This window comes from Streptomyces hyderabadensis, from assembly GCF_020404845.1.
In the GTDB taxonomy this organism is placed as follows: Bacteria; Actinomycetota; Actinomycetes; order Streptomycetales; family Streptomycetaceae; genus Streptomyces; species Streptomyces hyderabadensis.
On record NZ_JAIOJZ010000023.1, the window covers coordinates 54677 to 112347 of the forward strand.

The 57671-nt window shown below is 71.6% G+C and carries 42 protein-coding genes and 2 pseudogenes (2 of these 44 running past the window's edge); 32 read left to right on the forward strand and 12 right to left on the reverse strand.

All coding sequences use genetic code 11. From position 1 onward, the window contains the following. The 8 genes from K7854_RS19380 to K7854_RS19415 all read left to right on the forward strand — a co-directional run. Positions 1-626, forward strand: the 3' portion of a protein-coding gene (locus K7854_RS19380) for a carbohydrate ABC transporter permease (protein ID WP_226027793.1). 331 nt of this gene lie to the left of the window's left edge; 626 of the gene's 957 nt are visible here — the last part of the coding sequence; the start codon falls outside the window, past its left edge; it ends in the stop codon at positions 624-626. Next, on the forward strand, positions 610-1548 hold the full coding sequence (locus K7854_RS19385; RefSeq protein ID WP_226027794.1) for a carbohydrate ABC transporter permease: 939 nt from the start codon (positions 610-612) through the stop codon (positions 1546-1548). Before K7854_RS19380 ends, K7854_RS19385 begins: the two co-directional genes overlap by 17 nt. Positions 1549-1611: 63 nt before the next feature. Further along, positions 1612-3066: an ABC transporter substrate-binding protein gene (locus K7854_RS19390; RefSeq protein WP_226027795.1), complete on the forward strand. Its 1455-nt coding sequence runs from the start codon at positions 1612-1614 to the stop codon at positions 3064-3066. 12 nt (positions 3067-3078) lie between these two features. Beyond that, on the forward strand, positions 3079-6336 hold the full coding sequence (locus tag K7854_RS19395) for a right-handed parallel beta-helix repeat-containing protein (RefSeq protein WP_226027796.1): 3258 nt from the start codon (positions 3079-3081) through the stop codon (positions 6334-6336). 10 nt (positions 6337-6346) lie between these two features. Then, positions 6347-8059 carry a right-handed parallel beta-helix repeat-containing protein gene (locus K7854_RS19400; RefSeq protein ID WP_226027797.1) on the forward strand — a complete coding sequence of 571 codons (1713 nt, stop codon included), beginning with the start codon at positions 6347-6349 and terminating at the stop codon, positions 8057-8059. Between the two features lie 13 nt (positions 8060-8072). Continuing rightward, positions 8073-10367, forward strand: a complete 2295-nt coding sequence (locus tag K7854_RS19405) for a beta-galactosidase (protein ID WP_226027798.1) — start codon at positions 8073-8075, stop codon at positions 10365-10367. A gap of 30 nt (positions 10368-10397) precedes the next feature. Beyond that, on the forward strand, positions 10398-11387 hold the full coding sequence (locus tag K7854_RS19410) for an acetylxylan esterase (RefSeq protein WP_226027799.1): 990 nt from the start codon (positions 10398-10400) through the stop codon (positions 11385-11387). Positions 11388-11439: 52 nt separating this feature from the next. Beyond that, positions 11440-14574 (forward strand): alpha-L-rhamnosidase, encoded by a 3135-nt coding sequence (locus K7854_RS19415; protein ID WP_226027800.1) that lies wholly within the window; start codon positions 11440-11442, stop codon positions 14572-14574. A gap of 14 nt (positions 14575-14588) precedes the next feature. Here the strand turns inward: K7854_RS19415 and K7854_RS19420 are convergent, their stop codons facing one another. After that, entirely contained in the window at positions 14589-14915 is a 327-nt protein-coding gene (locus K7854_RS19420; protein ID WP_226027801.1) for a hypothetical protein, read from the reverse strand. Positions 14916-15086: 171 nt separating this feature from the next. Between K7854_RS19420 and K7854_RS19425 the strand changes: the two genes are divergently transcribed. From K7854_RS19425 to K7854_RS19440, 4 genes are read left to right on the forward strand one after another with little or no spacing between them, the layout of a single operon-like run. Further along, positions 15087-15878, forward strand: coding sequence for a DUF1266 domain-containing protein (locus K7854_RS19425; protein WP_226027802.1), 792 nt, complete (start codon positions 15087-15089; stop codon positions 15876-15878). 53 nt (positions 15879-15931) lie between these two features. Further along, positions 15932-17761 (forward strand): HSP90 family protein, encoded by a 1830-nt coding sequence (locus K7854_RS19430; protein WP_226027803.1) that lies wholly within the window; start codon positions 15932-15934, stop codon positions 17759-17761. Then, the gene (locus K7854_RS19435; protein ID WP_226027804.1) at positions 17758-20799 is read left to right on the forward strand and encodes a tetratricopeptide repeat protein; all 3042 of its coding nucleotides are present in this window, start codon (positions 17758-17760) and stop codon (positions 20797-20799) included. The genes K7854_RS19430 and K7854_RS19435 overlap by 4 nt, the downstream gene beginning before the upstream one ends. Beyond that, the gene (locus tag K7854_RS19440; protein WP_226027805.1) at positions 20796-22466 is read left to right on the forward strand and encodes a serine/threonine-protein kinase; all 1671 of its coding nucleotides are present in this window, start codon (positions 20796-20798) and stop codon (positions 22464-22466) included. Before K7854_RS19435 ends, K7854_RS19440 begins: the two co-directional genes overlap by 4 nt. Here the strand turns inward: K7854_RS19440 and K7854_RS19445 are convergent. From K7854_RS19445 to K7854_RS19455, 3 genes and pseudogenes are all read right to left on the reverse strand, one after another. Then, positions 22438-25197 carry an AAA family ATPase gene (locus tag K7854_RS19445; RefSeq protein WP_226027806.1) on the reverse strand — a complete coding sequence of 920 codons (2760 nt, stop codon included), beginning with the start codon at positions 25195-25197 and terminating at the stop codon, positions 22438-22440. The genes K7854_RS19440 and K7854_RS19445 overlap by 29 nt on opposite strands. A 99-nt stretch (positions 25198-25296) precedes the next feature. Beyond that, on the reverse strand, positions 25297-25458 hold the full coding sequence (locus K7854_RS19450; protein ID WP_226027807.1) for a hypothetical protein: 162 nt from the start codon (positions 25456-25458) through the stop codon (positions 25297-25299). Positions 25459-25486: 28 nt separating this feature from the next. Next, positions 25487-25626: pseudogene (locus K7854_RS19455) on the reverse strand (LysR family transcriptional regulator); the annotation flags it as partial. A gap of 103 nt (positions 25627-25729) precedes the next feature. On the opposite strand from K7854_RS19455, the pseudogene K7854_RS19460 reads away from it, so the two are divergent. From K7854_RS19460 to K7854_RS19475, 4 genes and pseudogenes are all read left to right on the forward strand, one after another. Then, positions 25730-25903 (forward strand): annotated as a pseudogene (locus K7854_RS19460) (SDR family oxidoreductase); the annotation flags it as partial. A 462-nt stretch (positions 25904-26365) separates the two neighbouring features. Then, the gene (locus K7854_RS19465) at positions 26366-27619 is read left to right on the forward strand and encodes a serine hydrolase domain-containing protein (RefSeq protein WP_226027808.1); all 1254 of its coding nucleotides are present in this window, start codon (positions 26366-26368) and stop codon (positions 27617-27619) included. Between the two features lie 167 nt (positions 27620-27786). Further along, a complete protein-coding gene (locus K7854_RS19470; RefSeq protein ID WP_226027809.1) occupies positions 27787-28425 on the forward strand; it encodes a VOC family protein in 639 nt (212 codons plus the stop codon). Positions 28426-28517: 92 nt separating this feature from the next. Further along, entirely contained in the window at positions 28518-31046 is a 2529-nt protein-coding gene (locus K7854_RS19475; RefSeq protein WP_226027810.1) for a DUF1963 domain-containing protein, read from the forward strand. A 25-nt stretch (positions 31047-31071) separates the two neighbouring features. Here the strand turns inward: K7854_RS19475 and K7854_RS19480 are convergent, their stop codons facing one another. Further along, complete coding sequence (locus tag K7854_RS19480) at positions 31072-31848, reverse strand: IclR family transcriptional regulator (protein WP_226027811.1); 777 nt, start codon at positions 31846-31848, stop codon at positions 31072-31074. Between the two features lie 96 nt (positions 31849-31944). Here K7854_RS19480 and K7854_RS19485 point away from each other — a divergent pair, with 96 nt between their 5' ends. The 8 genes from K7854_RS19485 (at position 31945) to K7854_RS19520 (ending at position 38526) form a co-directional block, all read left to right on the forward strand. Further along, the gene (locus K7854_RS19485; RefSeq protein WP_226027812.1) at positions 31945-33105 is read left to right on the forward strand and encodes a cupin domain-containing protein; all 1161 of its coding nucleotides are present in this window, start codon (positions 31945-31947) and stop codon (positions 33103-33105) included. Between the two features lies 1 nt (position 33106). Then, a complete protein-coding gene (locus tag K7854_RS19490) occupies positions 33107-33934 on the forward strand; it encodes a fumarylacetoacetate hydrolase family protein (RefSeq protein ID WP_226027813.1) in 828 nt (275 codons plus the stop codon). Continuing rightward, positions 33931-34563: a maleylpyruvate isomerase N-terminal domain-containing protein gene (locus tag K7854_RS19495; RefSeq protein WP_226027814.1), complete on the forward strand. Its 633-nt coding sequence runs from the start codon at positions 33931-33933 to the stop codon at positions 34561-34563. Before K7854_RS19490 ends, K7854_RS19495 begins: the two co-directional genes overlap by 4 nt. Positions 34564-34588: 25 nt before the next feature. Then, complete coding sequence (locus K7854_RS19500; protein ID WP_226027848.1) at positions 34589-35842, forward strand: FAD-dependent monooxygenase; 1254 nt, start codon at positions 34589-34591, stop codon at positions 35840-35842. A 68-nt stretch (positions 35843-35910) separates the two neighbouring features. Beyond that, the gene (locus K7854_RS19505) at positions 35911-36090 is read left to right on the forward strand and encodes a CopG family transcriptional regulator (RefSeq protein ID WP_226027815.1); all 180 of its coding nucleotides are present in this window, start codon (positions 35911-35913) and stop codon (positions 36088-36090) included. A gap of 1 nt (position 36091) precedes the next feature. Further along, positions 36092-36442: a VOC family protein gene (locus tag K7854_RS19510; RefSeq protein ID WP_226027816.1), complete on the forward strand. Its 351-nt coding sequence runs from the start codon at positions 36092-36094 to the stop codon at positions 36440-36442. Between the two features lie 17 nt (positions 36443-36459). Continuing rightward, positions 36460-37317, forward strand: coding sequence for a class I SAM-dependent methyltransferase (locus tag K7854_RS19515; RefSeq protein WP_226027849.1), 858 nt, complete (start codon positions 36460-36462; stop codon positions 37315-37317). A gap of 78 nt (positions 37318-37395) precedes the next feature. Next, on the forward strand, positions 37396-38526 hold the full coding sequence (locus K7854_RS19520) for a PP2C family protein-serine/threonine phosphatase (RefSeq protein ID WP_226027817.1): 1131 nt from the start codon (positions 37396-37398) through the stop codon (positions 38524-38526). Here K7854_RS19520 and K7854_RS19525 read toward each other — a convergent pair. Further along, complete coding sequence (locus tag K7854_RS19525; protein WP_226027818.1) at positions 38511-39680, reverse strand: mandelate racemase/muconate lactonizing enzyme family protein; 1170 nt, start codon at positions 39678-39680, stop codon at positions 38511-38513. The two genes, K7854_RS19520 and K7854_RS19525, sit on opposite strands and share 16 nt — an antisense overlap. Before the next feature lie 167 nt (positions 39681-39847). Between K7854_RS19525 and K7854_RS19530 the strand changes: the two genes are divergently transcribed. Together K7854_RS19530 and K7854_RS19535 are read left to right on the forward strand one after the other, a co-directional pair. Next, the gene (locus K7854_RS19530; protein WP_226027819.1) at positions 39848-41197 is read left to right on the forward strand and encodes a GntP family permease; all 1350 of its coding nucleotides are present in this window, start codon (positions 39848-39850) and stop codon (positions 41195-41197) included. 49 nt (positions 41198-41246) lie between these two features. Further along, entirely contained in the window at positions 41247-41954 is a 708-nt protein-coding gene (locus K7854_RS19535) for a FadR/GntR family transcriptional regulator (protein WP_226027820.1), read from the forward strand. Positions 41955-42077: 123 nt separating this feature from the next. On the opposite strand, the gene K7854_RS19540 is transcribed toward K7854_RS19535, so the two are convergent. Next, positions 42078-44744, reverse strand: coding sequence for a SpoIIE family protein phosphatase (locus K7854_RS19540; RefSeq protein WP_226027850.1), 2667 nt, complete (start codon positions 44742-44744; stop codon positions 42078-42080). Positions 44745-45043: 299 nt separating this feature from the next. On the opposite strand from K7854_RS19540, the gene K7854_RS19545 reads away from it, so the two are divergent. After that, positions 45044-45742 carry a GntR family transcriptional regulator gene (locus K7854_RS19545; protein WP_226027821.1) on the forward strand — a complete coding sequence of 233 codons (699 nt, stop codon included), beginning with the start codon at positions 45044-45046 and terminating at the stop codon, positions 45740-45742. A gap of 18 nt (positions 45743-45760) precedes the next feature. Here K7854_RS19545 and K7854_RS19550 read toward each other — a convergent pair whose 3' ends face one another. The 5 genes from K7854_RS19550 to K7854_RS19570 form a co-directional block, all read right to left on the reverse strand. Next, positions 45761-46909, reverse strand: a complete 1149-nt coding sequence (locus K7854_RS19550) for an ABC transporter ATP-binding protein (protein ID WP_226027822.1) — start codon at positions 46907-46909, stop codon at positions 45761-45763. 12 nt (positions 46910-46921) lie between these two features. Further along, positions 46922-48700, reverse strand: coding sequence for an ABC transporter permease (locus tag K7854_RS19555; RefSeq protein ID WP_226027823.1), 1779 nt, complete (start codon positions 48698-48700; stop codon positions 46922-46924). An 84-nt stretch (positions 48701-48784) separates the two neighbouring features. Then, positions 48785-49879, reverse strand: a complete 1095-nt coding sequence (locus tag K7854_RS19560; protein WP_226027824.1) for an ABC transporter substrate-binding protein — start codon at positions 49877-49879, stop codon at positions 48785-48787. Between the two features lie 3 nt (positions 49880-49882). Then, positions 49883-50764: an amidohydrolase family protein gene (locus K7854_RS19565; protein ID WP_226027825.1), complete on the reverse strand. Its 882-nt coding sequence runs from the start codon at positions 50762-50764 to the stop codon at positions 49883-49885. A gap of 363 nt (positions 50765-51127) precedes the next feature. Beyond that, a complete protein-coding gene (locus K7854_RS19570) occupies positions 51128-51997 on the reverse strand; it encodes an ABC transporter substrate-binding protein (RefSeq protein ID WP_226027826.1) in 870 nt (289 codons plus the stop codon). A gap of 630 nt (positions 51998-52627) precedes the next feature. On the opposite strand from K7854_RS19570, the gene K7854_RS19575 reads away from it, so the two are divergent. The 5 genes from K7854_RS19575 to K7854_RS19595 form a co-directional block, all read left to right on the forward strand. Beyond that, positions 52628-53314: an SRPBCC domain-containing protein gene (locus tag K7854_RS19575; RefSeq protein WP_226027827.1), complete on the forward strand. Its 687-nt coding sequence runs from the start codon at positions 52628-52630 to the stop codon at positions 53312-53314. Next, positions 53311-54171: an HpcH/HpaI aldolase family protein gene (locus K7854_RS19580; RefSeq protein WP_226027828.1), complete on the forward strand. Its 861-nt coding sequence runs from the start codon at positions 53311-53313 to the stop codon at positions 54169-54171. The genes K7854_RS19575 and K7854_RS19580 overlap by 4 nt, the downstream gene beginning before the upstream one ends. A gap of 63 nt (positions 54172-54234) precedes the next feature. Continuing rightward, the gene (locus K7854_RS19585; protein WP_226027829.1) at positions 54235-55296 is read left to right on the forward strand and encodes an amidohydrolase family protein; all 1062 of its coding nucleotides are present in this window, start codon (positions 54235-54237) and stop codon (positions 55294-55296) included. Between the two features lie 3 nt (positions 55297-55299). Then, positions 55300-56952, forward strand: a complete 1653-nt coding sequence (locus K7854_RS37680) for a thiamine pyrophosphate-binding protein (RefSeq protein ID WP_226027830.1) — start codon at positions 55300-55302, stop codon at positions 56950-56952. Between the two features lie 47 nt (positions 56953-56999). Further along, on the forward strand, positions 57000-57671 hold the 5' portion of the coding sequence (locus tag K7854_RS19595) for a hypothetical protein (protein ID WP_226027831.1). 210 nt of this gene lie beyond the right edge of the window; the window shows 672 of its 882 coding nt (coding positions 1-672); the start codon lies at positions 57000-57002; its stop codon lies off the right edge, out of view.

A 57671-nucleotide genomic window follows, 5' to 3' on the forward strand; every position in this document is an offset into this window, starting at 1 on the left:
AGCTGGTGATCAGCCTGCGCAGCGAGCGGCTCCAGTTCGCCTTCCGGACGATCCTGATCGTGCCCCTCGCCTTCCCCGGCGTGGTGACGGTCCTGGTGTGGTCGTTCATCTTCGACCCCAACGACGGCATGCTCAACCAGGCGCTCGACGCGGTCGGACTCGGCTCCCTCGCCCACAACTGGGTCGGCGACCCGGCGACCGCTCTCGCGGCCCTGCTGGTGATCGGCTTTCCCTGGGTGGCCAGCCTGCCGTTCCTGGTCTTCCTCACCGCGCTGCAGAACATCCCCAAGGAGGTCTTCGAGGCGGCCGCACTCGACGGCTGCGGCCGTTGGCGGCGGGTGATCAGCATCGATCTCCCCTTGATGGCGGCCCAGATGAAACTGCTGTTCTTCCTCGCGACGATCTCGGTGCTGCAGTTCGGCTTCGCCGCCTACCTGGTGACCGGCGGCGGACCCGACAACGCCACCCAGGTTCCGGTCCTGCGCATGATCAGTATCGCCTTCCAGGGCAGCGACTGGGGATACGCCGCCACGCTCTCGACCACCCTCTTCGTCATCACCGCACTGCTCAGCGGCGTGCTCACGCTGATCCGCAGGAAGGAGAACTCCGATGTCCGAGCGCTCTGACGTGCTGACGGCGCGGCGTACCCGGGCCCAGCTCCGCCCCCTGCCGACCGAGGTCCGGTCCGGCGGCAAGGCCGCGGACCGATCCCGCCGCCGGCCGCGCGGCGGCGGGATCGGCCAGGGAGCGGTGATCCTGGTACTCACGGCGATCGCCGTGGTGGCGCTGTTCCCCTACCTGTTCATGTTCATGACGTCGTTCAAGACGAACCGGCAGTTCAACGACAGCTACTGGATACCGACCTGGCCGCTGGAACTGGAGAACTACAGCACGGCCTGGCACCAGATCCAGCCCTACTTCATCACCTCGATCCTCGTGGCGCTGGCCGCCATCGCCGGGACCGTGGCGCTGTCCTCGCTCGCCGGATTCCTCTTCGCCCGCTACGAGTTCGTGGGCCGCGGCGTGCTGTACGGCATGATCGTCATGCTGATGATGGTGCCGCCGGTGGCGAGCCTCATCCCGATGTTCGTGCTCATGCGCGACCTGGGGCTGCTCAACACCATGACCGTCCTGATCCTTCCGCACATCGCCAGCAGCGTCGTCCTGGCCACGATCCTGATGCGCACCTTCGTCGCGCAGATTCCCCAGGAACTCTTCGACGCGGCACGGATCGACGGAGCCGGCGGGCCCCGTATGTTCCGTTCCCTCGTGCTGCCGCTGTCGATGCCCATCATCGGTACGGTCTCGCTGCTCACCGTCATCGGCGTGTGGAACGACTTCTTCTGGCCGCTCCTCGTCATCACCGAGGACAAGTTGCGCACGATCCCGGTCGGACTCGCCTTCTTCAAGGGGCAGAACGCCACCGAGTGGGGCCCGCTGTTCGCCGGCTACACCCTGGCCAGCCTGCCTCTGCTGCTCCTGTTCACCTTCCTGTCGAAGTACTTCCTCGCCGGAGTGCAGGGCGGACTGCCCGGCACCGGCAAGTAGTCCCGACACCTCCCCGGCCGTATCCCGCTTTCACACCCGCTCCCGTTCACGGAAGGCACAGCCATGCGCTCAAGACTCCACCGCACGAGGGGTGTGGCGTCCTGCGCCGCACTCGGGCTCACCGCGGCGCTCGCACTCACCGGCTGCTCGGACTCCGACTCGGGGGTGAGCGCGGACGGCACGGTGACGATCACCCTGGCCGGGCCCAACCAGTGGAACTCCGAGTCCGGTACGTTCGGCAAACCCTGGGAGGAACTGATCGCCCGGTTCGAGAAGGCGGAGCCGAAGATCAAGGTCAAGACCAACGTGCTGCCGCTGGCCGACTTCTCCAAGACCCTCGGTACCCAGCTCTCCGCCGGAACCGCGCCCGAACTCGTCTTCTACCAGGTCCCGCACGAGCCGTACATGGTGCACACCCTCGACGACGAGCTGGCCGAGCCGAACCCGTACGTCAAGGGCAACAAGAAGTGGCTGGATCTCTTCGATCCCAAGTACTACGGCCCCGACAAGGGGTCCAACGCCGAGGGCAAGAAGGAACTCCTCCCGTTCAACGTCGTCTCGACCGGCATCTACTACAACGAGGGCGCCTTCGCCAAAGCGGGTGTCAAGGCACCCGTGAAGACCTTCGACGACCTGCTCAGCGCCTGCGGAAAACTCAAGAGCGCCGGATACGACCCGCTGGCCATGGACGGCTCCGAGGCCGGCATGGGCTGGACGATCAAGACGATCTCCAACATGCTGCTCGACAAGTACTACGACAAGCTCAACGTGTTCACCTCCGACGGCTCGAAGGGCACGAACTCGTTCGTCACCGACAAGGCGCGGTACCGGGCGATCCTGACCGGCGACCTCGACGCCACCAAGACCCCCGAGGTCAGGGAGTCGGTGAAGCTGCTCAAGCAGGTCTACGACCAGTGCGCCACCAAGAACTGGTCCGGGATCGCCCCGACGTCCTCCTCCGTCGTGAACGTACGCGACTTCAGCTCCGGCAAGGCGGCCATGGCCTGGGGCACCCCCTTCGGCTACGGAGCCCTCGCCGACGTCAAGGGCAGGGTCGCCAGCATGCCCTTCCCGACCATCACCAAGGACACCACCCCGCTGTCCACCGACGCCCCGGCGCGGTTCGGTGCCGAGGCCGGCGGCACGAGTTACATGATCCCCTCGACCGTGAAGGGTGCGAAGTACGACGCAGCGCTCAAGTTCCTGCAGTGGATGAGCGTCCCCGGCAACACCCAGGAATGGATCGACGCCACCGGCGCACTGCCCGCCCTCAAGGGGGCCGAGGCACCCGAGGCCACCAAGTCGATGGCGCAGGGGGTCTGGAGCGAGAAGATGCGGATCGGCGGCCAGCCGGACGCACCCAAGGGCGTCACCGTCGTCAGTCTCTACGACGGCTATCTCCTCGGCTCCAAGTCCCTGGACGAGACCTTGCAGAACCTCCAGGACAGCTGGCGCAAGCTCGCCCAGGAGCAGGTCCAGGCGCACGGCTGGGGCGACGAGTCCTGGGCCCAGGACTGAAGGGGGACCACGATGGGAGCGTACGGACCGGGCCGCACCCTGGCCCTCGTCATCGGCACACTGCTGCCCGTGGCGCTGCTGCAGGCACAGCCGGCCGGTGCCGCCGAAGGTGACACCTCCGCCACCTACTACGTCGACAACCGGCCCGGCAGCAACTGCGGCAACGACCACACGGGCACCGACCCCGCGTCGCCGTGGTGCGGCTTCGCCCCGGTGAAGGACCATACCTTCGGGCCGGGCGACCGGCTGCTGCTCGCCCGCGGCGCCGTCTTCGCCGAGCACCTGTCCGTCAAGGGCGAGGGCAGCGCCGAGGCCCCCGCCGAGATCGACGCCTACGGCGAGGGCGCCCGTCCGCGCATCGTCAAGAACAGCACGGGCACCGGCGTGCTGCTCAACAACCCCTCGCACTGGGCCGTCCGCAATCTCGACGTCGGCTCCAGCACGAACGGCAAGGGCGACCTGCAGTACGGCATCCGCGCCAACTTCACCTCGCCCGGACACACGGACCTCGTGTTCGAGGACATCCACGTGCACGACAACCGGGTCGTGGGGCTGCACGTCGTCAACAACGGGCCCTACAGCATCACCCAGCCCGTCCTCACCGGGCTGCGGATCCGCCGCGTCGAGTCGAGCCACAACGCGCACGGGGTGCTCACCAGCACCAACAAGACCGCCTCCGACCTCTCCGACCCGCGCGTCCCAGGCAAGAGCGGCGAGAACGCGTTCACCGACGCCGTCTTCGACCACCTCGACCTGCACGACGACGACAACAACAACGGCCCCTCGACCCCCTCGCAGGTGGACGTCGGCTGCCCGGACGGGCTCGCACTGTCCAACGTGACCGACGCCGTCATCACCAACTCCACCCTCCGCAACGAGGCATCCTGCCGGACGCTGTACGGCACGGCCGCCCTCTACCTGGGCAACGCCCGGAACATCCTGGTCGCCAACAACGTCTTCACCGAGACCCCCAACACGCAGAATCCGGACATGGTCGCCATCGACCACGAATCGCGCACCAGCAACGTGCGCATCCGCGGGAACTACTTCGGTGACAACTTCGGCGGCGGCATCGAGTTCCTGGCCATCCACGGCGCGGACGACTGGCACGTCGACGGGGACATCAGTGACAACGCCTTCGCCGACAACGGCGTGCACTCGAACATTCCCTACCCGTCGGACGGGGCGATCGCCCAGGTCGGCGACGACATCCCGGTAGCCGCCGAGGTGAAGGGCAACCTGCACCATGAGCCCTTCGGCTTCCTGACCGCCAAACTCGGCGGCGACGTCTCCAGGTTCGAGCGGAGCGGCAACGTGCCCGTCGCCGAGCGCGACGACCTCACCCACGCGGGGCAGGACTTCGGCGCCCCTGCCGACGGCAGCCCCTGGAGCTACACGGCTCGCGACGCCGACGGACAGTGGACGAAGCTGCCCTGGAACGCGGAGCGGCACGCCTACACCTCGGCCGCGGGCACCGTCGACCGCTTCACGTCCACCGCGGGCACCGCCCGCGTCTGGACCGCCCCGCACGGAGGAACCGTCAACATCCGCGGCATCGCACTGCCCACGGACGCAGCGGCGGGCGCGTCCACGGGCGCGGAGGGCACGGCGTCCGTGCGGATCACCCGCAACGGCCACCCGCTCGCCGGTCCGTGGCACGGCATCGGCGCCGCGGGCCGGGCCACCAATGCCGACGACGTACGCGTACGGGCCGGGGACGTCATCCGCTTCGAGACCGCCGACGGCAGCGCGCCGGTCGGCTGGGCCCCCTCCGTCGGCTACTCGGCGGCCAGCAACAGCGCCGACGACGCACCGGGCACCTGGTCGTTCGACGCGAACGGCGACACCCAGGGCTGGACCAGCGACAAACCCGTCGAGGCGAAGCGCGGCAGCCTCGGTGTGACGGCGAGCGGCGCGAGGACCGAACTGAAGACCTCGGCAGCCCTCCGCCTGCGGCCCGAGGGCCGCTCGGCAGTGCGGCTGCGGCTCGACAACGACACCCGTGCCACCAGCGGCACCGTCACCTTCACCACCTTCGGCGGCCGCACCGGCAGCGTCCCCTTCCACCTCAACCCCGAGGAGACCAGGGGACTGGCCGTCGCCTACCGGGAATTCCTCGTCCCCCTCGGCGACGACCCCGCGTGGGACGGCACCGTACGGCGGCTCTCGGTCGCCTTCGACGACGCCGACGGGCACATCGCCGTGGACCGTATCGGCTTCGACGACCCGCCCGCGAAGTCCTGGGACTTCACCGAAGGTGCCGAAGGCTGGACCTACCACCCCGACGCGAGCAGCCCGAGCCCGGGCAGCCCGGTGGGCGACGCGGACCTCGTGACGGACGTGGACAACGCGCAGGGCACCTTCAACGCCGTGGCCGACACCGCCTGGTCCAACACCCGGATGCAGACCTTCAAGGCGACCCGGGGCAGCCTCGCCCGCCTGGACGTCTGGGCCTCGCGCAGTGGAGAGCCGGAAGGGGCACTGTTCGTCCGGATCGTACGGCTCGACAGCGGCGGCACCACCACGGACGACGTCCTGTTCACCGGCTCGGTCGAACCCGCCGACGTGTCCCCCTCGGGCGACTGGGCCACGGTGTACCCCGGCCTGGAGGACCTGGACCCGGACGCCACCTACGCCATCCAGCTCTCCGCTCCCTACCAGGCGCCGGGAGGCGCCACGTACGGCGTCGGCTACAACGACGCCGGCCTGTACACCGGCGGCCGCGAGTACTACTCGGTCGACGCCGGCGGGGCCTGGCACGGCCCCGAAGCGGGCGGCAGGCGCAGCCTGAAGTTCCGCACCTTCGCATTCGCCGACGGCGCCGCGGCCGCCGCGCCCGACAGCGGCTACCGACCGGCCACCGTCCAGGACGGCGGAGTCGTCGGCCCGGACAGCGGATACGAACCCGTGCTCCTGTCACCCGACGGCCTCGACCTGGAGGCCGACGAGCACCGCTACGTGCGCATCCGCATGAGCAACCCCGACAACCGGTCCGTCGGCTACCTGCTCTTCACCACCAAGGACAATCCGGACTACGACATCCCGGGCGCCGGATCCCCGGCGCCCAACGAAGCAGGTCTCAAGGGCGTCGCCATCCCGCTCGTGCCCGGGGCCGAGCACACCGAGTACGTGCTGGACATGTCCACCGTCCCCGGCTGGAAGGGCACCATCACCCAGCTCAAGGTGCAGCCGCTGAACCGCTGGAGCTACTACCGCTCCAGCCTCACCGGCACCTGGCACGGAGCGATCGACTACGTACGCGTCGACTGAGAGGCCAACGATGCCCCGCTCTCCACGCACCGCCACCGTACTGGCCACCGCCGTCGCCACGCTGCTGCCCGTCCTGTCCCTGGCCGGACCCGCGCACGCCGCGGGCACCTCGTACCACGTCGACAACCGGCCCGGATCGAACTGCACCGACAGCGGTCCGGCCACTGAACAGCAGCCCTGGTGCACCTTCGCACCCGTCAACGCCCGTACCTTCACCCCGGGCGACAGGATCCTGCTGGCGCGCGGCGCCCAGTGGGCCCAAGGCATGACGCTCACCGGCTCGGGCACCGCCACCGACCGCATCGAACTCTCCGCGTACGGCAGTGGGGCCAAGCCCCGTATCCTCAGGGGAACCGCCACCGCCGGCATCCAGCTGACCAACGTCTCGCACTGGACCGTCAAAGGCCTGGAGATCGACGGCACGAGCACCGGCGGCGGCAAGCTCGTCTACGGCATCCGGGCCGACTACAACGGCAGCGACGGCGTCGGGCACGAGGACCTGGTCTTCGCCGACCTCCATCTGCACCACAACCACATGGGCGTCTACGTCGCCGGCAACGCCGCCCCCGCGTCCGGACAGTGGGCGCTCAAGGGCCTGACCGTGACCCGAGTCAAGGGCGAACGCAACGAGGTGTCGATCGCCACCGGCGCCAACCGGCTGCCGCGCGGATTCATCCAGGACGCCGTCTTCAGCCACCTGGAGCTGGCCAACGACGACGGTTCGCCCGCCGTCTACAAGGGCTGTCCCAACTCCATGACCCTCCAGAACCTGACGGGCGTCGTGGTACGGGACTCCCTGATCAGCCACGCCGGCGGATGCCATGTCGACTCCGGCACCACCGGCATCTACCTCGGACACGTCGACCACGCCGACATCTTCAACAACATCATCGCCTTCACCCAGCAGACCGCGTCGCCCGACCAGAGCGGCGTCAACTACGAGGGCTACACCGACGACGTCGCCGTGCGTGCCAACCTGATCACCGGAAACGTCGGCTACGGCGTGGGACTCCAGGGCATCCACCCCGACGGACCGAACCTGGACGCGACGATCGAGTCCAACGCGATCGTGGACAACGGCCGGCAGCCGATCGCCTCCCTGGGCAGCGCGGCACCCCCCACCGGGACGGTGCGCGACAACCTGTGGCGCGGCAGCAGTCTGACCACCACGGCCTCCGGCGGCAGCTTCGACGGCGTCACCGTCACCGACAACCCCGGCCCGGTCACCGGGGACCGGGTGTGGTTCGCGGCCCGCGACTTCGCCACCGCCCAGTCCCTGCACAACTGGACCTACCAGTACTCCGCCGACGCCGGAGCCACCTGGAAGAACCTCGCCTACCACCAGGTCGACGCGTCCTGGCGCCCCTCCGGCGGCTCCCTCCCCGTGGTCCAGAAGTGGAACTGGCACCCCGGCGGCTCGTCCACCGCGTACGTCGCCAGGACGTGGACGGCGCCGCGCGACGGGACGGTCGCGATCCGCGGCCGGGCCGCCAAGGCCGACCCCGGCGGTGACGGCGTCAGGGTCCGCATCACCCGCAACGGCAGTGAGGTCCTCGCTCCCCGGACCCTCGGCGGCGACGACCGGACGGGGATCCCGACCGACGTCGACTCGCTGTCCGTCAAGGCGGGCGACGCCATCCGCTTCGTCGTCGACCCCGGCGCCGCCGGCGAGAACTCCCACGACACCACGAGCTGGACACCGGTCACCGGCTACCTGAACTGAGGACGCACCTCGCATGACGTACGACATCGTCCACGACGCCCGCGACACGGCACTCACCCTGCGCCGCGACCACCTCACGCACTGGGGCGGCACCGATCCCCGGGGACGACAGCTCACCGCCAACAACTACCACTTCGAGATCGACGGCCGGCCGCTGCCCGTGGTGGCGGGTGAACTGCAGTTCCAGCGCTACCCCGCCGACGAGTGGGAAGAGGCCGTGCTCGCTCTCAAGAGCGCCGGATGCACCACGGTCTCCAGCTACGTGTTCTGGAACCTGGTCGAACCGCGCCCGGGCGAGTTCGACTTCACCGGCGGCAACGACGTGCGCCGTTTCGCCGGCCTCTGCCACCGGCACGGCCTGCTCTTCTCGCCGCGTATCGGCCCCTACAACAACGCCGAGTTCTCCGTCGGCGGACTGCCGCCCTGGCTGTACGGCATGCCGCTCACCGAACGGTCCAACGACCCGCGCTACCTGCGGCTGGTGGGCCGCTACTACGGCAGGCTCGGCCAGGAACTGAGCGGGACGTACTGGCAGGACGGCGGCCCGGTCGTCGTCGTCCAGCTGGAGAACGAACTCACCCACGCCCCCAACGACTGGCGCACCCTCTTCGGCTACACGGCCACCGACCACCGCGGTCCGACCGGCAAGGACTTCACCGCCCACATGGAGGAACTGCGCCGACTCGCCCTGGAGGCGGGAATCGCCGCACCGGTCTTCTCCATGACCGGCTGGGGCACGGGCAGCGGGGAACCGCCCTGCGACACGTACCTGGTGAGCTACGGCGGCTACATGGACCTCCACCCCCGGCCGCGCAACAGCGGCCTCACCGTCTTCGGCAGCCAGGACTTCCCCTACCGCGGCCACCTCCCCGTCGCCTTCTGCGAGCTGGGCGGCGGATCCCCGACCCGCGCCGCCTACCGTCCCGTCACCGCCCCCGACGACGTCCTCGTCGGAGCACTGACCCGGCTCGGCACGGTCGAGACGATCATGCTCGGCTACTACATGATGCACGGCGGGACCAACCCGGTCCGCGGTGACTTCGGCTGGATGACCAAGGAACCCGAATTCTCCCTGCTGTCCTACGACTTCGGGGCCCCGGTCAGCGAGTACGGCGAGCGCCGCGCCCCCTTCTACCGCACCGCGACGCTGAACCGCTTCGTCACCGAGTTCGGCCCCGAACTCGCCCGCATGCGGGCCGTGCAGGCAGCCGATCCGGTCACCGACCCGGAGGAGGACCGGCTCCGTACGGCCGTGCGTTCGGACGGCGCGTCCGCCTTCGTGTTCCTCGCCAACTACGGCAACCGGACGCCGCTCAGCGCCCGCGACGACGTGTCGCTGGCGGTCGCCCTGGACGGCGGGGACGTGCGCTTCCCGCGCCGCACCCGTCTGTCCGTGGCGTCCGGGGGAACGGCGATCCTGCCCGTCGGACTCGATCTCGGCGCCGGGGTCACCCTGGTGTCGGCGACCGCCCAGCCACTGGCCCGGCTGCGCGAGCACGCGGTGTTCTTCAACCCCGGCCCGGAAGAGGTCGAATACACCCTGCGCGGCGTCGACGCGACCCGGATCGGGGGGAACGACAAGGCCCTCGGCGAGACCGACGGCGTCACCGTTGTCACCGATCAGGGCGGCTTCACCGTCAACGAGAGACTCGGCATCGTCACCCTGAGCCGAGAGCAGGCCGAGCACAGCCAGGTGGCCGAGCTGGCGGGCGAGCGCCGCCTCGTCACCAGCCCGGACGACCTGACGCTCGTCGGCGACACCGTGCGTCTCACCCGCCGCGTGCCCCTGGGCACCGAGCCCGAGCCGTTCGTCTGGTCCGTGCTCCCCGCACCGGACGCGGTGCGCGCGGACGGCGACGAGGTGCGGGGGCGGGACGCCGGTCCGCTGCAGCGCTACGCGCGGCCGGTGCCGCGCCCCGGCCTCGGCGAGGACGCCCTGGTCGTGGAGGAGCTCACACCCTCCCGCTGGCTGCTGCGCGCTCCCGGAGCTGACCCGGCCCAACTGGCGGTGCTGTGGGCCGACATCCACTACACCGGTGACCTGTGCCGCATGTTCGACGCCGGTACCGGCGCCCTGATCGGCGACGACTTCCACCACGGCATCCCGTGGCGGGTGAAGCTCGGCCGCTTCCGCGAGGCGCTGGCCGGTCCGGGCCTCCAGCTCAGGGCCGAGCCCCGTGCGACGTCCGAGCGGACCGCCGACGCCGAAGGCATCCTCCTGGACAGCCGTGAGGAGATCCAGAGTCCCGCCGTGATCCACGAGCTGCGCCTGTCGGCCGAGATCGGCCAAGAGTTCACCTGCCACTGAAGCCCTCACCCAGGAGACCGCGAGAACCCCATGGCCCACTTCGACCTGCCGCTCGACCAACTGCGTGCCTACCGGCCCGAGATACCCGTACCCGACGACTTCGACGCCTTCTGGGAGAAGACCCTCTCCGAGACCAGGGCGCACGACCTGCGCGCCACCTTCGAGCCGGTGGAGACCGGTCTCACCGGAGCCACGACCTGGGACGTCACCTTTGCCGGGTTCGCCGGCCACCCCATCAAGGCGTGGTTCTCCGTGCCGGCCGGAGCCGAAGGGCCCCTGCCGCTGATCGTGCAGTACCAGGGCTACAACGGCGGCCGCGGTCTGCCGCACTGCTGGCCCCTGTGGCCGCTGGCGGGGTACGCGCACTTCGTGATGGACATCCGCGGCCAGGGCGGCGGCAGCCAGGGCGCCGGCGGGAACGTCGGCGACACCCCCGACCCGGTCGGCTCCGGGCCCGCGCACGCCGGAATGACGACCCGCGGCATCGAGGCCCCGGAGACGTACTACTACCGCCGCGTCTTCACCGACGCCGTCCGCGCCGTGGAAGCCGCCCGCTCCCATCCGCTGGCCGACGAGTCCCGCACGGTCGCCCTCGGCGCCAGCCAGGGCGGCGGCATCACCCTGGCGGTGGCCGGACTCGTCGAGGACCTGGCGGCCATCTGCGTCGACGTGCCGTTCCTGTGCCACTTCTCCCGCGCGATCACCCTCACCGACGCCCGTCCGTACGGCGAGATCTCCGGCTACCTGCGCACCCACCGCGGCAGGGAGGAACAGGTGCTGCGCACCCTCTCGTACGTCGACGGGGTGGCCTTCGCCGCCCGCGGCCGTGCACCCGCGCTGTTCTCCGCCGCCCTCATGGACCAGGTCTGCCCGCCGTCCACGGTCTTCGCCGCCCACAACGCCTATGGCGGGGCCAAGGACATCGAGGTGTACCCGTTCAACGGGCACGAGGGGGGAGCGATGTTCCAGCAGCGTGCCCAGCTCGACTGGCTGCGCGAGCGGTTGGCGCCCCGTGAGTAGCCGCGGGGCCGCCGACGACGCACCAGGACTCACGAGAAGAGGACGCACCCCCATGCCCGCCGCGCCGACAGACCCCGCCCCCCGGTCCACCCTGCGGGTGGTCCGCACGACCGTCGAGTACGCCGGGCAGCCCCTCGGCCTCGACACCCCGCGCCCCCGCCTGAGCTGGCACCTGGAGTCCGACGAGCCCGGCCGGCACGGGCAGTCTCAGACCGCCTACCGGGTCCACGTCGCCACCACTCCCGGCCGGCTGAGCGACCCCGACGTCTGGGACAGCGGCCGGGTCGTCTCCGGCACCTCCGTGCAGATCCCCTACGACGGCCCCGGACTGCGGCCCCGCACCCGCTACTTCTGGACCGTGCGCGTCTGGGACGAGACCGGCCGTGCCACCGCGTGGAGCGCCCCCGCGTGGTGGGAGACCGGCCTGATCGACGCGTCGGCGTGGTCGGCACAGTGGATCGGCGCCCCCGGAGCCCTGCTCGACGCACCACCTCTCGACGACGCCAGGTGGATCTGGGCGGCCGACGACCCGTCCACGGCGCGGTGCTGGTTCCGGACGGTCGTCGACGTGCCGCAGGACCTGGTCCGCGGCCGGCTGGCGCTGACCGCGACGGGCGGCTGGACGGCGTACGTCAACGGCAGGGAGATCGACCACGTGGAGGCCGCGGCCCCGGTGGTCGACGGCCGTGCTCCCTGCGTCACGGACGTCACCGGTCACCTGCGGCCGGGAGCCAACGTCCTCGCCGTCCGCGCCGTCACCGCCGAGTCCAGCGCCTTCGCCGCCGACAACGGTGCGCAGGGCCTCCTCGCCGCCCTGGAACTGACCACCGGCGACGAGGTGCGAGTGATCACCACCTCGGCCGACTGGAAGAGCACCGCCCGGCCGCCGCACGGCGACTGGCACGCACCGGAACACGACGACGGCACCTGGCCCGCGGCCGCCGTGCGCGCCCGGCGCGGCAGCGCGCCCTGGACGGAGCGGCCGACCGCCCACGCACCGGTGACCCAACTGCGCCGCGCCTTCCGCCTCCCCGGCAGGCCGGTGGCCCGCGCGCGCCTCTACGCCACCGCGCTGGGCGTGTACGAGGCCCGCCTCAACGGCCGCCGAGTCGGCCGGGACCGGCTGGCCCCCGGCTGGACCGACTACCACCGGCGCGTCCAGTACCAGACCTACGACGTGACCGGCCAGGTGCGCGAAGGGGACAACGTGCTGGCGGTCGACCTCGCGGCCGGCTGGTACGCCGGCTGCGTGGGCTGGGCCGGCCCCCACCAGTACGGCACACACCCCGCGCTGCTCGCCCAACTGGAGGTCACCTACACCGACGGCTCCACCGACCGGATCGTGACCGCGCCCGACTGGCGTGCCGCGACGGGACCCATACTGACGGCCGATCTCCTGGCCGGTGAGGAGTACGACGCCCGCCGCGAGACCGACGGCTGGACACGGCCCGGGTTCGACGACAGCGCATGGGCGCAGGCCGTCGCCGTCGAGGGGGTCACCGCCGAACCGGTGGCACAGGTCGACGCCCCCGTGCGGGTCACCCAGGAACTGACACCGCGGGAGATCACGGAACCCCTCCCCGGCGTCCACGTCCTCGACCTCGGCCAGAACATGGTCGGCACCGTCCGGCTCACCGTCCGGGGACCGGCCGGATCACGGATACGGCTGCGCTACGCCGAGGCGCTGAACCCCGACGGCACGCCGTACACGGCGAACCTGCGCTCGGCGCGGGCCACCGACACCTACGTCTGCAAGGGCGTGGGCACCGAGACCTTCGAGCCGCGCTTCACCTTCCACGGCTTCCGCTACGTCGAGCTGACGGGCTACCCGGGCACCCCCACCGAGGAGAGCGTCACCGGCCTCGTCCTGCACACGGACGCTCCCCGCACGCTCGACTTCACCACCGACGTGCCGATGCTCAACCGGTTGCACCAGAACATCACGTGGGGTCTGCGAGGAAACTTCCTCTCCGTACCCACCGACACCCCGGCCCGTGACGAGCGGCTCGGCTGGACCGGCGACATCAACGTCTTCGCGCCGACCGCCGCCTACACCATGGAGTCGGCCCGCTTCCTCACCAAGTGGCTGCGCGACCTTCGGGACGCCCAGGGCGACGACGGCGCCTTCCCCGACGTCGCCCCGTACGTGCGGCCCCTCGGCCGGGGCGTGGCGGGCTGGGGCGACGCGGGAGTCACCGTGCCCTGGGCCCTGTACCAGGCCTACGGAGACGTCCGGGTCCTTGAGGAGAACTGGTCCTCGATGGTGCGATGGCTGGAATTCCTGCGGGCGAACAGCCACGGGTTCCTGCGCCCGCCCGAGGGCTACGGCGACTGGCTCAACATCGACGACGAGACGCCCAAGGACGTCGTCGCCACCGCCTACTTCGCGCACAGTGCCGATCTCGTCGCGCGCAGCGCCCGAGTGCTGGGCCGGGACCCGGCGCCCTACGAGCGCCTCTTCGGCCACGTCCGGGACGCGTTCCGGGCGGCTTACGTCTCGGCCGGAGGCCGGGTGAAGGGCGACACCCAGACCGCGTACGTCCTCGCCCTGTCGATGGACCTCCTCCCGCCCGAGGAACGGGGTCCGGCCGGTGACCGGCTGGTCGAGCTGATCCGGGGCCGCGACTGGCATCTGGCCACCGGTTTCCTCGGCACCCCCCGGCTGCTGCCGGTGCTCACCTCCACCGGCCACGACGACGTCGCCTACCGGCTCCTGCACCGGACCACGTTCCCCAGCTGGGGGTACCAGATCGCCCGGGGCGCCACGACGATGTGGGAGCGCTGGGACTCGGTCCGGGCGGACGGCGGCTTCCAGGACGCCGGAATGAACTCCTTCAACCACTACGCCTACGGATCCGTCGGACAGTGGATGTACACGCATGTCGCGGGCATCGCGCCGGCCGCCCCCGGCTACAAGCACATCACCGTCCGTCCGCGTCCCGGGGGAGAGGTGCGGGAGGCGAAGGCACGCTTCGACACACCCTACGGGCCGGTCACCACCCACTGGTCCACCCGCTCCGGAGGCTTCCGCCTGACCGTCACTCTGCCCGTCAACACCACCGCCGAGATCTGGGTCCCCACCCGGAGCACGAGGGAGGTCACCCACGACGGCGCGGAGTTCCTGCGGTCCGAGGAGGGCTGCGCGGTCTTCGCCGTGGGCTCGGGAACGTACGAGTTCACCAGCTGAGGGCGCAGTGCGCGTCAGGCGTCGAAATCGAAGTGGAAGTGGTCGTCGTCCAGGTACTTGATGCCGACCACGCATCCCTTCTGCACTCGCGACGAGTGGAACGCGGGAATGGTGTCCCTGCCCTCCACCCGCCTGGTCGCGCCGTCCTCCTGCCACGAGAGCCGAAACCAGATGGTGGCGGCCCCGGTGTCGTTCGAACTCAGGTGGCGGACCGCCTCCACCACGACCTGGATGTCCCGCCCCTGCGTCTGGATCCTGTGGTCGCGGACGAAGAGACGGACGACATGGGCGATGCCGCCCGCCACGATGACTGCGGAAAGAGCGACAACGAACGTGATCATGGATGGGCCCCTCGCGCGGGTGTGGCCGGGCTGGTCGCCGGCGCGGCGCCGGATCCCCTTCACCCTGACCCGGCCCGCAGGCGAAGACCGCACGTCAGAGCATCTTTGCGTAGTCGATTCCGTAGTTCCACGGATGTGCGGATCCGGCCGCGACCGGCAGGATCCGCTGTCATGGGTCTGTTCAGTTCTCTTCGTGACATCTTCTCCGGCTCCACGACGTACAACGTCCTGGAAGGCGCCCCGGCACTCACCCCCGCGCAGGACCGCGGCCTGGCTCTCGGCGCCATGTACGCGGTCGAGGGCCACCTGCCGATCAACGCCCTCACCATGGAGGCCGACGCCCGCACCGCGGCGAAGCTGGCGAAGGGCGCGTGGGACACCGCCGACGCGGCGGCGGCGCGAGGCACGTACCGCTACCTGCTGGGCGGCGGGCACGACGGGGCCTACCAGCTGCTGCTGCCGTACCTGGAGGCGTACCTGGCGGTGGCCCCCACCCGCAAGCGTGCGCTGCTCAAGGAGCCGCACGAGCGCGCCCTGCGCGAGCTGCCGGAACTCGCCGCGAGCCACGGCCTCGACCCGGCGCGGCTGCGCAACCAGTTCGTCAACGGCGCCTACTACTACGGAAACCTCGTCACCTACGGCACCCCTGAGCCGCTGCCGCGCAGCATCGTCGGGTGGGACGCCGCCCGCGTCGTCCACGTCAGCCGCATCTTCGTGGACGCGGGATTCGTCGCTCCGGACGAGGCATGGACGGCGATCGAGCAGGCGGTGGGGCTGGCCCGGTCCGAGTACCGGTCCTGGGAGGAGTACGAGTCCGCGTTCCGCACCGGGCGGCTGCTGTGGCAGATGGAGGAAAAGCGCTTCGACCAGACCAGGGCCACGGACGACGTGGCGAAGTTCGAACGGGCGGCCAAGGACCTGCTGACCGACGAGGCCAGTCCCTGGAAGCGACTCGCCTGGTAACCGAGCACCCCCCACCCCACCCGTATCCCCCGGAAAGATCCCCGCAAGCTGCCATGTCCCGGACGCACACCTTCCAGGTCGATCTGCGTGGCCTCGTCGACCTCCTCTCGCGGCACCTGTACTCCAGCCCCAGGGTCTACCTGCGCGAGCTGCTGCAAAATGCGGTCGACGCCGTCACCGCCCGCAGGGCCGCCGACCCCGGCGCCCCCGCCGCCGTACGGCTGACTACGGCGGACGGCGGCCTGCGGGTCGAGGACAGCGGCGTCGGCCTGACCGAGGCCGAGATGCACCGGCTGCTCGCGACCATCGGCGGCAGCTCCAAGCGGGGCGGTCTGGAGGCGGCCCGCGCCGAGTTCCTCGGGCAGTTCGGCATCGGGCTGCTCGCCTGCTTCGTGGTCGCCGAGGAGATCCGCGTCGTCAGCCGCTCCGCCCGCGAGCCCGCGGCGCCGCCGGTGGAGTGGACCGCCCGTGAGGACGGCTCGTACACCGTCCGTACGCTGCCCGACAGCGCCCGCACCGAACCCGGCACCACCGTGCAGCTGACCGCGCGGGCCGACGCGGACGAGTGGCTCACCTCCGGGCGGGTCACCGAACTCGCCCGCCACTACGGCTCGCTGCTGCCCCACGACATCCGGGTGGACGGCCGGCCGGTCACCGCCCGCCCGGCCGTGTGGGAGCGCGCGTACCCGAGCCCGGCCGCCCGGCGGGCCGCACTCGCCGAGCACTGCCGGACCACGCTCGGCTTCACCCCGCTGGACAGCGTCGAGCTGGACATCCCGCTGGCCGGCCTGCGCGGCGTGGCGTACGTGCTGCCCGACGCGGTGAGCCCGGCACAGCGCGGCGCCCACCGGGTGCACCTCAAGGGCATGCTGCTGACCGAGCGGGCCGACGGGCTGCTGCCGGACTGGGCGTTCTTCGTGCGCTGCGTCCTGGACAGCGACAGCCTGCGCCCCACGGCGTCCCGCGAGAGCCTGTACGAGGACGAGACCCTGGCCGCCGTGCGGGACGCGCTCGGCACCCGGTTGCGCGACTGGCTCACCTCCCTCGCCGCCGGCGACCAGGAACGGCTCACCCGGTTCCTGGCCGTGCACCACACCGGGGTGCGCTCGCTCGCCCGGCACGACCGGGAGCTGCTCACCGTGATGCTGCCGTGGCTGCCGTTCGAGACGACCGACGGCCGGCTGTCGCTGGAGGAGTTCGCACGCCGCCACCCGGCCGTGCACTTCACACGCACCGCCGAGGAGTTCCGCCAGATCGCCGCGATCGCCGCAGCGCAGGGCATCGGCGTCGTCAACGGCGGCTACACGTACGACACCGAGCTGGTCGAACTGCTGCCGACGGTGCACCCGGGCACCACGGTCGCCGAACTCGACCCCGACACCGTCACCGCCCACCTCGACCCGGTCGACGCAGCCGAGGAACTGGCGCTCGCGGGCTTCCTGGCCACGGCGCGCGCCACGCTCGCGCCCCTCGACTGCGACGTGGTCCTGCGCACCTTCCGGCCCGTCACCGTGCCCGTCCTGTACCTCGACGGCCGCGACGCCCGGCACGAGCGGGCCAGGGCCGAGGAACAGGAGGCGTCCGACGGCCTGTGGTCGGGCATCCTCGGGGCACTGCGCGGAGCCGGCGAGCCGCGCGCCAGGCTCGTTCTCAACCACGTCAACCCACTGATCGTCAGAGCGGGTTCGCTTGCCGACCCGGAGCAGGTCCGCACCGCCGTCGAGGCCCTCTACGGGCAGGCGCTGCTCATGGCCCGCCGTCCGCTGCGCCCCACCGACTCGGCCCTGCTCAACCGCGCCTTCCTGGGGCTGCTGGACTGGGCGGTTCCCCCCACCGGCGGTGCCCCGGACCCGTCCGACCGACCCACCGGAGACACGGCATGACCGCCCGCACCGTCGACGAGATCCGCAGCGACGTCTACGCCGCCGACGACCTGCCCTACGGCTCCGCGCGCAGCGCCCACGTCGAGGCGCTCACCGACGAGGCGGCGGCCACCGGCGAACGTCCCCTCCTGGTCGAGGCGTTGTGCTGCCTCACGGACTCGTACACCTTCAGTGCCGAGAGCCACAAGTCGTTCGTGCCGTTCGCGCGACTGCTGCGGATGTGGGACGAGGATCCCGGCGACTTCGACGAGACCGACACCGAGCGGCTCTTCTGGATGTTCAAGTGGATCACCGCCGAGGCGCGCAACCAGCCTCAGGTGCCGCTCTCCTCTCTGGAGGGGTGGCTCGCGGAGATGCGACGCCGCTACCGGGCGGCCGGCCACTCCCCCCGGGCCGTGTACTCCTGCGAGGTGTCCGTCGCCCGCCACCTGGGGGACCGGGAGCGGATGCTGGCGGCGTACACCCGGTGGCTGGGCAGCGACCGCGACGCCATGTCCGACTGCCAGGCCTGCGAGCACGACGAGATGGGTCAGCTGACCCGGGACCTCGACGACGCGGCCTCCCTCGAACGGTGGGGTCCCGTCCTCGACGGCACCCACCACTGCAACCGGCAACCGCACGAGGTGCTCGCCTGGTCACTGCTCCCGCTGGTCCGCCTCGGCCGTCTCGACGAGGCCCGCGCCCACCATCTGCGCGGCTACCGGATGGTGCGGGGCGACGAGGCACTGGGCGCCGCCGTCGCCGCTCACATCGAGTTCTGCGCGCTGACCGGCAACGAGCCGCGCGGCCTGGAGATCCTCGCCGAGCAGTCGGCGCGCTGGGGCCACGAGGGCGATCCGCTGGCCCGGCTGCACTGGCTGGAGGCGGTCGCCCTGCTGGCCCGCCGCCTGGTCGACCACGGCCACGCGGAGCGGCCGGTGCCCGGACCGGACGGCTCCGAGTGGACCGCGGCCCGGCTGCGCGCCCACGTCACCGACGAGGCCTACGACCTCGCGGCCCGCTTCGACACCCGCAACGGCAACCGGCACATCTCCGACTGCACCCACCGCCGCATCACCGCCGAACCACTCCTCGCCGCCCTGCCGCTGGGCCTGCGCACGGAGATCATCGCGCGTCCGGCTCCCGGTCCGGTCCAGGCCTCCGGGACCGTGCCGGGCCCGGGGGGACGTGCCACGGACGACGTCGGGAAGGATACGGACGAGCTCGTCGCCGAGGCGCGGCACCGCAGTGAGCTGGCCCACCCGGCGGCGTGGCAGGCGTGGGACGCCGCCGAGCGGGCCGGCGCCCGGCTGTCCGACGCCGACCAGGGGGATGCCCTGGAGGCTCGCGCCGCCCTGCGCGCCCGTGAGTCCGGGCCCGGAAGCCTGCACGAACTGCTCACCGCGGCCGCCGACGCGCACGAACGGGCGGGGCACCCCGGCAAGGCCCTGCTGGCACGGGCCCGCGCGGTCCTCGGTTCCGGCATCCAGGAGGACGGCGAGGTGCCGGCCGCCGCGCTCGCCCCGCTGGCCGAGCTGCACGACCGGCTCCTGTCCCTGCACGCCGCCGGGCGGGCGACCACCGAGCAGGTGGCGACGGTGCGGCTGCTCCACGCCCGCGTCCGGACGTCACTGCTCGACTCCGCAACCGGAACGCCCGACGGCGGCGAAGTGCCTCACGGCGCAGCGCCCGACGGTGGCGAAGAGCCCTGCGACGAAGCCGCCGCGGCCGCCCGTGACGCCGAAGCCGTCGCTCTCGAATCCGAGTTGGAGCGACTCGTCTTCTTCGTGCAGCAGCACATCGACGCGGCCTCCGCGTACACGGCGCTGGCCGGAGCCAGGGAGCTGCAGGCGCGGCTCGTCGGGCGACGGGCCACGACGCGCGCGATCTCGATGTGGAAGGACGCGATCGCGTATCACCGCAACGCCCGCCGCCCCTGGGCGGCGACGACCGCCGAACTCGGTCTCGCCCAGGCGCTCATGGAGAACGAGGAGTTCGACGCGGCCGCCGACCTCGTGCGCGGAGTCCTGGCGGACGAAGCCCGTACGACCCTGCTCGGCGCGCGCGAGAGGTCCCGGTTCTCCTTCGTCCTCGCGCACGCGGTGCCCGGCGACGAGGGTGCCGCGCCGCTCCTCGACGCCGCGCACCAGGCCGATCTGGCCGGTGAGAGCGGGACGCTAGGGGCGCTGGCCCGGCTGCGGCTGGCCGGACTGCACTGCCGGCGGGAGGCCTACGAGGAGGCGGCGACGATCCTGGAGTCCGTGCTCCCCGATCTCGTCGCGCCCGAGCACGGGCACCGCGAGAGCGACCTGGTACAGGCCCGCGTCTGGCTCGCCGAGAGCTACACCGCGACCGATGAGCCCCGCCTGGCCGCGGAGCAGTACGCGCTCGCCGCCGACACCGTTCAGCACTGGGCGGACCAGGGACACCACGCCATCCTCACCCACCGGGCGGCCGAGGCCCTGGCGGAGTCCGGCATGCCGCGCGAGTCCGCTCGGGCCTACGGCCGGGCCGCCGCACTGTGGCGGACCGTCGGCAACGACGGAGCCCTGGTACGCGCGTTGCGGGCCCGCGCCTGGCAGGAACTCGCCGCGGGGGAACCGGCCTCGGGCGACGCCGTCATGGCGGAGGCGGTGCACGAGAACGAGCGCGCCCTGCGGGAGGCCGAAGCCGCCGGGGCCGCCGAGGCGCGGGAGGAGCTGGGCCGGGAGCTGGGGCACACCCACCATCAGCGGGCCCGCCTGGTCCTGGACTCCGTCGAAGGGCCGCCGGACGAGACCGGGGGAGAGGAAGCGCTGCGGCACCTGGAACGGGCCAGCGCCGCGTTCCTGGCCTGCGGGGCGGCCGGCCTCCCGGACCACGGCCGCATCGAAGTCCTCGCCGCCGGCCTTGAGCTGTTCATCGGGCGGGCCGCGGCCGCGGCCGAACGCGCCCACGCCGTCACCAGGACACTGCGCGACGCCCCCGACCCGGACGGGACGCTGGCGGGGCTGACCGAGGAATGCGCCGAGATCAACGAGGCCGCCCGGCAGGCCCTGAGCGAGGAGTCCGACCGATGAGCGGCGGCGGTCCACGGGTCGTCGACGGCCGCTTCGAGCTGGTGCGCCGGCTCGGGGGCGGCGGCATGGGCACCGTGTGGCGCGCCCGTGACCTGGCGCTCCACCGCGACGTCGCCCTCAAGGAGGTACGCCCGCCGGGCGCCGACGAGGACATGGAGGGTGTCCGCACCCTGCGGGCCCGGGTGCTGAGGGAGGCCCGGGCTCTGGCCCGGGTCGAGCACCCTCATGTGGTCACCATCCACCACATCGTCGACGGTGGTGAGGGCACCTACCCGTGGCTGGTGATGGAACTGGTCACCGGCGGTTCGCTCCAGGACCGGCTGGACCGCGGCCGGATGACACCCCCGGACGCGGCCCGGCTCGGCCGGGACCTGCTGGCCGCCCTCGTCGCCGCGCACGCGCACGGCATCGAGCACCGCGACGTCAAGCCGGCGAACGTGCTGCTGCGCCCCGACGGCCGCCCGGTCCTCACCGACTTCGGCATCGCGGCCGTCCAGGAGTCCACCCGCCTGACCGCCACCGGCTCGGTCATCGGCTCGCCGGACTACATGGCGCCGGAGCGGGTCCGGGGCCGGGCGAGCGGTCCCCCCGCCGACCTGTGGTCGCTCGGCATGCTGCTGTACGTCGCCGTCGAGGGCCGGCACCCGCTGCGCCGGGACAGCACCCTGGCGACGCTCGCCGCCGTCCTCCACGACGAGGTGCCCGAGCCCCGGTACGCGGGGCCGCTGACCGGCGTCCTGATGGCACTGCTCGTGCACGATCCGGCGGCGCGTCCCGACGCGGCGGCTCTGGACCGGCAACTGGCGCGGGCGGCCGGGGAGCTGCCCGAGCCGGTCGACCGGTCGGAGACTCCGCAACCGGGCCCCGCCGGCGGTGACTGCATCGCCGCGCCGTCCGGCACCACGTCGTACCGGATCGCCCCGCCCGGCCCGGGACCGGGCGCCGAGCCGGGCCCTGCCGACGGAGCGGGCCCTGCCGACGAGGCGCGGGACACGCCCGTACCGCTTCGGGCCGGCCCGGCGTACCGGCCCTCTCGCCGGCGTGCGGCCCTCGCCGCCTTCGGCGTCGTCAGTCTCCTCGTCTCGATCGGCATCCCCGTCGGGCTCCTGGTGCGTTCGTGGCTCCCGGACGCGGGGGACGGCGGAGCGGCACGGACCTCGGCCACCGCCACACCGGCCTCGGCGGCTCCCCGCACCGCGACGTCCCCCGAGCAGAAGAACCTGTTGACGCCGGACGGCATCCGCATGGCCATCGCCAAATTGAAGCCGGTCATGGGCACGTCCAAGGCCACCAGCTTCGTCGTCCATGCGGACTCCGTCACCGCGCAGGCCCTCGTCAAGGGCAGCACCAAGCGCTACGACCGGTTCGCCTACAAGGGCGAAGACGTCGCCGTGCGCGACGGCATGGGGGGCACGGTACTCCCGGGGACCGTCGCCACCGACCTCGAGGACATCGACTGGGACGCCGTACCGAAGCTCCTGGAGCGCGCCGAGGCCGAACTCGACGTCGAACGGCCCACCAGCCGCTACCTCATGCTGAACCCCGCGTCGACCCTCTTCCGCACCGGACCCGGCATCAGCGTGTACCTGTCGGACGACCTCGGCTCCGCCTACCTGAAGGCCGACGCGGCCGGCAAGGTCATCGAGGTCCACCCTCAGGAGCGCTGACCCGCGCCACGAGCGCGGCCAGCGCAGCCCGGGAGCCGACACCGGTCTTGCGGTAGACGCGGGCCACATGGCTCTCGACGGTCCGCGTGCTGAGATGCAGCTTCTCGGCGACAGCCTGGTTGGTCAGTCCCGCCGCGACCAGGTCGGCGACCTCGCGCTCGCGGCGGGACAGCCCGGCCAGCACGTCCGGAGTGTCGGAAGCGGCGGGCCGCAGCCGGTCGGCGAGGGCGAGCAGCAGCACCGCTCCGCCGTCGGTGGCGATCCGGTGCCCCCGCCGCCACAGCGCCGCCGCCCCCGTGTCGTCTCCGGCCGCTGCCGCATGGGGAACGGCCAGCAGCGCACTGTGCGCCTCGCGCAGCCCGGCCCCGGACCGCAGGCTCATCTCGGCCGCGTCGGCGAACGCCCGAGCAGCGGCCTCCGGCCGGCCCCGCCGGCCCTCCACCATGCCGAGGGCCCGCAACGCGGCCCCGGTCTGCGTGGGCACGTCGAGCCGCCGCGCCTCGGCGGCCGCCAGGCGCGTCCAGTGCTCGGCGCCCGCGACATCACCGGTCGCCAGCGCCGAATCGACGAGAGGCTCAAGGAACATGGGCCGTACCGAGGGCTGTACCCGCGGCAGGTCGCGCCCGCCGCCCGCGCTCAACAGCACGTCCCGCACCCGGTGCGGATCGCCCGCCCCCTGAACGGCGTACGCGACCAGGCAGCGCGCCAGCGTGGCCCACCAGCCCTCGACCGCGCCCACGGCCGCGACCGCCTCCTCGGCCTCGGCGAGCACCTCCGGATCCCCCGGGGGTCGCGCCTGCAGCAGGACCGTGGCTCGCATCGCGAGGCTGAAGCCGAGCCGTTCACCGCCGCCCAGGGAGCGGGTCACGGCGACGGACTCGTCGGCGAGCGGAAGCGCCTCGCTCACCCGCCCCTGCTGGCAAAGGGCGTAGGCAGCACACAGGTTGAGCTGGGACACGGTGAACGGCCGTCGGCTGCGCCGGGCGATCTCGGTGCCCCGTGCGGCGTGCCGCAGCGCGTCCGGGAACCGGTCGAGGAAGACCTCGCTCCAGGCCAGCCGGACCATCGGTTCGCCGAGTCCGACCAGATCGGCGTCCGGGAGCACGTCGGTCAGTGCCGCACCCGCGTCGACGTACCGCCGCGCCGCGTCCGTCTGCCCCTCGTATGCCTCGCCCAGCGCGGCCAGCGTCAGTGCCTCGACCTCGCCGAGTCGGTCGCCGCGGCCCCGCGTCGCGTGCAGGGTGCGGGTCAACTTCTTGCGCACGAGGGGAAACCGGGTCGCGAACAGGGAGTGGTTGCCCCATTCGAGGACGAGCGCGTCGCGCTGCGGGGGAGGGGGCCCCGGCCGCCGGTCCAGCTCTCGGCGCAGCAGTGCGTCGGCCTCCGGGTAGCGGTACAGCTGCCGTTCCATCAGGGCGCACAACAGCACGGCGGCGGTGCGCAGTTCATCGCCGTCGGGGTCGGGCGGCCGGAGCGCGATCAGCTCGTGCAGCAGGTCGCGGCTCTCCTTCACCGCTCCGGCGGCACCGAGCGCGCGGGCGCGCAGCAGCATCAGCTCGCCGCGCGTGTCGCGATGCAGGCTCGGGTCCTCGGGCAGGAGCCGCAGCGCGGTGGCGAGCCGTCGCGCCGTGGCCGCGGGATCGGTGACGGCGGTCTGTACGGCGGCCTCGACGAGGACGGCACCCGCCTCCGGCTCCCACCGGTCCAGCGTTCGTTCGATGTGGTCGGCCCGGACCGAGGCGGGTGCGCCCGTTCCCCCCAGTGCGTCGGCGGCCCGCCGGTGCAGGTCGCGGCGCCGCCACGGGTCGAGCCCGTCGAGGACGAGCCGGGCGAAGACCGGATGGCGGGCCGCGAGGCCGTGCCCGTCGACGCCCGGCCGCACCAGGTCCCGGGCCATGACCGAACGCAGCGCCGTGACGAGTGCGGGCCCGTCGGTCCCGACGAGTGCCGCGGTGAGTTCGGTGGTGGCCTGCGCCCCGAGTACACAGACGGCCTCGACGACCTGTCGTTCGAGGGGCGCGAGGGGAGCCAGCTCGTCAAGGAGCACGGACAGGACCGAGAGGGCGGTGCCACCACCGGCTCCCGCCGCGGTCAGCGCCCGCAGGTACAGCGGATTGCCGGCACTCTCGGCGTACGCCGAGTCGGCACCGGGAGGGAACTCCCGGCGTCCCAGGGGGCCCACGTCCAGTCGGGCCACGGAACCCATGTCGGTGCCCCGGGCGAGGGCGGCGGACAGCGCCGGCGGTGACTGACGGACCCGCCGTGCGGTGACGATCAGCACGGGGGCCGCCACCGGGTGCCGCACCAGATGGTCGAGGAGCCGTACCGAGGCCGCGTCCGCCCAGTGCAGATCGTCCAGGACGATCACGAGCCCGGGCGGCGGCGTCCGGGCCAGGGCCCGTGCGACGTCCCGGGCGGAATGACGGGAGGTGAGCGCGGCCAGCACCGGAATCGACCGTGCCTCCTGCGCGCCGAGGTCGGTGAGCGCGTCGGTGAACGGCTGGAGTGGGCTGCTCCGCTCGGCCTCCGTGGCCCGGCCGCGCAGCACCACGTACCCCCGCTGCCGTGCACGCCGGGTGAACCGGCCCAGCAGGCGGCTCTTGCCGATGCCCGGCTCGCCGGTCACATCGACGACGGTCGGCCCGTCGTCGCCCGAGGCGTCGAGCAGGGTGTCGAGCGATGCCAGCTCCGTCGCTCTGCCGACGAAGGGAGCGGGGTGCGCGCGCTCCACCTGGGCCTCCCAGCCTCTCCCGTACCGATGACGAGCCCGGTACCGGAGGGTGGATCCTGTGCCACGGTGTCTCATCGGATGCTGTTTGTCCGGGTCAGGCTACATGTCATGGCCCTGTTGCCGCTGGGCGAGAAGGCGGTGCGCGGATTCACGGAAGCGGGCGACGAGCGGGTTGGCGTCCGCGAGGCGGGTGGCGACCACCACCTGGCAGGGTTCGACGGTGACCGTCAGCGGCGGCGCGGCGGGGTGTGTGCTGAGCACCGCCTGGTGAGCCGTGTGCAGGAGTACGCGAGGGCTGGGCAACCCGGAGCGCGGCGGCCGCCCGCGCGAAGTTCAGATGCTCGGCGACGACCGTGAAGTACCGCACCGGTCTCAGATCCAGGTCAGGGCCGGGGCGCCGGCGACGGGGGGCAGGACTTCGTCGGACATACCGGCAGGCTACCCGTCATGCGGATTCAGCATGACGGGGTGCGAAACAGGTCTTGGACACCTGATTCGGACGGTTGTTGACTCACCGGAGGCAGCAGTGGTGTCGATGCCCCCGGAGGCGGCCGAACAGACCAAGGCACAGATGGCGGCCGACAACCCCATGCTGCGCATGGGCACCTCCGTCGAGGTCGCCAGGGCGGTGGTGTTCCTCGCTTTCGACGCCACGTACACCACCGGCGCCGAACTCGCGGTGGACGGCGGCGGCTCCCAGCTCTGACGCCGAGCGCCGGGGAGCGGGACGGCCGCCCGGCCGCCGTCGAGGACTGACTGCTCGCCTGCCGCCGGCTTGGCAGCCGGGCCACCGCGCTCGGCATCGACGAGGCCCGTCTCGCCCCGGCCGGGCACAGCGGTGGCGGCGGCATCGCCACGGTGACCGCGCCATGGTCCGCGACGAGAACCTGATCTACCCGTGGCGACTGCTGGCGGGCGCCTGTCGCGCCCGAAAACCTGTTCGCCCCCAGACCGGGTGAGCGCGGCCTGCGTCCACGCATGGCACGGGTGGCTCCGGCGTCGGTTCACCGTTCGGCGACGCCGGGACGTACCCACTCACGGCCGGGAGCAGCGACCGGCCCCGGTCGCACGGTCCGGCGGGCGCCCGGGTGTCCCTAGGTGGTGTCCCCGAGCTGTATCCGGGCGGTTCCCGATGGTCTGCGGGCCGGTTGCCCGGTGAGCTGGACACATGAGCCGTCAGCAGCCATCTCGCCTTCTGCCCGCCGTCGCCGTTGTCGCCGCGCTCGGGATACTCGCCGCCATCCCCGCCTCGGCCGGTCCGCCGCAGCACTCCGCGCTCCGATTACCGCTGAAGAGTCAGCCACCGCTGGACCGGCCCCGGCACGCGCAGACCCAGGCCGTACTGAACGAGATCGTCGCCCAGGGCACCCCCGGCGTGACAGCCCGGGTGCGAGACGCGCACGGGTCGTGGATCGGCCGGGCCGGCGTCGCGGACCTGGCCTCCCAGCAGCCGCGGAACGTCCACGAGAGGTTCCGTATCGCCAGCGTGACCAAGACCTTCACCGCCACGGTGCTGCTCAAGCTGGAAGCCGAGGGCACGCTGTCGCTGGACGACAGTGTGGCGAAATGGCTGCCCGGGGTGATACGCGGCAAGGGTTACCGGGCGGAGCACATCACCCTGCGGCACTTGCTCAACCACACGAGCGGCATCTTCGACTACAACATGGACGAGGGCTTCCGTGCCCGGTACGCGGGGGACGAGTTCGAGCGGAACCGCCACGTCAGATGGCTCCCGGGAGAGCTGCTGGACATTGCGCTCGCCCACCCGCCCAACTTCCAACCCGAGCAGGGCAGCAAGCCAGGAAAACCTGGCGAGTGGGACTACTCCGACACCAACTACATCGTCGCCGGCATGGTCATCGAAAGCGCCACGGACGACACCTACGCGGAGGCCGTCGAGGACCTCGTCATTGATCCGCTCGGTCTACGGGGCACCAGTGTGCCCGGCCGCTCGCCCGCGCTGCCCTCACCGCACGCGACGCACTACTCCACACTCTTCGAGGACGGGCCGCAGGCCAGGGTGCGCGACGTCACCGAGTTCAGCCCCACGGTGGCCTTCTCCGCCGGACAGATGATCTCCACCACCGAAGACGTGAACACCTTCCTGTCCAAGCTGCTGGCCGGTGAACTGCTGCCACCCGCCCAGCAACGACAACTGCTCGACGCGGTCCCCGTCGACGGGGACAAGGGACACGGAGGCCCGCACGACACCTACGGCCTCGGCATACGGCACTTCGAGCTCGAAGCGGGGTGCTGGGCGTGGGGCCACGGCGGAATGATCCCCGGGTCGGCGACCCGGACGCTCGGCACGGCGGACGGACGGCACGTCATGACCATGAACCGCAACGGTGACTGGGGCGAGCAGCGACTGGAGGACGCGGCGGTCAGAGCCGAGTTCTGCGGGACCGGGCTTCCGTTCTGACCGGCCAGGCATCCCTGTCAGGACGGCACTCGCGCAGCGAAGCCTTGCCGGGTGTGGCCGAACATATGCTGGGCCGGGAGGACGCCGAGTGCGTCTTCGCCGGTGAGGCCGCCCCGCCCCGCACACGCCGACTCGTCTCCGACCGCACAGAGCACAGTGAGGTTCCCTTGTCCGATGATTCCCCGCGTCACGACGACACGACGGCCGAGGCTCACTGGCCCTCCGTGGTCAGTGCCACCGAGCTGTCCAACAGCTTCCTCGGCAACCTGATCGAGGTCTGCTTCGTCACCCGTGACCACCAGCGCACGATGGAGGGGCTGGTCCGCCTCGGCATCGGTCCGTGGCGGGTCTACACCTTCGACTCGCGCACCGTCACCCGGCGCACCTACCGGGGAGCGGAGGCGGACTACGCGATCAAGGTCTGTTTCGCCGATGTCGGCGACCTGGCCGTGGAGATCATGCAGCCCCTGTACGGTCCCTCGATCTTCCAGCAGTACCTCGACGAACACGGCGAGGGGATCCAGCACATCGCCTTCGACGTCAAGGGCCGGCCCTGGGAGGAGCGGATCGCCGACTTCGCCGGGCGCGGCTTCGCGATGAGCCAGTCGGGCCGGTTCATGGACCAGAACGCCTTCGCGTTCTTCGACACCGAGCAGGCCACCGGGACGACCTTCGAGACCTACGACATCCCGGACGGCTTCGTCTGGCCCGAACCCGAGGCATGGTTTCCCGCCCCGCCGCCGGACGGCCGGCAGCCCCCCGTGCGTGTGCAGGGCGAGGGCGACGGAAGCGGTGGTGACAGCTGATTGCGCTGCACCTCGCGGCGGAAGGGCCCGTCGAATCGACAAGATCCGGTGACCGGGCCCCGGGGCCCCGGAATGATCACTAGGATCCCCGGATGTCACAGAACCAGCAGGAGAACGCCGGGGACTTCCCGCTCCCCGCGGACGCGCCGACCGGGCTCGTCGCCGCGTTGCGCACCTGCCTCGCGCCGCTGAGGCCGGCGCAGGCCTTCGACGACGCGTTCGGCTACGTACTGCACGGCACGGGACCCGGGGTGCCGGCCGCCCTGGGCGAGTCCGCAGCCACGCCGTGGGGGGAGATGGTGTGCGGCGGGGGTCACGGGCCGCAGGACCGCGTCGCCGCCGTCGCGGAGTCGGAACCAGGATGGAGCCCGCAGGCCGCCGAAGCCGCTCGGCTCGTCGTCTACCGGGACGCCCCGGCCGGCCTGCTCGCCCGGTTCGGGCGGCTGTTGGGTGCGCTCACCGCTCGGGACCGGTCGGACTCCGCCACCTGGCTCGGCGTGCTGACCGACGATGTGCTGAAGGCCGTCGAATCCACGTCCACGGGCGCGGAGCAGGTGCGCGCACGCTGGACACCGGACCTCCTGAGCGAAGTCGCCCGGGCCGGTGGTGCGCCCGGCCGCACGCCCGTGCACGCCACGCTGGCGACGCTGCTGTACCTGGACCCCGGCACCAACTGGAACCGACGGTTCGACTTGCTGGGGACCGAGGCGGGCGACGCCTTCCTGGCCCGGCACACCGACGTGCTCACCGAGGTCGTCACCGCACCTGGGCGCGGTCACCGCAGACGTGTGACGCTCCGGTGCGCGCGCGACGCCGAACGACACATCGGTCTGCTCGCCGCACTGGCCGTCGACGAGGACCGCGCCGTGCGAGCCGAGGCACTCGCCGCGCTGGCCTGGCTCGACGGCCCCCGGCAGGTGGAAGTGCTGCGCCCGCACCTGCGGACCGCACCACCGGACCGACTCCCCGGTGTCCTGGAACGCCTGGCCGACCTCGACGGCGGTTACGCGGTGATCCGGGACGCGCTGGAGGCGGGGGACGGTCATCCGCTCGACGCGGAACGCGCTCGGTCGTTGCGCCGTACGGCCGACCGGGCGGCTCTGCTGGAGGGCCCCGGTGCCGTCGTCCCGGTGCCGCCGGTGGAGCCCCCGGGCGACGCCGGTCTGCTGGCGGAGCTGGACACCCGGGTCGCCGCCGTCCGCCTGGAGGGGGACGACTTCTGGCACGGCGTGGAGCAGTGGCTGGCGCGGATACCCGACGTCCGCGTGCTGCGGGACGCGCTGCGCAGGGCCGGGACGACGGACGCCGACCGCCGGGTGGCGGCACTTCTGACGGTCCGGATCATCGGGGCGCTCGGCCGGCCCCTCGGGGCGGTCCTGACGCCCGAGGACGCCGGGCGGTGGTGGCCGCTGTTCGCCGAGCGGCCGGACCTGGTGGCCGAGTACCTGGAGGGCTTCGACACCAGGAGGCACCCCGACCGCGAGGCCGTCGACACCGTTCACATGATGCTGAAGATCGTCGAGTGCTTCACGGCGGTTCCGGACACCCTCGTCCCTCGGCTGACCTCGATCGCACTCGGTGCCTCACGGCACCGCCTGGCCGCCCGCCGGGTGCTCGGCGACCACCCGGGGGCCCGGGCCGTCGCGCGGGCGGCCCTCGACGGCACGGAGCAGACGGCGCGCAGGTCGGCGGCGGAGTGGCTGGCCGGCCTGGGCGAGCCGGGCGTCGTACCGCCGGAGCCCGGCTGGGAGTTCGGTGACGGAGTGCTGGCCCCGGCCACCCGGGCCCTGCCCGCCGCGACGCTGTGGTGGCTGGACCGGTTCCGGGCCCAGGCCCTGGAACGAGGCGTCCCGGAACCGGAGGTGAACCGGTGGCTCGGGCTCGCCCGCCCGATGCTCAGGTCCGCTCCCGACGGCAGCGGGCCGGTGGTGGGCAGGCTCGGCGGTCCGCTGATGCTCCCGGCGGACGCCCCCACCCCCGGTGACACCTACGAGACGGCGGGTGAGGAGGACGAGGCGTACACCTCGGAGCACCAGCTGATCCTGACGCTGGACTTCGCCGCCGTCCCCAAGGGGGCGACCGACCTGCCGCTCCCGCCGGACGGCACGCTCCTGCTCTTCGTCGACGCCGACCTGGAGCCCTGGCCCGCGGGCGGCGCCGTGTACGTGCCGGCCGGGGTCCCGGTGGAGGAGCGGGAATCGTCCCCCGACTACGAGGTCTACGAGTACGACAGCCCGGAGGAGCTGGACGCCGAGTTGCGGCGAGTCGGCGACCTGCGGCTCGTGCCCGGCGTGTCCCTGCCGACCACACCGCCGGACAAGGAGATGCGCGCCCGGCACCCCCATGCCGATACGCTGCGGGAGATCTGGTCCGAGCAGACCGACGGCGGCGGCAGCTGGCAACTCGGCGGGCACGCCGCAAACTTCGACGACTACGGCGATCCGGTGGCCGGCTCCGCGGACCCGGACGACGGTGAACTCCTCTCGGACCCCGGCAACTGGGTCCTGCTCGCGCAGTGGGCGGGCTTCCCCATGTCGATCCTGTACTGGACCATCCCCCGTCAGGACCTGGCGGCACGCCGCTTCGACCGGGTCGCCGTCCAGATGCACGCCAATCCTTGACCCCGTCGGGTCGACCGACCGTGGCTCAGAACGGGCCGGCCAAGTCCGCGTCGAGGGCGTGCACCGCCGCCTCCAGCGTGGCGACCAGTGACCGCAAACGCTTGGGGTCGTAGCGGACGCTGGGCATCGACACCGACAGGCCGGCCAGCGCGGTGCCGTCCCGATCGCGCACCGGGACGCCGACGGCGGTCAGGCCCCGCTCGGAGCGCTCCTTGTTGACGGCGAACCCGTTGCGGCGCAGACGCCTCAGCTCGGTGCGCAGCCGGGCGAGGTCCGGCCGCTCGGCCGGACGGTCGCGGTAGCGCTCCGGCGCGTACACCTCGTCCAGCTCCTCGTCGGTGAGGTCGGCGAGCAGCAGCAGTCCCGCCGTCGTGCGGTGGGCCGGGAACACCATGCCCTCGCGGGAGCCCACCCGGAGCGCCTGGCGGCACTCGACGCTGGCGATGAAGCGCGCCGTGTCTCCGGTGCGCACGATCAGGTTCGTGGTCTCGTCCAGGAGGTTCACGACCCGGTGCAGATGCGGCAGGGCCGCGGCGCGCAGCCGCGACACCAGGGACTGGGAGTGCGCGGCCAGCTCCAGCACCGGCCCGGCGCGGTAGACGCGGTCCTCGCCCTGCACGGCGAAATCCCGGTACACGAGCATGGCCAGCAGCCGGTGGGCGGTCGACCTGGCCACGCCGAGGCGCTCGGCGATCTGCGACACGGTCGCCCCGCCCTCCATCTGCAGCACGGTCGCCGCCCGCAGCGCGTGGTCCACGCTCGCGATCGGGTAGGGCGGCGGTGTCTTGAGCGGCTTGTCCACGGTGGCCTCCAGATTCCGCACCACAGTCTCTGCCCACCAGATTCTGTCTTGCAGAATCTACAGGTTCTCCTGGCAGACGCGATGCACGCTGAGGGCGTGACTGACTCCTCCATCGCCCAAGACACCGCCCCGGGTTCCCCCGTCCGGCTCCAGGCCGTCGCCGCGGAGGGACAGCCGGAGGTCACCCCGGCCCTCGAACAGCTCTACCGGGGCTTCGAGCAGGAACTCCTCGTCCCGCTGTGGACCGAGATCGGCGACCTGATGCCGGCCCGCCCGCGCTCGCGCGCCGTACCGCACCTGTGGCGCTGGGAGCGGCTGCGCGAGCTGGCCGCGCAGGCCGGCGACCTGGTCCCCGTCGGCCGCGGCGGCGAACGCCGGGCCATCGCCCTGGCCAACCCGTCCCTCGGCGGCGGGCCCTTCGCCACCCCGACCCTGTGGGCGGCGATCCAGTACCTGATGCCGGGCGAGGACGCCCCCGAGCACCGGCACACCCAGCACGCCTTCCGCTTCGTCGTCGAGGGCTCGGGCGTGTGGACGGTCGTCGGCGGCGACCCGGTGCCGATGAACCGCGGCGACTTCCTGCCGCAGGCCGGCTGGAACTGGCACGCCCACCACAACGCCACCAGCGAGCCGATGGCCTGGATCGACGGCCTGGACATCCCCTTCCAGTACCTCACCGAGGCCCAGTTCTTCGAGTTCGGCCGAGACGAGATCAGCGACGCCGAGCGCATCACCCCCGAACGCTCGCGCTCCGAGCGCCTGTGGGCCCACCCCGGCCTGCGCCCGCTGTCGGCCACGCCCGCCACGCCGGGCAGCCCGCTGCTGGCCTACAAGTGGGAGTACACCGACGCCGCCCTCGCCGACCAGCTGCTGCTGGAGAAGGAGGGATACGGCGGCACCGTCGAGCCCGGCCACGCCGCGGTCCGCTACAGCAACCCGCACGACGGCTCCGACGTGCTGCCCACCGTCCGGGCCGAGTTCCACCGCATCGTCCGCGGCGCCGAGACCGCGCCCGTGCGCGAGACCGGCTCCTCCGTCTACCAGGTCTTCGACGGCTCCGGCACGGTCACCGTCGGCGGCAGGTCCTGGACCGTCGGCCGCGGCGACCTCTTCGTGGTCCCGTCCTGGGAGCCGTTCTCCGCCCGCTCCGAGTCCGGCACCACCGACTCCGACGCGGGCGCCCTCGACCTGTTCCGTTTCTCCGACGCGCCCGTCTTCGAGGCGCTGAGGCTCGACCGCACCCAGAAGGACGCCTGACATGAAGCTCGCCACCCTCCGCACCGCCGACGGCACCCGCGCGGTCCGCCTCGACGGCGACGTCCTGGTCGACCTCGGCCACGCCGACCTGGGCGAGCTGTTCGCCGAGGACGGCTGGCAGGAGCGGGCCGCCGCCGCGACCGGCACCGCCCACCCGGTCGAGGGCGCGGACTTCGCGCCGGTCGTCCCGAACCCCTCCAAGGTCGTCTGCGTCGGCCACAACTACACCAACCACATCAAGGAGATGGGCCGGGACCTGCCCGCATTCCCGACGCTCTTCCCGAAGTTCGCCGAAACCCTCGTCGGCGCGCGGGACGACATCGTCAGGCCCGCCGAGACCGAGGCGCTCGACTGGGAGGTCGAACTGGCCGTCGTCGTCGGCAAGCGGGTGCGCCGCGCCGACGAGCGGCAGGCCGCCGAGGCCATCGCCGGTTTCACCGTCATGAACGACATCTCGGTGCGCGACTGGCAGTTCCGCACCATCGAGTGGACCCAGGGCAAGATCTGGGAGGCCACCACCCCCGTCGGCCCCTACGTCGTCACCCCGGACGAGGTGGGCGGTGTCCGCCCAGCGCTCGAAGTGCGCACCACCGTCGACGGCGAGGTCATGCAGCGCGACGACACCGGCACGCTGCTGTTCGACCCGGTCTTCCTCGTCCGGTACATCTCCACCGTCATCACCCTGAACCCGGGCGACATCATCGCCACCGGCACCCCGGCCGGCGTGGGCAACGCCCGCGACCCCAAGGTCTTCCTGGCCCCCGGCCAGACCGTGACCACCGAGATCACCGGCCTGGGCGCCTGCGTCAACAAGGTGGCCGGTCAGTGAGCGGCACCACCCGGACGACCGCCGACGCCCGCGCCTGGGCCCGTACCGGCACCGGGCTGCTGCTCGACGCCGTCGCCGGCCTCGACGAAGCCGCCTTCGCCGCCCCCAGTGCGCTGCCGGACTGGACCCGCGGGCACCTCGCCGCACACGTCGCCGCCAACGCCGACGCGCTCGGCAACCTGGTGCACTGGGCGGCCACCGGCGAACCCACACCGATGTACGCCTCGCCCGAGGAACGCGCCGCCGGAATCGCCAAGGGTCCCGCGCTGTCGGCCGGCGAGCTCCGCTCCTGGCTCACCGGCTCGGCCGAACGGCTCGACGCGGCCCTGGACCGGCTCACCGACGAACAGTGGCGGCGGGAGGTCGTCACCGCCCAGGGCCGCACCGTCCCCGCCACCGAAATCCCGTGGATGCGCGCCCGCGAGGTCTGCGTGCACGCCGTCGACCTCGCCACCGGCGTCACCTTCGCCGACCTGCCGGACGGCTTCCTCGCCGCCCTGGCCGACGAGATCCGCGACCGGCGCCGACTGACCGAGCTGCCCGAAGGGCACCTGCCCGAGGTCACCGCCTGGCTGGCGGGCCGCCCCCACTCGCTCGCCGACGCCCCCCGGCTCGGCCCGTGGCTCTGAGGAGTGAGTCATGTCCCATCCTGATGTGATCGTCGTTGGCGGCGGCATCGGCGGCCTCGGCGCGGCCTACTCGCTGACCCGCCAGGGCCTGCGCGTCCGCCTGCTGGAACGCGCCCCCGCCTTCGGCGAGGTCGGGGCCGGCATCCAGCTCGCCCCCAACTGCACCCGCATCCTCGACGAATACGGACTGCTGGACGAGGCCAAGAGCCTCGGCGTCGTCCCCGACGCGATGGTCATGCGCGACGCGGTCGACGGCGGCGAGCTGACCCGGCTCGACCTGCGCGACCTGGAGCGGCGCTACGGCTACCCGTACCTGGTCATCCACCGCAGCGACCTGCACGGCCTGCTGCTGCGCGCCTGCGAGCGCGCCGGCGTCGAACTGATCACCGACGCCCGGGTGGACGCGTACGAGAACACCGGGGGCGGCGCCCGCGTGACCCTCGCCTCCGGCGCCACCCACGAGGCCGGGCTGGTGATCGCCGCCGACGGCCTGCACTCCGCCGCCCGCCGGCTGCTCGCCGACGACGAACCGGTCTCCTCCGCGTACGTCGCCTACCGCGGCACCGTCCCCGCCGAATCGCCCCGGGTGGCCTCGGTGGACCTCGGCGAGGTCGCCGTGTACGTCGGCCCCGGCTGCCACTTCGTCCACTACGGGCTGCGCGGCGGGAAACTGCTCAACCAGGTCGCCGTCTTCGAGTCCCCCAAGGCGCTGGCCGGGCAGGAGGACTGGGGCACGCCGGACGAACTGGACGCCGCCTTCGCCCAGACCTGCGACTTCGTCCGGGACGGACTGCCGTTCATGTGGCGGGACAAGTGGTGGCGCATGTTCGACCGCGACCCGATCACCACCTGGGTCGCCGACCGGATCGCGCTCCTCGGCGACTCCGCGCACCCGCCGCTGCAGTACATCGCGCAGGGCGCGATCATGGCCATCGAGGACGGCTGGGTGCTGGGCGAGCACGTCGCCCGCAACCGCGCGGCCGACGGCACTATCGACTGGCCCGCCGCCCTCGCCGCCTACCAGGCCGTCCGGCCGGAGCACTGCAGGCGGGTGCTGACCACCTCCCGCAAGTGGGGCGAGCTGTGGCACCTCGACGGTCTCGCCCGCGAGCAGCGCAACGCCCTGCTGCGCGCCCGCGACACCTACGACTACTCCTTCACCGACTGGCTCTACGGCCCGACCGCCCTGACCCCGGACCAGGAGCCGGACATGTTCACCCCGATTCCGCTGTCCTCGGCGGTCGTCGACGAAGCCGTGCTCACCGGTGGCGCGGCATGAGCCGTGCCCGCTGCCCGGTGTCCTCAACGTCGCAGCATCTAGCTTGCTAGGATGCTAGCATCGCATCTGTGGGCGACGAGGAAGTCAAACAGTTCAACGTGTACCTGCCGATCGGGCTGATCAAGCAGGTCAAGTACCGGGCCATCGAGTCGGGCACGTCATTGTCGGCGCTGGTCGCCGACGCGCTGCGCGCCTACCTCAACGACGCCCGGGAGGAAAAACCGCAATCGACCGAGCGGGAGGCCTGACATGGCGACCGAGGGAATCGAGGCCGTGTTCCTGACGACCCACAACTGGGGCAGGGCGGCGAAGTTCTTCCAGACGCTGGGATACGAGCTGGAGTTCGCGACGGACCACAACTCCGGCCGGCTCCGCAACGGCGACGGGCCGTACGTCTTCATCGCCGAGGTCCCCGAGGACCAGGAGCCCCAGACGCGGATCGTGCTGAAGGTGCCGGACGCGGACGCGTTCCGTCCCGATCCCGCCGTCGAGGTGGTCACGCCGTTCGAGGACACCCACTACGGCACCAGGGAGATGACCGTCCGCGATCCGGACGGGCGCGTATGGAGCCTGCAGGCCCCGGCCGGGGACCGGCCGTGACCAAGGGGGACCGCATCCTGGCGGACGAACGGGCCGAGGAGCCGGACAGCACGGCGGTGCGGACCGCGCTCTGGCGGGCGATGCACGTCCAGGTCGACCCGCCCCCGCACGTGATCGAGGACGAGATCGGCCTGCGGCTGGCGGCCCCGGGCGACGACTGGCGCGACCGTCCGGACATGGACCCCCACGCCACCAGAGGGTTCCGGGCGGCCATCGTGGCCCGTGCCCGCTTCGTCGAGGACCTGATCGCCGAACAGGCCGGCCGCGGTGTCACCCAGTACGTCGTCCTGGGGGCCGGCCTGGACACCTTCGCCCAGCGCAGGCCGGAGTCCGCCGCCCGCCTGAGTGTCTTCGAGGTCGACCGGCCCGGCCCGCAGGCATGGAAGCGCCGCCGCCTGACCGAGCTGGGCCACGGCATCCCGGACTGGCTGCACCTGGTGCCGGTCGACTTCGAGGCGGACGAGGACTGGCTGCGGCGGCTGGCCGAGGCCGGCTTCGACCCCGGCCGGCCGGCGGTCGTCGTCTCCACCGGCGTCAGCATGTACCTGACCAAGGAGGCCACCGCGGCCACCCTGCGCCGGATCGCCTCCCTCGCCCCCGGTTCGACGCTCGCCATGTCCTTCCTGCTGCAGACCGACCTCGTCGACGAGGGCGATCGCGCCGGACTCCGGGCGAGCGAGGGAGGCGCGCGGGCATCCGGAACGCCGTTCATCAGCTTCTACACCCCGCAGGAAATGCTGGCTCTGGCCCACGAGGCCGGCTTCCCGGACGCCCGCCATGTGTCGGGAGCCTCGCTCGCCGATCGCTACTTCGCGGCTCGCACCGACGGCCTGCGCCCGTCGAGCGGTGAGGATCTGCTGCTGGCCACCACCTGACCCCCGCGTCGGAAGGCGGGCGACCGCGCGCTCCGCTCTGCCGGTGCGCACGGGTCGGGAGCGGTGTAGAGACGAGTCATGCCGCAAGGTCTCGACAGACTCCGTGCGCCGGCGCGAGGGGCCGGGGTGCTGGTCGCCATCCCGATCGCCTGGATCGTCGTGGTCTGCGTGGTCGATGTCCTTGCGCCGTCCCACATCCACCTGGGTCCGCTGCTCGTCGCGGCCCCGGCGATCACCCCCTCGTTCGGCGGGCCCCGCACGGTGGGACTGGTGGCCGCGCTGGCCGTGATCGCGCAGACCGTCATCGGAGTGCTGCGCGACCCGGGCGAGCTGCTCTCGGCCAACCACCAGGCACAGATCCTCGCCCTGGTGCTGGTCGGAGCGAGCCTGGTCGTCTTCTGCGTCCTGCGGGAGCGGCGCGCCAAGGAGCTGGAGCAGGTGCGATACGTCTCCGAGGCCGCCCAGCGAGTGGTCCTGCCGCCGCTGCCCAGACGGCTCGGGCCGCTGCGCACCGCCTCCCTGTACCTCGCCGCCGAGGCCGAGGCCCAGATCGGCGGCGACCTGTACGCGGCGGCCCGCACCGCCTCCGGCACCCGGCTGATCGTGGGTGACGTGCGGGGCAAGGGCATGACGGCGGTCAGCGACGCGGCGCTGCTCCTCGGCGCGTTCCGCGTCGCGGCCCACCGCCAGGCCGGCCTGGAGGAGTTGGTCGCCTACCTCGACCGCAGCGTGTGCTGGGACCCGGAGCCGGGCGGGGCGGGGCCCTACGACGAGACGTTCATCACCGCCACCATCCTGGAGATCCCGGACCGGGACGGCCGGGTCAGGATGGTCTCCTGCGGGCACCCGCCGCCGGTCGTCCTGCGCGAGGGCCGGCCCAGGACGATGACCGCCGCCCGCCCCGCACCCCCGCTCGGGCTGGGGCAGCTGACCGATCCGCACTACCACGTCGAAGGATTCCCGTTCGAGCCCGGTGACCTCCTGCTCCTCTACACGGACGGCGTCACCGAGGCCCGCGCCCCGGACGGCTCCTTCTACCCCCTCACCGAACGCATCACGGGCTGGGCCGGGACTGACTGCGACGCCTTCGTCAGCCGCTTGCGCCGCGACCTGCTCCGCCATGTCGGCGGCAGACTCGACGACGACGCCCTCATGATCGCCATCGAGTGCCCCGGGCACTTTGCCGCCGCGTCTCACGCGATGCGGTAGCGCTCCACGACGTCCAGGTCGACCTCCACGCCGAGTCCGGGACCGGCGGGTACGTCCACGTAGCCGTCGCGCAGCGTCAGCGGCTCGGTCAGGAGGTCGTCGCGCAGGGGGTTGGGGGTGCGGTCGAACTCGATGACGGGTTCGTTCTGCAGGGGCACCGGACGAAGGGCGTACGGCGTCAGCGGCAGAGTGCTGCACGCGTGCAGTGCCGCGCTCAGGGCGATGCCGGAGCCCCAGACGTGCGGAACGACACGGACATCGTGGGCCGACGCCAGCGCGGCGATCCGCTGCAGTTCGCTCAGCCCGCCGCAGACGCAGACGTCCGGCTGTGCGATGTCCACGCAACCGGCCTCGAAGAGGTCACGGAAGCCGTAACGGGTGAACTCCGCCTCGCCGCCCGCGATCGGCACGTCGAGCCGGGACCGGAGCCGGGCGTAGCCGGCGCGGTCCTCGGGCGGCACCGGCTCCTCGAACATCAGGAAGCCCGCCTCCTCGAGCACCCGGCCCATCGCCAGCGCCGCCCCGGCGTTGTAGGCGTGGTTGGCGTCGGCGAGCAGAGCGAAGTCGTTGCCGAGGGTCTCCCGCACGGTGCGCACCCGTCGTGCGTCCTCATGGACGGGGAGCAGCCCCACCTTCATCTTCAGTATGCCGAAGCCGTCACCGGCGTACCCCGCCGCGGCCTCGGCGAGCGCGGGCAGGTCGCGGGCGGCGTCGAAGTCGGTGTGGCTGTAGTAGCCGCCCGTGCCGTATGCCTTCACCCGCTCCCGGAACCGTCCGCCCAGGAGCGTCGAGACCGGGGCGCCGAGGGCCTTGCCCCACAGGTCCCACAGTGCGATGTCGAGCGCGCTGATCGCCTCGACGAAGGTGCCCTTCTGCCCGAAGTCCCGGGTGCGACCGTAGGCGGTGTCCCAGGCGACGGCCGGGGACGCGTCGGGGAGCGAGCACAGGATCGGCGCGAGTACGTCGTCGACGGCCGCCTTCACCGGTTCCGGGGGCCCGTACTGACCGCCTTCGCCCCAGCCGACCAGACCGTCGCTGGAGGTCAGCCGGACCAGCAGGCTGTTGCGTTCGGGGAACGCGGCCTGGGACGAATAGAACCGGGCGTCGCCCAGCGGTGCCTTGAGGACGAACGTCTCCACGCGATCGATCTTCATCGGGTGCCTTCCGCAGTCGGGATGCCGCCAACATAACAGGTCATCTGAAGAGTCCCAGTGATCCTCGCTCCGCATCCGATCGAAGAAACCGCTAATCAGAAGGGTTGACGCGACTAGAGGTGCCGCCTAGCGTTCGAGTCATCTGAGGACTTGAAAGCAGGTGCGCTTTGAGAAGCACTCCCTGGCTCATCGCCGACTTCGTGATCGTCTTCGTGGCGATCGCGCTACTGATCGTGCGGGCGCGGCTCAATCCGGCGCTGGCCCTGGTGCTGGGCACGATCGCGCTCGGTGCCATGACCGGTGTCTCGCTCGACGACATCACCGCGGGGCTCAACGAGGGTTTCGGCGGACTCATGGCCGAGGTCGGCCTCCTGATCAGCCTGGGCGTGATCATGGGCTTCCTGATGTCCTCCTACGGTGCCGTGCAGCGCATCGTCGAGGGCATCCTCAAGATCTTCGGCCGCCGCGGATCCCCGTACGCCTTCGGACTGGCGCTGTCGAGCGTCACGCCGGCGATCTACTTCGACGTGCTGCTCGTGGTGGTCGCGCCGATCGCCCGCAGGGTGGCCGCCCGGTCGGGCCGGCCGGTGGCCTCGCTCGCCGGGCCCGTCGCGCTCGGTCTGGCCGCGGGCAACGCCCTCGTCGTACCCGGCGCCGCGATGCTCGCGTACCTGGGTGCCATGTCGCTGTCGTCGAGCGACATCCTCATCCAGGGGTTCGCGGTGGCCGTCCCGGCGGCGGCGATCACGACCTTCCTCTACCTGCTGGTGATCGAGCGGCTGCGGTTCTGGGACCCCGCACGCGACGAGGACGAGGCCGCCCTGGCGGTGGACCCGGCGGAGGCCGGTGCGCAGGACGACCGGGACGCGCGGATGCCGGGCATGCTCACCGCGCTCGCTCCGGTGGCCACCGTGCTGCTGCTGATCCTGGTGGGCATCCTCGCGCCGAAGGCCGGCATCGAGGTGTCGGTTCTCGACTTCCTCGGCAGCCCGGTCATCGCCCTCCTCGCCGGCGTGCTGGTCGCGCTGGGGATCGTCGTCACCCGGCAGGGACTGGCCGGTCAGGAGCAGGTCGTGGACCGGGCGCTCGCGACTGCGGGCCCCATCCTGGTCGTCACCGCCGTGGCGGGCTCGCTCGGCGTCATCATCACCGAGACCGGCATGCAGGGCGTCCTCAAGAACCTTTTCGAGGCCAACGAGACGCTGCCGTTGCTGCTCGTGTGGTCCGTGGCCGCGGTGCTGCGGATGGCGATCGGCGGCCAGACGGTGTCCGGCCTCACGGCCATCGGCATCATCGCCCCACTCGTCGGCGACCTCGGCCTGTCACCGGTGCTGGTCGTCCTGGCCGCCGGCGCGGGCGGCTGCTTCGGCGGGCAGTTCAGCGACAACGCCTTCTGGATGCTGCGCAGCCTGTTCGGGCTGTCGACCCGCGGCACGCTGAAGACCTACACCCTGGCGCAGTCGATGCTCTCGGTCGTCACCCTGGTGATCGTGCTCGTCGCCGACGTCTTCGTGTGATCACCGCACCCGGGTGTCGATATGCTCGCGGCCGTGGGAGGCGAATCACGTGACGAGAAGTGACGGGGCCGGCGTGCGCGGCAGGCTGGCCGACTCGGTGGCGCAGAAGCTGGAGGCGCTCATCGTCTCCGGTCAGTACCCGGTCGGTGCCAAGCTGCCCAACGAGAAGGACCTCGCCCAGCAGTTCGGCGTGGGACGCAGTTCGATGCGGGAAGCCGTCCGGACCCTCCAGGCGGCCGGTTTCCTGCGCAGCGCCCACGGGGTGGGGGTGTTCGTCCTCACCGACAAGCCGCGTGCGGTGGGCGGGATCGACCAGTCGCTGGTGGGCGGCGTCACCATGAGCGACCTGTTCGAGACCCGGATGGCGATCGAGAGCAAGGCCGCCGAGCTGGCCGCCCGTCGGCTCACCGACCACCACGCCGAGATGCTGCAGTCCATCGTGGCGGCCGCCGACCTGCCGGAGATCAGCGAGCCGGACTTCGTGGCGCTCGACGGCCGGTTCCACCGCCAGGTCGCCGAGGCGAGCGGCAACCCGCTGCTGCTGCACATGTGGGAGTCGATCGCCCCGCAGTTCGAGCAGTACTCCCTGCGGGTCATCGGCATGCCCGGTCGCCTGCACCGGGCCCACGCCGACCACTGCGGCATCGTCGACGCCCTTCTCGCCCGCGAACCCGAGACGGCGGCCCGGCTCGCCCACGAGCACGTCGCCGCCGTCCAGCTCGAACTCCAGAACTCCGCGGGCGGCACCCGACGCTGACGCCGCCGGCGCCGGAGTCCGGCACCGGATGGCTCGGCGGCCTCGTCGACCCCGACCCCGCCGGCCGCGGCATGACCGGCACGGGCCGGGCCGCTTCGATGCCCGGACCCATCGGGACCGCCGTCACCACGCCGCGTCGTTCCACTGGTCCAGCAGTTCGTCGGCCGTCGCCTCCTGGACCTCGGGCGAGGGACGGTGGAGGGACTGTTCCGTCCAGATGACCTTTCCGCGAGCCGTGTATCGGGTTCCCCACCGCCGGGCGAACTGGGCGACGAGGAACAGTCCTCGTCCGCCCTCGTCTGTGGTCGCCGCGCGGCGCAGGTGCGGGGAGGTGCTGCTGCCGTCGGCCACCTCGCAGACCAGGTTGTCGTGGTAGGTCAGGACGCGCAGTCGGATCGGGCCGGTGGCATAGCGGATGGCGTTGGTCACCAACTCGCTGATCATCAGCTCGGTGTTGAAGACCAACGTCTCGTCCAGCCCCCAGGCGTCCAGCTGTCGGGTGACGTCGGCCCGGACGCCGGCGACGACCGCGGGGTCCTCGGGCACGTCCCACTGGGCCACCCGGGAGGGATCCAGCCGGCGGGTGCGGGCGACGAGCAGTGCGACGTCGTCGTTCGAGCGGGCCGGAAGCAGGGCGTCGAGGACGTCCTGGCACGTCTCCTCGGAGCTTCGGTCCTGATGTGCCAGGGCCTTCCGCAGTGCCTCCAGGCCGGCGTCGATGCCCCGGACCCGGTCCTCGACGAGGCCGTCGGTGTACAGGACGAGCCGGGAGCCCTCGGCAAGGGTCACCTCCGCGGTCTCGAACGGGATGCCGCCGCCCAGGCCGAGCGGCGGCGAGACGGGCACCTCCAGGTACTCCACCGTCCCGTCGGGATGCACCAGGGCCGGTTCCGGGTGCCCGGAGCGGGCCAGGACGCACGCTCCGGACGTCGCGTCGTAGACCGCGTAGAGGCAGGTGGCTCCCGTGAAGCCGTCGCCGTCGCCCTCGGCGCCGGCCGCGCCGTCGATCCTGGAGGCCAACTCGTCCAGGTGACCGAGCAGTTCGTCCGGGGGCAGGTCCAGGGCGGAGAAGTTGTGCACGGCCGTGCGCAGCCGGCCCATGGTGGCCGCGGCATGGAGGCCGTGGCCCACCACGTCGCCGACCACCAGCGCGACCCGGGCGCCGGGCAGCGGGATGACGTCGAACCAGTCGCCGCCCACCCCGTCCCGGGCCGGCAGGTAGCGGTGGGCGACGTCGACGAGCGACTGGTCCGGCAGGGAGTGGGGCAGGAGGCTGCGCTGGAGCGTCTCGGCCAGGGCGTGCTCGCGGGTGTAGCGGCGGGCGTTGTCGACGCAGATGGCGGTGTGGGCCGCCAGCTCGCTCACCAGGGCGAGATCGTCGGCGTCGAAGGGCCGGCTGTCTCCCGAACGCCAGAAGTCCGCCACCCCGAGCACCGAACCACCCGTACCCAGGGGAGCGGTGATGAGTGAGTGGAATCCCTGGTCCAGCATGCGCCGGGCGTCCTCGGTGCTCTGCGCCCATGGTCCAGGCGTGCCGCGCACATCGGATGAGAGAACCGCCTGGCGGCTCGCCATGCCCGCGGCCTGCGGGCCGCGGGGCCGGACACCGATCGGCTCCCCGACGGGACGGAGCCCGGAACCGGGACCGGTGGGGGCGACCGCGACGCGCCGCAGACGCGGTACTCCGGCGGGCGGTTCGTTGCCGCGCAGCACCGCCTCGGCCAGGTCGACCGTGACGTGGTCGGCGAACCGGGGGACCGCGACCTCGGCCAGTTCCTCGGCCGTCCGGGTCACGCTCAGGGTGGTGCCGATGGCCACACTCGCCTCGTAGAGCACTCCCAGGCGTGCGGCCGCCGCCTCGGCCCTGCCGGACACCTCTTGGAGCTCGGTGGAGTCCCGCAGCGTCATGACGGTCCCGGACGGGACTCCGTAGCGGTCGAGCGACCGCTGGTTGACGGACAGCACCCGGCTGCCCACCAGGTGCACCTCGTCGGAGGCCTCCCGACCCGTGCACAGCAACTCGGCGACCGGCGCGGCCAGCGGCAGCTCGCCCACCGGACGGCCCTGGAACCGCGCCGGCAGGTCGAGCAGCCGCTGCGCCTCGTCGTTGACCAGCAGCAGACGGCGGCGGTCGTCGGCGATGACGACACCCTCCCGCGCGGCGTGCAGGACCGCGTCGTGGTGCTCGTACAGACGCATGATCTCGGTCGTGCTCAGACCACGGGTCCTGCGCATCAGCCGCCGGCCGACGAGGGTGGTGCCCGCGGTGGTGGCGACCACGGCGGCGGCCGCGGTGCCCAGGAGCGCCGGGAGCTGCTGTGCGACCTGGGCGCCGGCATTGCGTTCCAGTACGCCCACGTTGACCGCGCCGACGACGGTGCCGCCGCCGTCCCTGATCGGCACGGCGGTGCGCACCACCTCGCCGCGGGGCCCCGCGTGATGGCCCTGCACCGCCTGTCCGGCGAGCAGCGTCGCCAGGCTCGACGGCGTCAGCCTCTCGGTCGTGACGCCGGGCTCGGGGCGGGTCTGGCGGATGCCGCGTTCGTCGTAGACGGAGACGAAGTCGACGTCGGAGCCTTCCTCGACGGCGTCGACCCGTGGCTGCAGGACCGCCTCCGGGTCGTCGGACCGCAGGGCGGCCACCATGCCGGGTGCCTGGGCGAAGCTCTCCGCCACGCCCAGCGAATGACGGGCCGCGTCGTCGGCGGCGTCGCGACGGAACATCAGCACCGTCCAGGCAACGGCGCCCACGGTCAGCAACAGGACGATCGCCACCTGCAACAGGAGCATCCGGCCGACCACACTGCGCGTGCCCGGGAACGGTCTCACGCTGCTCGTCCCTCCTGTCCGCGCGGGGAGAAAGAACGCGGGAGGTTTGCCCTCTTCAACCCTATTCTGTACCTCTGCGATGGATGGTCGCCGAGGGCGCTTCTCGTGCCACGCGTTTCCGGAACGGAATCGTGCAACAACTGCCAGACGTTCTTGCCGTACCGGGCGCAAACAAGGGCCAGACCGTCCATCGGTCGGCCAAAGTTGTTATACAATGCTGACCGGACTGTAGTCGCAGGTACGCACCGGAGGACCACACCATGGCGCAAGCCGCGGAGATCGGCCCGAGCAGCGAGGTCGGTTCGGATTCGAGTGCCAACCGGACGTCGCAGGCTTACCACGACCTTCGTGGGCTGCTGCTGTCCGGTCACTACGAACCGGACTCACGTCTCACCGAATCGGAGCTGACCACGCGCCTGGGTGTCTCGCGCGGGACGCTGCGCTCCGTGCTGGCACGCCTCGCCCAGGAGGGGTACGTCACCGCAGAGGCGCACCGCAGCGTCCGCACCCGCTCGTTCTCCGTGAGCGAGGCCCTGGAGATCCTGGAGACGCGCGAGGTGCTCGAGGCGGCGCTGGCCGCCAGCGCCGCCAGGCACGCCACCGATGCCGACATCGCCGCCATGACGGAGACGTGCGAACGGATGTGGGAGTGCCAGGTGCCGGGCGGACGCGACGAGTACTGGCGGCTCAACCGCAGGTTCCACGAGCAGATCCGCGAGGCGGCGCGGCATGCCACCCTCTCCAGGTTCGTCGACAGCCTGCTCCACCCCCTGGTGATGCAGCAGTACAAGAACGTGGACCGGGCGCACCCGCGGGCCGATTCGGTCAAGGAGCACGAGGCCATCCTCGCCACCATCGCCACCCGCAACCCGGAGGCGGCGGCCGCCGCGATGAAGCATCACCTGTCGGCCGCCCGGCGGGCCCTCCAGCTGCAGCTCGCCGAGCCCGCGGACTCGTAGCCCGCGGTCACGGCCGGGTCAGGACCACAGGGCGATGGTCCACAAGGGGTCCAGCACCGCGGTCACCTCGTCGCCCGGTCGGGCGTCCAGGTGCGCGTCGGCGTGCGCGCGCAGCGGGGTGTCTCCCACGGTGACGACGACCTCCTGGCGGTCGCCGAGATACTCGCTCGACAGGATCCGCGCGGAGAACCGGTTGGGACCCTCGGACTCCGGGGCGCCGGCGACGACGCGGATGTTCTCCGGCCGGATGCACACGAACAGCTCCTGCCCGGCGGTGGGCGGCGTCGCGGGGCTGGTGAAGCGTTCGCACCGCACCACTCCCACGGCGGTCTTGGCCTCGACCACACGCGCACCGGGCCCGACCGCGGTCTCCGTCACGCCGGGGACCAGGTTGGCGCTGCCCACGAAGTCGGCCACGAAGCGCGAGGCCGGCGAGTCGTAGATGTCGTTCGGCGAGCCGATCTGCTCGATCCGGCCCTGGTTCATGACCACGATCGTGTCGGACATGGCCAGCGCCTCGCCCTGGTCGTGCGTGACGTAGATGGTGGTGACGCCGAACTTCTGCTGGAAGGAGCGCAGTTCGGCGCGCAGGGAGGAGCGCAGCTTCGCGTCCAGGTTGGACAGCGGCTCGTCGAGCAGCAGCACCTCGGGCTCGCACAGCAGGGCCCGAGCCAGCGCGAGGCGCTGCTGCTGGCCGCCGCTGAGCTGGGTCGACCACCGGTCCGCGTACTCCGTCAGCCCCACCTGTTCGAGCATGGCGAGCACACGCTGCTGCGTCTCGGCCTTGGAGTAGGTGGTGCGCCCGTACCGGAGCGGGAACGCCGCGTTGTCGAAGACCTTCATGTGCGGCCAGATCCCGTAGGACTGCGGCACCATCGCGATCGGACGGCGTTCGGGGGAGACGTTCTGCCCGTCCACGGCCGAGAACATGGGCCGGCCGTTCATCGAGATCGTGCCCCGGTCGGCGGTCTCCAGGCCGGCCAGACAGCGCAGGGTGGTCGACTTGCCGCATCCGCTGGGCCCCAGCAGGGTGAGGAATTCGCTGCGCGGAACGGCGAACGTCACGTCCTCGATTCCGCGGCTGCTCTCCCCGCTGCGTTGCGGGGCGTAGCGCTTCTCCAGTCCGGTGATCTCGACGGAGTGGTCGGAGGAAACGGTTTTCTGCACGGTCACGACACCTCACATGTGTTGTTGGAAGCCACGTCGGTTGACCCACCAGACGGAGACGGAGGAGAGGGCGAGCAGCAGGACGGCGAGGGCACTGGCCTCGGGGTAGTCCGCGCTCTCACCGATCATGTCCCACAGCAGCACGACGACCGTGCGGTTGTCGGAACTGGACAGCAGCAGGGCGATGGGAAGCTCGCCCAGCGCGTTGGCGAACACCCACAGCCAGGTCCGTGACACGGCCGGGGCGACGAGCGGGAAGACCACCCGGCGCATGACCGTGACACTGCTCGCCCCCGAGACCCGGGCCACTTCCTCCAGACCGGGGTCCAGTTGCAGCAGGGAGGTCTGGATCATGCGTGACCCGCGCGGGATGTAGCGGGTGGTGAGGGCGATGACGATGATCCACACCGTGCCGTACACGGGGACCGGGACGAACAGGTAGAGGAAGAGCACCGCCATGCCCAGCACCACGCTGGGGATGGCGAAGACCAGGAAGGACAGGTCGAACAGCACCCGGCCGACGAACCCGCCCCGGGTGGAGGCCAGCGCCAGCCACGAGCCGAAGGCCGCCGTCAGGGTCGCCGTGAGCAGGCTGATGACGAGGGTGTTGACCAGGGCGTGGCTCAGGTGCGGATCGGTGAAGATGGACGAGTAGTTGGCGAGGCTGAGCCCGTCCAGGCTGTCGAGGCTGATCGGCTGCAGGAACGGGGTCAGGCTCGTCCACACCAGGGTCAGGATGGGCACGACGATCGCGACGAGTACGTAGAGCGACACGAGGACGGCGATCGGGATGCGCCACCGGCCCAGCAGTACCGGCGTGGCCCGGTAGCCCTTGCCCGACACCACCCGGAAGCGGTGGGCCTCACGCGTCTGGCGCCGGTAGACGGCGATCATCACGAGGGACAGCAGCACCAGCAGGATCCCGTAGGCGCTGGCCTGGCCGTAGTCGGGCAGACCGCCCGGCGGCTGCAGCGCGGCCTGGACGTAGCTGCTGAACACGTAGATCTGGTTCGGCATCCCGAGCATGGCCGGGATGGCGAACTCCTCCAGCGCGATGACGACCAGCAGCATGCTCGCCGCCGTGATGGCCGGCATCGTGAGCGGCAGCACCACCTTGCGCGTGCGGGTGAGCCAGCCGGCTCCCGAGGTGGCCGCCGCCTCCTCGAACTCCTGGTTGAGCCGGGCGAACGCCGGGGCCAGCATGATGTACATGCCCGGTACGCCGAAGATGCCGGCCACCAGGATCATGCCCGGCAGCGAGTAGATGTTGACCGTGAACCCCAGCGTCCGTTCGACGGCGAGGGCGAGGGGGCCGTTGGCCGGGTTGGCCGCCAGGACCCACGCCACCGCCATGACCGTGGCCGGCACGGCCATGGGGGCCAGGGTGCTCGGGGCAAGGACACGGCGTCCGGGGATGTCGGTCCGCTCGAACAGGTAGGCCAGGCTGACGCTGATGACCAGGGCCAGCACCACGGTGCCGACCACGAAGATCAGTGAGTTGAGGGCGACCTCCAGCAGACGCTCGGAGGACAGGATCCCGGTGAAGTTGGCGAGCGAGAACCCGGATACCTGGAAGGGCAGTTTGAACTCGCTGTCCTTGAAGCTGCTGTAGACCAGCACGCCCAAGGGGAAGAGGACGAGGTAGGCGAGGATCGCGCCGATGGCGATGTTGACGCCGCCCAGGAGGCGGTCCTTGCGCCTGGTGGGAGGGCGTACGTCGGCTGCATCGGCCTGGACCCCGTCCCGGCGCTCAGGGCGTACGCCGGCGGTGGGCTTGGTGCCAGACTGCATCGCTGGAGTCTCCAAGGGTGAGCGGACAAGTTCGCTGCCTGCGGTGGCCGCCGGCCGTAGGCAGGGGTGACTCGTCGGCGGCCGTCAGTTGACGTCGGTGCCCAAGGCCTCTTCGACCTTGGGGAAGTAGGCTGAGAACTGCTCGTACTGTGCGACGTTGGTTTCGCTGAACCACTTGACGCCGGCCTTGCACAGGGCACCGATGACCTTGTTGGTGGCGGCGTCGGTGCAGTCGGTGTCGGTGGGGATGATCGAGTTGTAGGTGTCGACCAGGGCGGCCTGCCCCTCCTCGGAGGCGAGGAAGGCCGTGAGCAGGCGCCCCGCCGCCGGGTGGGGAGAGCCCTTCGGCACGAACAGGTAGGACTTGTTCGCGTTGGTCGGGCCGACCGGTGCGACGGCGATCGGCGCGCCCTTGGCCTGGTCTCCCAGCACGAGGTTGATCAGGTCCGTGCCCACCGGGGTCTGGCCCGAGATGATGTTGGCATGGGCCTGCGTGGTGTTCTCGGTGTAGTGGGGGCTCGAATCGGCCAGTCGGGAGGCGTAGTCGAGACCCGCCTCGGCGCCGAGCGCCGGGTCCTGGGCCCATACGGTCATGAAGGAACCCCGTGACTCGACGGTGAGCTTGCCCGACTTCCACCGCGGGGCGAGCAGGCCGTCCCAGCTCGTGGGTATGTTCGCGCGGGGGACCGCCTTGGTGTTGTACGCCCAGACCTTCGGCACGGCCCAGACGTAGACGAGGTTGTCGTCGAACACCTGGTCGGCCGGCACCTCGTAGTCGGACCACTGCACGTTCGCCGCCATGTCCAGGGAGGGCAGCACGGTGAGTCCGCCGGCGTTGGAGACGTCGAAGCTGACCCGGTCCGCGGCCTGTTCGACGTTCAGCTGGGTGACGAGGTCCGGAGCCTTCTTGTTCGTGTACTTGACCTCGATGCCGGGATACTTCTTCCGGAAGGCGTCGATCGCCGGCCGCATCTGCGCCTCCGGTTTCGGCGCGAACCAGATGACCTCGCCTTCGGCCTTGGCCTCCTGGTACAGCTCGTCCAGGTCCTTGGCCTTGGGGTCGGGCGGGGGACTGCTGCCGCAGCCGGCGGCCAGCAGGGCGACCACCAGCGCCAGGGCGGTCAGGACGGCGGCGCGGTGCCGCCGGCGGGAGGGGAGCCGGGAGCGGTTCACGGGCACCGCCTATTCCTGGGAGGCGGAAGGGGCGGCGCCGGCGAGACCGTACAGGCGGGCCGCGGTGCCGCCGGTGATCAGCGCCAGGTCGGTCCCGTCGAGCGGCGGCAGCTGCTCCTTGACGAGGTCGACCAGCTCGGACAGCTTCCCGGCCGAGGCGGGGAAGTTGGAACCCCACATCACGTGTGCCGCACCGAACGTCTCGACCAGGGACCGGAAGAGCGGCGCCGCGGACCCGGCCTCCCGCTGGGCGCGCAGGATCGCCGGCGGCGTGAGCTTGACGAAGACCCGGCCGGTCTCGTGGAGCGGGGTGACACCCGGGGCGTCGGGGTACAGCGGTCCGTCCTCGGACAGCTGCGGCCGGCCGCCGTGGTCGAGCACCGCGGTGAGGCCCGGGTACTGCTGGAGGAGCTTCGCCAGGACGGGCGCGTGCTGGGCGTGCATCTGGATGCAGACCGGCACCCGGCGGTCGGAGAGGAACTGCCAGACCGGCGCCATGCGCTCGTCGTCGAGACCCCGGCCGGGGGTCGGCACCGCGGTCGTCCCGTCCGCCGCACGGATGCGGACGCCGGAGAAGCCCCGCTCATCGATCCAGTGGCGCAGATCCGTGAGCGCGTCGGGGGAGAGGAAGTCGACCGAGCAGACGCCGCTGATGCGGTCGGCGTGCCGGGTGAGCTGGTCGGCGACGTAGTTGTTGTCGAAGCCGTACACGGTGGAGGCCTGTACGACGACGAGGTGGTCGACGGCCGCCGCGTCGGCCTCGCGCAGCAGACCGTCGATGTCGGTGGGCCGTTCCTGGGACCAGGTGGAGCGGTGACCGCCGAGAGGTGCCGCGGGATAGGCGTCGGTGTCGGGCGAGATGATGTGGGTGTGCGTGTCAACGTGGAACATGAGCACCTCTGTGCGGGTGGTGTCGCGGCGGGTGGGTGAGTCGGGCTCGGTCGTCGAGGGCTGGTGCGGGACGTCCAGGGGTCCGGGCACGGTGACGGGCGCCGGGGTCCTGGGTAGTAGTGGCGGCTCTCACGCGCTGCGGCGCGGATGCCTCGTCGACCCGTACGGCTACCAGAGGCTCGATCCAGGAATGTCATACAGTTTTGGCCACCGTACGCGTATGAAAGGGAGCTATCAATACTCGTGCGGGCGGACTGTCAAACAATTCTTACGGGGATCGCGGCAGGTGAAAGCCCCTGAAGCCGGCGCACGGGGTTCCGGCCGGCTGGTGTGCGGGCCGGTGGGGACGCGGGCTGCGCGGTGTCAGCCGCCGAGGTACTCGGTGTAGTCGGCGAACAGGTCCTCGGCGGTCATCGACGACCTGATGAGCTGCTGCTCGCGTGCGTACTGGATGGCCAGCCGCACTCCCGAGAGCAGGGCGTCGTTGAGTCCGTGGGAGACGGCGCGCTCCCGGACGGACCCCGGGGCCTGCGTCCTGGTGGCGTCGATGCTCGCGGTGAAGGCGTCGTAGATGCCCCGGACGGCCTCCGGATCCTTCCTCAGCAGGTCCGTGCGGACGGTGAGCATGTGGTTGATCGGCACGGTGGCATGGCGTTCGGCCCAGGCCTGCCCGGCCGTCTCCCAGTCCTTGAGGACCGGGACGAGTCCGCTGCCGCCGACCACGGCGGCGATGTCCCCGGCGCGCAGCAGCTCCATGAGGGTGCCGGCCGAGCGCTCCACGTTCGGCGGCTCGACGTACTCCGCCACGTGCGGGCCCTCGGTGGTGACCCAGGTGATCTGGTCGGCCGCCACCCCGTAGTCCTCCTTGAGGGCGCCGCGGACCCACATCCCGGTCGTCTGGCTGTACGCCCGCACGCCCACCCGCCGGCCCACGAGATCGGCGGGGTCGCCGATCGGGCCGTCCGGGGACTGCGCGAGGGTGTTGTGGTGCAGGCGCCCGCTCATGGCGATCGGCAGCAGGCTGACGCCCTTGCCGTGCTCGAAGGCCTGGAGATGCGTGACGATCGCCATCTCGGACACGTCGAACTTCCGCTCGCGGACCATGGGGGCGAACGCCCGGTGGATCGGGTCGACGTCGGGGAATTCGAGGGTGCAGTTCCCGACACCCCGCCGACCGGTCTTCAGCGGGACGGTGTGCGTGTAATCCCTTACCGCCACGGAGTACGTAGTCAAGGTTCCTCACCTTCCAGTGGTGCTCACGCACACTTCTTCTCGACGCTCTGTCGCGAGCGGAAAGCCAACCGGTCCCGGCCGGGCAGGGGGCGTCCCTGTCGGACCCTTCCGGTGGATGGGGCGGTCGCCGGGCTGCTGCGTCAACGGTGACCGTCCGTTGTCAGGCTGAGGTGCCCGGTCCGGGCTTGTCAACCCATCGGTGGCACACGAATCGTTAAACAGATTTTCTGTGGATGTCCATCCCATTGCGGGCGGGAGGTGCCACTGTTACCGTCCTGGCGTGCAGATTGTTCGACAACTATCCAGGTTCTGGAAGGGGTCGGGCGGCAGCGACCGCGCGGCACACCCCGGCCCCCCGTCAGGCGGGGCGCGACCGGGCCTCGTGCCGGCCTTCCTGCTCGCGGTGGATCCGGAGACCGCTCTGTGGAGATCCCGTTCGCCGCTCTCGACGAGTCCTGCCGGCTGCTCCGTCCCGCAGGTGACGCGCCTTCGATTGTTTGACAATGCATGACGGTGAGGTCGCTTCGGCTCGCCAATGGTGGTAACTTGCGCCGAAAGTTGTCTAACAATTCTGAGAGTGCGCCTGGGTGTCGCACCGCTCCGGCTCCATCGGCCCAGTGAGGTTCAGCGTTGATAACGATCAAGGAAGAGATCGCCGTACCGAGTCCTCCCGAACGTGTCTGGGAGGTCATCTCCGATCCGTCGGCCGTCGTGTCGTGCATCGGAGGTGCCGAGCTCGGGGCGTCGCACGAGGACGGGTCCTTCGACGGGACGCTGGCCATCAGGTTCGGCGGCCTGCGGGTCAAGTTCGCCGCCCGCGTCTCGCTGGACCTGGACGAGCCGGAACACGAGGGCCGTCTGACGGCCCGGGGAGGTGACGGCCAGGGCGCCACCCGGTTCAGTGCCGGTGCCACGTTCAGGGTGGTCGAGGGAGACACCCCGGGCACGTCGCGGGTTTTCTGCGACGGGGAGATCAAGCTCAACGGCAAACTCGCCAAGCTGATCGAGTCGGGCGCGGGAGCGGTGGTCTCGCGGATGACGAAGGAGTTCACCGACGAACTCGTCACCCTGTGCGCCGCCCCCACCGAACCCGTGGCCGAGCCGTCCGAGCCCGTCGCGGTGGCCTCCGCCGAGCCCCTCGCGGCGACGGCGGCCGGCCGGCCCCGGCCGGCTCCGGCCCGGCGTACCGGCCTGTTCGCCCGGCTGCGGGCGTGGTGGGCGGGACGGAAGTCCCGGCGGCGGGGTGTGCCGCCGAACGGAGCGGGCGGCTCGGCGAGCCAGTCAGGTGAAGCACTCGGACAGGGAGGCCGGCGATGACTACGTCCAGGCACAACAAGGTGATCGAGCGGCTGGCCGCGGGGGAGCACGTCTTCGCGACCTTCTCGGCCGCCGACCCCGGGGCCGCCGTCGAACTCAGCAACACGGAGTACGACGGGGTGGTGTTCGAGATGGAGCACAAGCCCTGGGACATCAACGCGCTCAAGGACAGCTTCCAGTACCTGCTGAGCCGTCGTCAGATCTTCGAGGCGGACAGCCTCGCACCGGCCGTCACCCCGATGGTCCGCATCCCCGCCAACGGGGCGGAGAAGGCCCAGTGGCACGCCAAGCAGGCGCTCGACCTGGGTGCGTTCGGCGTCGTGTGGCCGCACGTCTCCACGGTGGAGGAGGCCCGCAACGCCGTCGCGGCCTGCCGGTACCCCCGGCTGCCGGACGCTCCCCTGTACGAGCCGGCCGGGCTGCGCGGGGACGGCCCGCACGCGGCGACGCGCTACTGGGGCATCCCGAACACCGAGTACTACGCCAAGGCAGATGTGTGGCCGCTCGCCGAGGACGGAGAGATCCTGGTGGGCCTGATGATCGAGGACCAGCTCGGCATCAAGAACCTGCCGGACATGCTCGACCAGGTGCCCGGGATCGGTCTGATCCTGATCGGCGAGGGCGACATGAGCCAGGAACTGGGCGTCCCCCGCCAGTACGAGCACCCCCGTGTCCTGGAGTGCAAGCGGCGGATCCTCGACATCTGCACCGCACGCGGCATCGCCGTGGGCCACCCCCATGTGACCGCCGGCAACGTCGAGCAGGTGCTCGACGACGGCTACCGCTTCCTGATGTCGGCGCCGGTACGCACCTACCCCGGCCTGGCCAAGGCCCGGAAGCTGACCGGCCGCGCCTAGGCACCAGCCGATCCAGTCCGTCGTACACCAGCGGTCACCGCACCGCGAGTATCGGAGCAATACATGATCATTGACTGTCACGGTCACTTCACCACGGCGCCCCCCGCGCTGGGGAAGTGGCGGGAGAAGCAGATCCGGGCGTTCGAGGAGACCGGCGCCCGCCTGTCGCCCGACGAGCTGGACATCGGCGACGACGAGATCCGTACCGCCATCGAGAACGGGCAGCTGAAGCTGCAGATCGAGCGCGGCACCGACCTGACGGTCTTCTCGCCGGGCGCGGGCAAGATGGCCCACCACTACGGCGACGAGCACACCAGCCTGGACTGGTCCCGGGTCAGCAACGACCTGATCGCCCGGGTGTGCGGCCTCTTCCCCGAGCGGTTCGTGGGGGTGTGCCAGCTCCCGCAGTCACCGGGCGACGCCCTGCCCGCCTCCGTCCGCAACTCCGTCGCCGAACTGGAGCGCTGCGTCGAGGAGCTGGGCTTCGTCGGCTGCCTGCTCAACCCGGACCCGTCGGACGGCTACTACCAGGCGCCGCCGCTCACCGACCGCGTCTACTACCCGCTGTACGAGAAGATGACCGAGCTGGACGTCCCCGCGATGGTGCACGTCGCGATGTCCAGGAACCCCGCGCTGCAGGGCACCTGCGCCCACTACCTCGCCGGTGACACCGCTGCGTTCATGCAGCTGTGCGAGTCGGACCTGTTCAAGGACTTCCCGACGCTCAAGCTGATCCTGCCGCACGGCGGCGGCGCCGTCCCGTACCACTGGGGCCGCTACCGGGGCATGATGCAGGACCGCGGCCGGCCGCCGCTGGAGGAGTCGATCCTGCCCAACGTGTACTTCGACACCTGCGTCTACCACAAGCGCGGCATGGAGCTGCTGCTCGACATCATCCCGGCCCGCAACGTCCTGTTCGCCTCGGAGATGATCGGCGCCGTCCGCAGCGTGGACCCCGAGACCGGACGCCGGTTCGACGACACCAAGTACACCCTCGACTCCATCGACATGAGCGACACCGACCGCCAGGCGGTCTACGGAGGCAACGCGCTGCGGGTCTTCTCCCGGCTCGACGGCGTCCTGAAGGCGCGGACCACGGCCGCGGCGAACGTGAAGGAGTCCTGATCAGTGAAGGTCTACGAAGCCCTGGCCGAGGCGTTCGTCAAGGAAGGCACCACCGACGTCTTCGGCATGATGGGTGACGCCAACATGCACTGGATGGCCGCGCTCGCCGACCGCGGCGTGCGCCTGTACGAGGTCCGGCACGAGGGTTCGGGCCTCGGCATGGCCGACGGCTGGGCCCGCGGCGCGGGGCAGCCCGGCGTGGTCACCACCACCAGCGGTCCCGGAGTCTCGCAGCTGGCCACCTCGATGCTCTGCGCGAGCCGGGCACGCACTCCCCTGGTCGCGTTCTGCGGGGAGACCCCGCTGGGGGACGAGGGCGCCACCCAGTACCTCGACCAGCGCCGGTTCGCCGCCGCGATCGAGTGCGAGTTCATCCACGTGACCCGGCCCGAGAACGCCCAGGACGCCGTGCGGCAGGCCTTCTACCGGGCGCGGACCGAGTCCCGGCCGGTCATGATCAGCGCCCCGTTCGACGTCCAGGTCGCCGAACTGGAGGACTACGACGAGGACTACACGCCCTCGACCGCCCTGATCGACACGCCCCGGCTGCTGCCCGACCCGGCCAGGCTCGCCGCCGCCGCCGACCTGCTCCAGGACGCCAAGCGGGTGGTGATCATCGCGGGGCGGGGCGCCCGCCGCGCCGAGGCGGGCGAGCAGGTCCTGGCCCTGCAGGAGCAGACCGGCGCCCTGCTGGCCACCACCCTGCAGGCGAAGAACTGGCTGTGCGACCGCACCGACTTCCACGTCGGCCTGTCGGGTCTGTTCGGCGACAAGCTGTCGATGGAACTGCTCCAGGAGGCCGACTGCGTGATCGCGGTGGGTGCCAGCCTGAACCACTACACCATCGAGAGCGGCTACCTCTACCCCGAGGCCAAGTACCTCCAGATCGACACCGCCCCGCACCTGGTGATGGGCAACGGCAAGCGGGCCGACTGCTACCTCCAGGCCGACGCCGTCACCGCCCTCACCGAGCTGACCCGGGTGCTCAAAGAACGTTCCGTCGCGCTGGAGGGCTACCACACCGAGCAGGTCCGCCGGCATCTGACCGGCCGGCTCCAGCAGCCCGAGTACGTGCGCGAACCCGGCCGGCTCGACCCGCGCGAGGCGATCTGGATCCTGGACCACGAACTCCCCGCCGACATGGGGCTGGTACTGGGCAGCGGCCACCAGACCGACTTCGGCACCATGCTCTTCCAGCGCTCGCGGGACGTGCTGTCCAACTACGGCATGTTCGGCGCCATCGGCCAGGCCCCGCTCATCGCCATGGGCCAGATGGTCGCCAAGGGGAACCGGCCCGGCTTCGTCGTCGAGGGCGACGCCAGCTTCCTCATGCACCTGTCCGAGTTCGAGACCGCCTGCCGCTACGACATCCCGCTGCTGGTCGTCGTGATGAACGACCAGGGCCTCGGTGCCGAGTACCACAAGGCGAAGGCGAAGGGGCTCGACCCGGACCTGGCGACCATCAGCACACCCGAGATCGGCGAGGTCGCCAGGACCCTCGGCGGCGGCGGGGCCACCGTCCGCACCGCCGACGAACTGCGCGCCGCACTCGCGGAGTACGTACGCGAGCCCCGGCCCACCGTCGTCGACGTCCGCATCACCCGCGAGGTGCTCAGTACGCCCTACCGCCGTATCCAGTACGGCGAGGACGTCTGAGCGGCACCCGGACACGTATCCACCTCGTACCCCCCAAGGAGAGAGACATGAAGCTGGTCCTGGGCCGCGACGATCTCGCGGCGGCCGCCGCGGCGGCGGCGCGTGAGGCGGGCGCGGAACCGGAGCGGATCGGCATCAAGCCGGTCCACAAGGCCTCCCGCGGCTTCGTCAACCGCTCGGACGCGGACCTGTGCGAGCTGGCGATCGTCACCGTCCTGCAAGCCGTCGCCCACGGCAAGCCGGTGCTGCTGCTGCCGGTCACCACGCTCGGCCGCCACCAGCACCAGACCCTGGTGACCCTGGGCCGGCTGTCGGTCGCCGACGTCGAGGGACACAGCGTCGGCGTGCGGGCCTGGAGCCAGACCACCGGGGTGTGGGTGCGCGGGTTCCTCACCGAGCAGTACGGCGTGGACCTCAGAAAGGCCGCCTGGACGACGTACGAGGGCCACCACGTCGAGGGCGCCGAGGACCCGTCGTGGGTCAGGCGCGCGCCGGAAGGGACCAAACTGCCCGCGGACTTCCTGGCGGGCCGGGTCGACTTCGGCATCATGGGCAACGAACTGCCCGCCGACGACCGGATCCGCACCGCCGTCGACCACGCCCACGAAGCCGCCGAGCAGTGGTCGAAGGAGCAGGGGTTCATCCCCGTCAACCACGTGGTCGGCATCTCCGAAGCCGCTGCCGCCGAGCACCCGGCGGCGATCCTCGCCGCCTACGAC

Bases quoted from the DNA above. Each gene is read 5' to 3' on its own strand.
- K7854_RS19385 (WP_226027794.1), top strand. From the start codon at position 610: ATGTCCGAGCGCTCTGACGTGCTGACGGCGCGGCGTACCCGGGCCCAG.
- K7854_RS19390 (WP_226027795.1), top strand. From the start codon at position 1,612: ATGCGCTCAAGACTCCACCGCACGAGGGGTGTGGCGTCCTGCGCCGCA.
- K7854_RS19395 (WP_226027796.1), top strand. From the start codon at position 3,079: ATGGGAGCGTACGGACCGGGCCGCACCCTGGCCCTCGTCATCGGCACA.
- K7854_RS19400 (WP_226027797.1), top strand. From the start codon at position 6,347: ATGCCCCGCTCTCCACGCACCGCCACCGTACTGGCCACCGCCGTCGCC.
- K7854_RS19405 (WP_226027798.1), top strand. From the start codon at position 8,073: ATGACGTACGACATCGTCCACGACGCCCGCGACACGGCACTCACCCTG.
- K7854_RS19410 (WP_226027799.1), top strand. From the start codon at position 10,398: ATGGCCCACTTCGACCTGCCGCTCGACCAACTGCGTGCCTACCGGCCC.
- K7854_RS19415 (WP_226027800.1), top strand. From the start codon at position 11,440: ATGCCCGCCGCGCCGACAGACCCCGCCCCCCGGTCCACCCTGCGGGTG.
- K7854_RS19420 (WP_226027801.1), bottom strand. From the start codon at position 14,915: ATGATCACGTTCGTTGTCGCTCTTTCCGCAGTCATCGTGGCGGGCGGC.
- K7854_RS19425 (WP_226027802.1), top strand. From the start codon at position 15,087: ATGGGTCTGTTCAGTTCTCTTCGTGACATCTTCTCCGGCTCCACGACG.
- K7854_RS19430 (WP_226027803.1), top strand. From the start codon at position 15,932: ATGTCCCGGACGCACACCTTCCAGGTCGATCTGCGTGGCCTCGTCGAC.
- K7854_RS19435 (WP_226027804.1), top strand. From the start codon at position 17,758: ATGACCGCCCGCACCGTCGACGAGATCCGCAGCGACGTCTACGCCGCC.
- K7854_RS19440 (WP_226027805.1), top strand. From the start codon at position 20,796: ATGAGCGGCGGCGGTCCACGGGTCGTCGACGGCCGCTTCGAGCTGGTG.
- K7854_RS19465 (WP_226027808.1), top strand. From the start codon at position 26,366: ATGAGCCGTCAGCAGCCATCTCGCCTTCTGCCCGCCGTCGCCGTTGTC.
- K7854_RS19475 (WP_226027810.1), top strand. From the start codon at position 28,518: ATGTCACAGAACCAGCAGGAGAACGCCGGGGACTTCCCGCTCCCCGCG.
- K7854_RS19490 (WP_226027813.1), top strand. From the start codon at position 33,107: ATGAAGCTCGCCACCCTCCGCACCGCCGACGGCACCCGCGCGGTCCGC.
- K7854_RS19510 (WP_226027816.1), top strand. From the start codon at position 36,092: ATGGCGACCGAGGGAATCGAGGCCGTGTTCCTGACGACCCACAACTGG.
- K7854_RS19520 (WP_226027817.1), top strand. From the start codon at position 37,396: ATGCCGCAAGGTCTCGACAGACTCCGTGCGCCGGCGCGAGGGGCCGGG.
- K7854_RS19525 (WP_226027818.1), bottom strand. From the start codon at position 39,680: ATGAAGATCGATCGCGTGGAGACGTTCGTCCTCAAGGCACCGCTGGGC.
- K7854_RS19540 (WP_226027850.1), bottom strand. From the start codon at position 44,744: ATGCTCCTGTTGCAGGTGGCGATCGTCCTGTTGCTGACCGTGGGCGCC.
- K7854_RS19545 (WP_226027821.1), top strand. From the start codon at position 45,044: ATGGCGCAAGCCGCGGAGATCGGCCCGAGCAGCGAGGTCGGTTCGGAT.
- K7854_RS19555 (WP_226027823.1), bottom strand. From the start codon at position 48,700: ATGCAGTCTGGCACCAAGCCCACCGCCGGCGTACGCCCTGAGCGCCGG.
- K7854_RS19565 (WP_226027825.1), bottom strand. From the start codon at position 50,764: ATGTTCCACGTTGACACGCACACCCACATCATCTCGCCCGACACCGAC.
- K7854_RS19580 (WP_226027828.1), top strand. From the start codon at position 53,311: ATGACTACGTCCAGGCACAACAAGGTGATCGAGCGGCTGGCCGCGGGG.
- K7854_RS19585 (WP_226027829.1), top strand. From the start codon at position 54,235: ATGATCATTGACTGTCACGGTCACTTCACCACGGCGCCCCCCGCGCTG.